Genomic DNA, 57,671 nt, shown 5'->3' with positions numbered 1-57,671 from the left:
TCGTGTGGTCGGCGGGGCTCGCCGCTGGGATCCCGGCGGGTCTAGACGCGCGCACCCACGTCGCAACGCTGGCCCCCACGCTTCACGATCCATGGGCGCTGCGCGTGGTCCTGCTCTACTGCTTTGCCCAGTCGGTTCACTATGGCGTGTGGCTGCGCCTGGTGCCCGAGGACGACCGCGACCGCCCGACGCCGCGAACCTTCCGGGCCAGCTATCGGGCGCTGTGCGGCGAGCTCTCGCCGTGGGTGTTGGGCCTGTTCACGCTCGCCGCGATCGGCCTGGCGATCTGGGCCTGCGTGGATCTGACCCAAGCGCGGACCGGCTACCTGCGCTTCGCTCGATTTCACGGCGTGCTCGAGCTGATGGCCGCGGGGCTGCTCATCGTCGGCGGCCGACGAATTATATCGCCGCCGCGCGCAACATCATGAAGGTCGGGGTCAGGGCACGATCGAGAACGCGATCCCGAACACGCCAAGGCACATCTCGTCGAGGGTCTCTTCGCCCAAGAACACATCGATCGGCGCGTCGAGCCCCTGATCCGCGAGCGCCTCGACCACGAAGGGGTTGGACATGCTGTTGTTGTACTTGCAGCGCATGTACAGGTAGTCGCCGGCCTTGGCGGTTGGCACCTCCGAGAGCGGGGCGTCAAACGCATAGCCGCGCTGCCACTCGAAGCTGTAGTGGGGCGTCTGAACCAAGCACTCTTGCTTGATGCCAGTGCCTTCCTCGGGCTCGAGGCGATCGAGGCCGATCAGCATGTCCGTGCCCACGTAGTGCATGTGGGTGCCGGTTGAGAAGATCTTGAGGTCCGGCACCTGGTCGGGCAGCGCGAAGATCATGGTCTCGGTATGATCGTCAACGCCAGCGGGGATCCGAAACTCCGCCGCCGAGCCCGAGTCGTTGGGCCCAGGCTGCAGGCCCATGCCACCACCGAGCGCGCCGAAGTTGCCGATCAGCGCGAGCTGCCCAAGGTACAGCGGCGCGCCCTTTGAGAACCGAATGTCGAGCGAGGTCCCGGTGTCGACCTCGTCCACGCCGGTTGGGTGGTAGTGGACATTGACGACGACCTTGGCCCCGGCGGCGACGTTCATCGCGACTTGCTCGGGCATGCGGTTGGGCGGGACGCCCGGAGCCCACGCGCTGATCAGCGTGGGCTGACCAAGACCGGGGCCGCCGAAGCACTCGTAGCGACCATCATCGCCGGCCAGCTGCTCGGCCTGGCCGCTCTCGTCGACGTAGACGAGCACGTGGTGGACGACCTTGTCGTTGCCCGCGACCACCTGCGTGGCGTCGATGAAGGTGGTCTCGGTGAACCCGGGGTCGAGCACGAAGCACCAAAACTGGTCGGCGCCTGGCTTGACCTCGATGTCGCCCGGGATCGTCAGGCGCAGATCCGCGTCGTCGAGCTTGATCGAGGCCAGCTCCGGGATCGGGGCGGCCGTGGCCGGATCACCCTCGGGGGTGCCGTCGATGATCCAGTCGGCGAACAGCGCGAGCTGATCATCGGTCAGGCGCGGATCGTCCTTGAAGGGGTGCCGCGGGACGCACTCTTCGGTCTCGTCGGCGCCCCACGGGGGCATCTGACCGGACTCCACGGCCTCGAGCGCGAGCGGTGCCCACGACGCGGCGGCGTCGTAGTCGACCAGCGTGAACGGGCCGATGCCATCTGCGCGGTGACATTGGCCGCACTTCTCCATCATTAGCGGCGCGATGTGTTGGTGCCACGTGGTCTCTTGCGCGAGCCCTTCACCGTCGCCGTCGCCGTCACCGTCACCATCGCCGGACTCTGTATCGGTGCTGTCGCCTTCCGCTGTGCTGGGGACTTCAGCGCAGGCCGGCGCGAGCGCGAGAAGGGCGAAGCCAATGGAGAGTCGTCGGTTCAGGCGCAGCATCGTACGGACGCACGGTATCAGCGGGGCGGCGGGCTGCATAGCTTCTGAAAACAGCTATGCTCCGCGCGTGTTGGCGGCCAAGGCCCTTCCGGTGTGTCTGGTGTTTGGCCTTGGGTGGGTCGGGGGCTGTGAGGGTGCGAGCGCCAAAGACAGCTCGGAAGCCATGAGCGCAGACACGCTGAGCACGGGCCAGACCGAGGACAGCGAGTCGGGCGGTACCGGCGAGTTGGTGGCGATCGTCGATAACGCGCAGTGGCAGGCGGTCGACGCCGTCGCAGATCCGCTCGCAGATCACCGCCCGGTCACGGTCACGTGCGGGCTCGCCGGCTGGTACCGCGAGGACGAAAAGCTCGAGATCGACACCAACAATTGCAATTACTTGGCGCTGCGTCAGCCCAGCTTGGTCGCGCTCGAGGTCGGCCAGCCGGTGAAGCTGGGTCTCTACTACTTCGACCTGGTCGCGCCATCGCCGGCGTCTGCTCACATTGCGATCTTGGTCAACGGCGAGCTCGTGTGGGAGGACAACGTGGCGATCCCCGGCGAGGCGCAGGTCTACTCGGAGGTGTTCGAGTCACCCGTCAGCGCGCCGGCCGGGTCCGAGGTCGTGCTTCACCTGCACAACCATGGTCAGAACACCTGGACCTTTCAGGAGCTGCTCGCGGAGCAGTAGCTCACTCGCGCTTCAGCCACGCGCTGACGCGCTGCTGGACGTCCTCGGCGCAGCCCCACGACAAGGTCACGCCCGAGCCGCCGTGACCGTAGTTGTGGACGATCAACTGCCCGTCGCGGACTTCTTGGTCGAGCCGGACTTCGTCGCGACACGGCCGCAACCCCACGCTGACGCCAAGCCGCTGCGTGCTCGCGAGCCGTGGTTCGATCCGGGTGCAGCGCTCCACGATCGCAACGGTCTGCGCGGGATCTTCGGCGAGCGACTCTTCGTGCTCCTGCGCGACGCCACCCAGCACCACGTCGTCGCCGCGGGGGATCACGTAGGTGATCCCGTGGGCCGAGTGCTCGTCGATCAACACCCGATCGAGCGCGCCGCGTCGGTGCCGAACCGTCTGCCCGCGGACCGGGTACACGCGCGCGTCACCCACGAGCTCGCGGGCGCCGAGCCCCGTCGTGTTGACGACGACCCCCGTTAAGTCCAAGGCAGGCGAGAGCGAGTCGACCCGGCGGATCACGATCTCGACGCCGTACCTGTCGAGCTCCGTCACCAACCACGGCAAGTAGCGCGGCATCTCGATCACGGGCGCCTCGAACACGACGCCGTGGCCGTAGCCCGGCGGCAGCTCTTCGGGGATCGCGTGGCGATACATGTCGACGTAGCGCGACCACGGCGGATCCGGCACGGGCTCGGGGAACACCTCGATCGCCTCGCGCATGATCACGCCCGCCGTGGGCCCAAGCGTGAGGTTGCCGGCGATCCTCGCGAAGCGCTCGTAGCCGACCGCCGCCCACGGACCCACGCGCTCGATCGGGTCGACGCGGTAGGGGTACCAAAACGCCGCCGCTTTGCTCGACGTGGTTTGCTCGGGCGCGACGGCGGTCCAGACCTGCACGCGCCGACCCGCCCGCGCGAGCTCGATGGCGCAGCTCAGGCCGGACACGCCAGCACCGATGACGATGATCTCGGGCGTACTCATGCGGGCTGCGAGGGGGACTATAGGTGCGGGCCGGGCTTCTGGCCCGCCCGTGGGCGGCTTGGCTTGGCCAGGGTGTGGCGGCCCGCGGATTCACGTGAGTCGCGCTGTCGGGGGATCTGACCTCACCGGCGAAGGTACCCCAAATTGGCGCCCCGGTTCAGCTGTAACTATTTGATTTTAAAAGATAATCGTTGAAAGCAGACACGCCCCGAGAGCCGCGCGCGCAGCTGCCGCATTTGCCCGCGCCGCAGCGCCAGACTATGTCCGTCGCTGGTGGAGGATTACCTCCAGACCGTCCGTGACGGCTGCTCTCCCGCTCAGTGGTCTCGCGCGGTGAAGGCGGCGCGCGCGGGCAAGGTGCACGGGCTGCGGATCCGCGGCGAGGAGCTGGATTTCCGGGTCGAGTCGGTCCCGGGTTTGCCCGCGAACACGGTCACGCTCGAGCCCAGCGGCGAGGACTGGGACTGCGACTGCGACGCTCGAACCGAGGCGTGCGAGCACGTCGCGGCGGCGGCGATCGCCCTGGCCGAGGCCCGCAAGCAGGGCCAGTCGCTGCCCGGCGAATCGCGAGCCCCAGTCGCGCACGTTGGCTACCGCCTGCGCAGTCGTCGGGGCCCGCTCAAGCTGCGCCGCGTGCTGGTCAACGAGGGCAGCGAAGTCTTGATGCCGGCCTCGCTCGCCAAGCTCGAGCGCGGCAAGGTCCCCGGCGCGCCGCCGTTCACCGCAGACAAGGCCGACCGCGCGTTCGAGCAGCGGTTTGGGCCGGCGGTCAAAGCCAAGATCCCACCCAAGCTCATGGCCGACGTGCTCGAGTATCTGTCGCGGGCGGTCGACGTGCAGCTCGATGGGCGCAGGGTCGAGTTCGGCAAGCCTTCTTCGGGGCTGCGCCTGCGCGTGAGCGAGACCAAAGGCGGCGAGTTCGTGGCCCGGATCGAGCAGGATCCCGAGATCAACGAGCTGTACGAGAACGGGGCGCTCCGGCGGGGTCGCACGCTCCACGCAATTGGATCGCACGGGCTCGCCCCCGAGCTGTTCGAGGCCCTGCGCAAGGGCCAGATCTTCGCCAACGCCGAGGTCGCCACGCTCGTCGGCCAGCTGCTGCCGGAGCTACGCAAGCAGCTGCCGATCACGATCGACACCCCGCGGCTGCCGGGCAGCGTGAAGATCCGACCGCGGATCCAGCTGACGACCCTGCGCGACGGCGACGCGCTGCAGGTGCTGCCAACGATCGTGTATGGCGATCCTCCGATCGCGCGGGCCGACGGGGATCGCCTGACCTTGCTCGAGCGCAAGGGCAAGCAGCGCGGCGCAGATCTACCGGTTCGGGATCTGCGGGTCGAGAAGCTGCTGCGCTCGCGGCTGCGCGAGAAATTCGATCTCGAGCTTGGCGTGCGCAAGAACTTGGGCGCGACCGAGGCGATCGAGCTTGGCCGGCTGCTCGAGCAGAGCGAGGCCGAGCTCGAGCTCGCGGGCGATGGCCACGAAGACTTCTTTGAAGCTGCGCCGCTCGAGCCCAAGCTGATCCTGGGCAAGGACGGCGCGTTCGAGCTCTACTTCGTCCCGGTCGGCGCGGCCGCGCTCGACGACGCAGACGAGCCCGATGAATTCGGCAGCCTCGACACCGACGAGCACCCGCATGATCTTCGCGGGGGCCTGGCGCGGGTCCGCAAGGGCATGCGTCGCGCCGATGGTCTCGCGGTGGTCCGGGCCTGGGCGGGCGGCGAAGAGTTCGCGCCGCTGCTCGGCGGTGGCTTTGGTCGGATCCCCGCGGGGTTCATGAGCCAGCACGGCCACCTCGTCGCGGATCTGCTCGCGGCCCGCGAGGCGACCGCGGCCGAGCGCGACACGGCTGGCAAGCGGGCCGCGATCCTGGATCTCGCCGCGCTCGCCCAGGCGCTGGACCAGGCCCCGCCACCGGAGTTCGATCGACTCGCCGCGTTGGTCGGCAACTTCGATCGGATCCCGCCGGCCCAGCTGCCTGCTGATCTAGACGCCGAGCTGCGCGACTACCAGCGCCGCGGTGTCGACTGGCTCTCGTTCCTGCGCGAGGTCGAGCTTGGCGGTCTGCTCGCCGACGACATGGGTCTTGGCAAGACCATTCAGACCCTGTGTGTGCTTCGCAAGGGCGTGCACGAGGGCGTGCGGCGCCAGACCTTGGTGGTCTCGCCGACCTCCGTGCTGCACAACTGGAAGGCGGAGATCGAGCGCTTCCGTCCGGGCCTGCGCGCGAGCGTGTACCACGGCCCCACCCGGACCCTAGACGACGAGGCCGACGTCGTGCTCACCACCTACGCGATCTTGCGACTCGACATCGAGCTGCTTGGCGCGCGGGTCTGGGACACCGCGGTGCTCGACGAGGCCCAGGCGATCAAGAACCCGACCAGCAAGGTCGCGCGCGCGGCCTACAAGCTGCAGGCCAGCTTCAAGGTCGCGCTGACGGGCACCCCGGTCGAGAACCACCTCGAGGATCTGTGGAGCCAGTTTCACTTCTTGCAGGCCGGCTTGCTGGGCGGACGCGGGGAGTTCACGGATCGCTACGTCAAGCCGATCTCGGTCGGGGACGACGACGCCGCCGGCCGCCTGCGCCGAAGGATCCGCCCGTTCGTGCTGCGTCGGCTCAAGTCCGAGGTCGCGACCGAGCTGCCGCCGCGGACCGATGTCGTGCTGCGCTGTGAGCTGAGCGTGGACGAGCGGCGCACCTACGACGCCGTGCGGGCCGCGACCCAAGAGCAGGTGGTCGAGAGCTTGTCGACCGGGGCCAACGTGATGCAGGTGCTCGAGGCGCTGCTGCGGCTGCGGCAGGCTGCGTGCCACCCTGCGCTGCTGCCTGGTGGGCGTGTGCGGGCGGCCGAGGCTGGCGGCAAGGCCAAGGCGAAAGATCCGCTGGCGCCCAGCTCGAAGATTCAGCTGCTGCTCGAGACCCTCGACGAGGTGATTGACGAGGGCCACAAGGCGCTGGTGTTCTCGCAGTGGACCAGCCTGCTGGATCTCGTCGAGCTGCCGCTGCGGGCCCGCGGGATCGGGTTTGAGCGCTTGGATGGATCAACCCGGGACCGCCAGGGCGTGGTCGATGCATTTCAGGATCCCAGCGGGCCGCCGGTGATGCTGCTGTCGCTCAAGGCTGGCGGTATTGGGTTGAACCTGACCGCGGCGGACAATGTGTTCTTGCTGGATCCTTGGTGGAATCCGGCTGTAGAAGATCAGGCCGCTGATCGTGCGCACCGCATTGGGCAGGACAAGCCCGTATTGGTGCATCGCTTGATTGCGACAGATACGGTGGAAGAGCGGATCCTGAGCCTGCAGGATCGCAAGCGGAAGCTGGCCGAGACCGCGGTCGGGGACGCCTCGGGGGCCCACGCGATCACGCGCGCGGAGCTGTTGGCGCTGCTGGACTGAGCCAACATGATCGCCTGCATTGACGTTGACTACCGGGAGTCGGCGGCGGGGGAGCCAACGGTCGCGGTCGCGGCGTGCGTCGTGCTGCAGAGCTGGCTGGCTTCCGAGGCGGTCGCCGAGGTCGTGCATCGGATCGACGGCGTCGCGCAGTATGTGCCGGGCGCGTTCTATAAGCGCGAGCTGCCGTGCTTGCTCGCGGTGTTGGAGCGCGTGCAGCAGCGGATTCACTTGGTGGTCGTGGATGGGTATGTGGTGCTGGATGACGCGGGGACGCTTGGGCTTGGCGGGTATCTGCACGCGGCGCTCGGGGGTGAGGTCGCGGTGGTTGGCGTCGCGAAGAGTCCGTTTCGGGACAACGGGGCCGCGATCGAGGTGGTGCGCGGGGAAGGGAAGCGGCCGGTCTACGTGACGGCGCTGGGGGTCGAGCCGGCGGTGGCGGCGGTCGACGTGGGGCGCATGCACGGGCGGTTTCGGCTGCCGACGATGCTCAAGCGGGTCGATCGGCTGTGCCGCGACAGCTGATGGTTGGGTTGCGCGGGGCTGTGCTAGGATGCCCGCGAAATGCCGTCCAAGCTCACTTACCTGCGGGTGGACAAATTTCGGCACGTCAAGCCGGGGTCGGTGGTTCGGTTTGGGGGGCAGATCAACGCGGTTGTTGGGCGCAACGGCGCGGGGAAGACGACCTTGCTTGGGTTGGCGTCGGCGCTGATCCGCAATAATTTCCATGAGTTTGCGCGGGATGAATTCGAGATTGGGTTTCGGCTGGAGGACGGGGAATTTGCGCTCGAAGGGACGCTGAGCAACAAAATTGGCTCGAACGGTGGCGGCGCGAAGGTAGAGTTCTCTGGAGTGTTCCATCACGGTGAAGCGGCTGTTCACATTGAGAGCGACGCGAACGAGTCTACTGTCACTGCTCGTGGTGCGCGGGTGATCTGTGGCAGTATCGTTCCTAAGATTGATGCTCACGCGACCTCGTTCGGGCTCATCAATGACGCAAGGCTATTTCTCGCTCTAGTTCATGATGCCCGGTTAGGACTACCTACCGACGTGCCGAACATCGACATCGCGGTCGACAGTTTGCGATATTATGGTTACGCGTTGACGCGTGTGAGCGAAGGGGTCGAGACCTTCCGCGAGTTGTTCGCGCAAGAAGCAAATCACCATGACCGCACACCAGCTTTGGGGGTCACGCGCCTCGGGCATAGCGAGACGGAGTGGGTGAGCGTTGGACACCATCTTGCCGGCGATGTGCTGTCTCAGCTGAAGAATACGAATCAACCCATCACCGACAGCATGACACTCGATGGAACCGCCACGCCGTTGGCGCGGTTCATCGAACTCACGCAATACACAGATGCCCGACTCGTTCTCACAAAGACGTCAGCAGCCACCAAAGAAGGGATCAAACGTTCGGTCTTTGCCAAGCCGCTGGTCCGCCTCGAGACCGCCAACGGCAATGAGATCCCCCATGACCACCTGTCGTTCGGCGAGAAGCGGCTGCTAGCGATCCTCATCAAGCTCTACGCCTGCGAGTCCACGATCATCGTAGACGAGCTAGCGAACGGCATGCACCACTCGTGGATCGAGCGCCTCCTCGAGCTCATGGACGAGCTCAACACCCAGGCGTTCCTCACCAGCCAAAACCCGCTCCTGCTCGACTGCCTGCCCCTCGCCCGTGAGACCTTCGGAACCACCCACAACCTCGTCATCTGCGAGCTCGCCGAGTCGGGCGAGATCGTCTGGCGCAACCTGAGCGAGGCCGAGGCCGACGAGTTCTTCAAGTCCCTAGATGTCGGCCTCCAGCACGTCAGCGAGATCATGCGCAACAAGGGGCTGTGGTGAGCGACGTCGCGGTCTTACTCCTCACCGAAGACAACTCGAAGTGGGCGTTCGAAACGATCGAGCAGCTCTGTCGGCGGATCTTCGACCTGCTCGCGCCGCAGGTAGCGAGCGGCGAATGGCTGACCTTCGCGCCAGTCAACGATGCCGCCCGGGCAGAGGCGACCGCGGCATGGAAGAGCAAGAAGCCCCGGGACCACGCCAAAGTCCTGCGCTTGTGCAGGCAGATCGCCGAGCAAGTGCTGCGCAGCGATGGCTTCGTGTTCTTCCACGTCGACAGCGACGTCACGTGGGGCCAAGATCGATCGCACAACCTGGACACCTTCGACGAGGTCATTCGCGGCAAGGTCCGCGCGATCGTGCGTGGTCACTTCGCCAAGATCGACGGCGACGGCGCACACGGGCCTCGAGTCGAGTGCGCGATGAGCAAGCTGATCACGCTGACGCCCTACTACTCAATCGAGGCGTGGCTGTTCGCCAATGTTGCACAGCTGCGGAAGCTCGGCGTCACGGGGGCGGTCCTCGACGCATGGGAGGCCGACCTCTCCAAGCTCGAGCAAACCATCAAGCCCAAGCAGCGGCTCTCGATATCGACGCGACACTACCCGACGCTCGCGCGCGAGCTGAAGCCGGCAAACCTGTATCATCTGGGCAGCTCGTTCTTCGAGACAGTCAACCGCGCTGGCGCCTGCGGCAGCTTGATTGTTCGCCTACGCCACCGATGGCCCGACTGGGTCCGTCTGCAGTACTGCCCAGAGGAGCTCGAAGACGCAGCCCGCTGAACGCGGCGCGACGGCGCTCAGCTCTTGTCGCCCGAGCCAATGCCGCGCAACAACGGCGACCGCCAGCGACTCGCGGGCCCCGACTCGCTCGTTGTTCCCGCGTCCTTGCTGCCAGCCACGGTCCCGGTCTCCCGACCGCGCGAGTTGAGCGTCCCTTTGAACGGACTGGGCGGGCGTTCTTCCGCATCCTTCGCAGCCGCGGCTGCCGCCGCCGGACCCGACGCCGCGCGCACCCGCGGCAGCGGCTTGCGCAGCCACACTTCGGCCTCTTGCAGCTCGTGGAACGAGCGCATCTTCACCCCAACCGAGAGCGCCCGCATGTTGCTGGCGATCCGCTTGAGGTCCGACTTGACCAGCAGCGCGACCTTGTCGTGCAGCCGCCCCGCGTCCACCCACCAGCGCAGGATCGCGTTCACCGACTCGCTTGGCGCTTCCATGTCGCGCGTGTCGAACAGCACGGCTCGGTGACCGCTCTTGCGCAGGGCCTCGTCCACGGTGGCCAGGATCTGTCGGGCGCGGCGCTCATCGGGCACCGACGCGTTGCGGACGAATATGTATCCGTCCGCATCCCTGACTTCGCCGCCGAGGAGCTGCACCGCATCCGAGCATTGCCCAGGCTCGCGGCGCCGTCCAACAAAATATGGGCGGTGACTTGCGATTCATGGGCGGTGTTGGGCGGGCAGCCATCGCCGGGGCCGTCACCGCTGTGGTGCCAAGACCCCGGTGCAGGCCGGACAGCGTTTCTTCAGGCAAGCGCCTGCAGCCCGGCCGCCACCCGCGACAGGCCTTCTTCGAGCACCGCGCGGGATGTGGCAAAGCTGATTCGGATGTGGCCTTCGGCGCCCGGTCCAAACCAGCGGGCCGCACCCGGAACCACGGCGACCCGGTGACGCTCGAGCAAGTGCTCGGCGATCCACTCCGAGCTGCGCCCGGTCTGCCGGATCGACGGGAACAGCACGTAGCAACCATCGGGTGCGCGCAGCTCGATCCCGGGGATCTCGCGGAGCCGCCGCACAGCGAATTCACGCTGCGCCTCGAGGTGACGCAAGAAGCCCTGTGCCCAGTCCCAGCCCTGCTCCCATGCGGCGATGGCGGCAGCCTGGGAGATCGTCGCCGCGCCGTTGGCCGTTGAGCGAGCGCCAGAAGCCTCCAACAAGCCCTCTACAACCGCCTCGTCGCTGGCGTGCAGCAGCCCGATCCGCATGCCCGCGAGCCCGAAGGTCTTGGACAAGCCGGTGACCGTGACGGTGCGCCCGGCGACGCCAAAGTGATCGCTGGCGATCGCCACGTGGCGGGCGTCGCCGTACACGATGTCACTCCAGATCTCGTCGCTCAGGATCCATAGATCGTGCGCGTTGGCGAGCTTGGCCAGCTGCTCGAGCTCGGCCGCGGTCCAGACCTTGCCGACGGGGTTGAGCGGGTTGCACAGGCCGATCATGCGGGTGCGTGGGGTGATCAGCTTGGCCAGCTGCTCGAAGTCCACGGCCCCGGTGGCCGGGTCGCAGGCCCAGCGAACGGCGGTCCCGCCAGCGGCTTCGACCGAGCGCTGAAACAAGAAGTCCACGGGATCCGAGATGATCGCCTCGTCGCCAGGCGTGAGCATGAAGCGAGCGGCGGTCTCGAGCGCGGCGGCTGCAGAGTTGGTGGCCAAGACCTGCTCGGCGCTCGCGTTGGCGATGCCCTTGTGGGTTCGCAGCATCGTCGCCGCGGCCGCTCGAAACTCGGGCAGCCCCTCGGCTGGCCCGTACGAGAAGTAGCCACGATCGATCCATGCCTTGACCGCCTCGCGGATCTCGTACGCGACCGGAAAGTCGATGTCGGCCGCCGTCAGCGGGATCACGTCGGCGGGCAGCGTGGCCCAGCGCAGGTTGAACGACCGCTCGCGCAAGACCTCGAAGTTGACAGCGTCATCAGTAAAGCGCGGGTCGGGTTCACCACTCATCGCCCGACTCTACTTCACGAGCGGCAGCATCACACCCTTTGGCTGCTTGTGCAGCGGCAGCAAGAAGCGCTCGAGGATCTCCCGGCCCTCCACCACGATCCGCTCGAACATGTCGCGGCGGACCATGCCAAACGCGGCGGCCGAGCTCGCTCGCTGTTCGTCGTCCTTGGCCTCGGCGAGCAGCGGCGCGAGCAACACGGCGTCCTCTAGCGCTCCGGTCGCACCGTGGCTGGTGAAGCTCAGGACCGGGTGCGCAGCGTCCCCGATCAGCACGATGTTGTTCTGTACGTAGTCGAAGTCGGGGTAGATGTCGCGGGTGAACCACAGGTGCGACTTGGTGAATTTGGTCATCGCCCACAGCGCGGGGATCGGCGCGGGCCAGCGCGAGACCTTCTCCCAGATCGCCCAGCGCAGCATGCCTGGGCTGAGCCCAGCCCAGTCGTAGCGATCTGCGTCGTGCTGCACGAACCACACGACCTGGCCGCCGCCGACGTTGAGCATGCCAACCCCAAAGCCGCCGTCGGGATCGTAGTGCTTGATGAAGGTCGTGCCGAGGATCTCCGCCACGTGCGGGGCGTCGAAGATGCTCACGACCTCGCGGACCCGCACGTCCTCGAGCTGCACCTCTGGGTATAGAAACTCGCGCGTTACCGATCGCAGGCCGTCTGCGCCGATCACCATCGAGCAGGGGATCACCCGGCCGTCGTCGCAGATGACCGCCCGGACCCGACCATCGGCGCCGCGCAGGAATTCGGACACCCCCGCGTGGTCGATCAGCGTGCCCGAGGGCAGCTCGTTGAGCATGGTGTTGAGCAGCGTGCCGCGACCGATCGCGTAGGCGTCGAGGGTGGTGTCGCTGAGCAGCTCGGAGCTGCTGTCCATGATCTTCGCGCGCAGCACCGGGGCGCCAACGTCACCCCACCGGACCCTTGGGAACAGCTCGTGGAGCGCGTCTAGACCCGAGCGCAACACGATGAAGCCCATGCCCATTTGCCACGGGAGCCAGCCGCGATCGAGGATCTTGCACTCGACACCCCGCTGGATCAGGCCGGAGGCGAGCGCCAAGCCAGCGACGCCACCTCCGATGATCACGATGGGTGCTTTGAACTTGGGTGCCTTGGCTTTCCGCATCGGGAGACGGGGAAGATGTCTGAATCTACATCGAAGCAGCACAGATGTCGCGCCGCGCACGGGCGCTCGTCGCGTGTGCCACCTTCGTTGTCACGGTCATTGCGCGACGCAGTACGCCTCATGCACGACGACATCCTGTTCGGGGATGTTGGTCAGCTGAAAGTCGAGCCACGCGACCGTCGTCACCGGCACGCTCGATATCGCGTCGAGCACCGCGCCACCTTCAACGAGCGCGCCGAACACGACCCCCGCAGTCATCGACGATGGCGAGGTAGAACCGACGGTCATGTACCACTGCGGACCGACGTGCGTGCCGTTGAGGGTGGGCAGCAGCGCGATCACGCCTGGTCCATGCGGCAGCGTGGGTTGCGTGAGTCGCTCGATCGGCGCGAGCGAGGGGGTCAGCAGCGACGGCCCGGGCCCGTAGCTGCCGCCTTGAATCAACACGGATTCGACGACGCGGTGGATGATCGTGCCGTCGTAGTAGTTGGCCGACACGTACCGCAAGAACATCTCGGTGGCCTCGGGCGCGGCGACGCTGTCGAGCTCGAGGCGCATGACGCCAAGGCTGGTGTCGAGCACGACCTTGGACGTATCGAACAGGCAGTCATCATCGATGGTGCCGTCGGTGTCGATGTCCGTGTCCGAGTCGGTGTCGCCGGTGTCGGTGCCCGTATCACCGGTGTCGGTCGTGTCGGCGATCTCGATGTCACCCAGTGCTCGCCGTGCGCAATAGCCATCCTCGCAGCGCGCCGACTTGCCGAACGCGGCGCAATCGCTGTCGAGCTCGCACCCGCCACAGCTTGGCTGACCCTGCTCTTGGTTGAGGGCGTTGAGCGAGTCGAGCGCGGCCACGCACGAGTCGCGACACGCCCCCCACTGGTAGGGGCCCTCTTTCCAGCACGAGCCGTCCTCGCCGTACGAGTCCAAGTAGCTGGTCAACAGCGCGTCGCTGTTGTTGCTCTGCGCTGTGCACTCGATCAGGATCGGGCACGAGCCTTCGTAGGGGCCGTCGGGATCCGGTGGCAGTGTGCAGCCGACAGTGGTCAGCAACAGGCACACGAGGGTTCGGCTCGTCACGCGCGTACACTAGAGCACCATGCCCTGCCCGGAAAGAGCCGGGGACGTCAGCGCGAACACGAAGGTAGCAAAAGACAATTGTGACCCGCTGCGCTACGAATAGTGGGTGAAGTTCTTCCAACGTTGGCGCCGTGCGCGGCCGGCGAACGTGGCCGCCCCCGAGCCGGTCGCGGCCGAGCAAAGCCCGGCTCCGTCGGTCCAGACCCACGCCGGGCCACGGGGACGTCGGCCGGCGACAATGGGCAAGAGCATGGCGGAGCAGGCGTATCTCGCGAACGCCGCACAACGGGCAAAACACACCGGATAGACCGTTGCGACCCCCACATCGACCCTGGCCGTTCGCCGACTGCGGCCGGGTACTGGCTCAGGGCCAGGCGTCGACGCAGTACGCCGCGTTGACCAGCACGTCTTCGACCGGGACGTTCATGAACTCGAAGTCCATGAACGGCACGGTTTGCACGGGCACGCCCGCGATCGCGTCGCGCACCGCGAACCCGTCGATCAACGCCCCGAACACTGCATATTGACCATCGAGCCCAGGCTGGGGCCCGTCGGTGATGTACCACTGCGACTCCGCGGTGTCGGGCTCGTTGCTGCGGGCCATGGCGATCGCCCCGTCCACGTGGTTCAGCTCTGGGTGGATCTCCAGCGGGATCGGACCTTTGGTCGTCTTGACCCCAAGCCCCGGCGTGTAGCCGCCGCCTTGGATCACGAAGCCATTGATCACGCGGTGGAAGATCGTGCCGTCGTAGAACCCGTCGCTCACATAGCCCACGAAGTTCTCGACGGTGATCGGCGCGCGGGTGCGATCGAGTTGCACGACCATCGTGCCAAGGCTGGTCTCGAGCACGACGATCGGCTCGTCGACCAGGCACGCCTCGCCGTCGGTGTCGGTGCCCGTGTCGGTGTCGGTGTCGGTCAGGGTCGCGTTGGTCGTGAAGGTTGCGAAGGTGTCAGAGGTCTCGGTCGTGTCGGTGTCGGTGCCCGACTCGCTCGAGCTGCCGGTCTCGCCCGACTCGCCGGCCGGATCCGAGCCACAGCCAGCACACAACACGAGACCAAGGGCCAGGGACCATCCGCGCGTCATCGTGCCAGCCTAACCTCACCGCCGCGGCGAGTCGATGCGCGCCCAGGTTTCGAACTGCCCGCCGCGGGGTATGCTCCAGGTGATGTCTCAACCGGCCCCGAAGAGCTCGCGGATCCGCGACCTCCTGACCAAGCCGATCCGGCTGCCGCAGTGGTTCGCCAGCCGCCGCTCGGCCACCGACCCGCGGGTGTTCTCGTTCAACGACGAGCGCGACTCGGTCGTCAACGAGGTGTCCGCGCGGGTGGTCGCGCAGTGTCTTGGCCCGCGCCTGGAGTTCCTGATCAACGACAGCGCGCACCGGGAGATCGAGCGGCTCGAGAAGCAGAAGGACGACGAAGCGCGGGAGTGGCTGGGGTTCTGGCGCACGGTGGTCCGCAAGCTCGCGCGCATGACCGAGACCGAGCGCCACGAGGTGTTGCGCCAGATCGTCGAGCCAATGGCCCGCGACGTGGCGGGCAACTTCGATCCGCGGGTGTACAGCTTCGCGCAGAAGGTGATCCCCGGCCTGATCGCGGGCGTGATGAACCCCAAGCAGCTCATGGTCGACGCGGCGAGCGTGCGCAAGCTGGGGGCCGAGCGCCTGGTCAGCCTGACCGGGCACCTCGACGAGATGCACGCGCTGGCGCAGATCGGCACGGTGATCGTGGTCCCAACCCACTCGTCCAACCTGGACTCGCTGGCGATCGGCGAGAGCCTGGCCCGCGAGAACCTGCCGCCGGTCGTGTACGGCGCGGGCAAGAACCTGTTCACCAACCCGATCATCTCGTTCTTCATGCACAACCTGGGGGCCTACCGGATCGATCGGCGCATCAAGTCGCAGATCTACAAGCAGGTGCTCAAGACCTACTCGTGCGTGATGATCGAGCGCGGCTACCACTCGCTGTTCTTCCCCGGTGGCACCCGCAGCCGCTCGGGCATGCTCGAGGGCCGGCTCAAGCTGGGCCTGGCCGGGACCGCGGTCGAGGCCTACGCCCGCAACGCGATCCGGGCCAAGAGCCGCGGCGAGGCGCCCCGGCCGATCTTCTTCGTGCCCGTCACGATCAACTACGCGCTGGTGCTCGAGGCCGAGAGCCTGGTCGAGGACTATCTCAAAGAGAAGGGCCAGGCCCGCTACATCATCGAGGACGACGAGTTCTCGCAGCTGGATCGCTGGCTCGCGTTCTTCCGCCGCCTGACCAGCTACGGGGCCGCGTGTGTGCTTCGCTATGGGCCGGCGATCGATCCCTTTGGCAACCGCGTCGACGCGCAGGGCCGCTCGCTCGCCCCCGACGGGCGCGTGATTGATCCGGTCAGCTACGTGACCCACCGCGGTGAGCCCGTGCTCGACCCGGCCCGCGACGCCGCCTACACCCGCGACCTTGGCCGCGAGCTGGTCGAGCACTACCGGCGCGAGACGGTGATCATGACCACGCAGCTGGTCGCCCACGTGCTGTTCCGCAAGCTCGTGCGCGAGACCCCGGGCGTGGACTTGTTCGGTCGCGTGCGCCGTCGCGGCGAGATCACCTGGGACCACGCGGAGTATGTGACCTGCTACCGCGAGACCCTGGGCCGCCTGCGCGCGCTGCAAGAGCAGGGTGAGGTCCACCTCAATTCCTACCTGGAGACCGACAGCGCCGAGCGCTCGCTCGAGCGCGCGCTCGAGGCCTGGGACGGCTACCACACCCGTACGATGGCGCGCGTCGCCGATGGACAGATCGTGATCGAAGATCCCGCGCTGCTGCTCTACTACCAAAACCGTCTGGTGCCCTTCGCCGAACGGATCGCTGGCGAGGGCGACGAGCGGGCCGCGATCGAGATCGCAGCGCTCGCGGGAGGGCAGTGATGTCCGAGGTCGAAGATCTTCCTGCGGCAGACGGTCCGCGCCCCTTGGTCGCCGTGCTTGGCGGGGGGCCGTTTGGGCTCGCGCTGACCAAGGCGGCGGCCCGGACCGGTGATGTGGTGCTCGTCAGCCGGCGCGACCCTGGCTTGCAGCTCGACAACGTCCGCGTGACCCAGGACCTCGCCGCGCTCACGGACGTCGAGCTGATCTTCATGGCCGTGCCCTCGCGCTACGCCGAAGCAGCCCTGCGCGACGCCGGCCGCCACCTCGATGGTCGCCACCTGCTGGTCCACGTCAGCCGTGGGTTGCTCGACGACGAGCTGCGGACCATGAGCCACCTGCTGCGCACGGTCACGCCTTGCCGACGCGTCGGCTCGCTCGCGGGGCCGATCAGCGTCGACGTGCTGACCAACGCTTCGCCGGGCGCGGGGGTCGTGGGCAGCGAGTTCCCCGAGGTTGTAGAGGCCGTACGCGGGGCGCTTGGCGGGCCAACCCTGCGGATCTACGACACCAACGATCTGCGCGGGGTCGAGCTCGCGGCCGCGCTCACGGGCCTGCTGCTGTTCACAATTGGCTTCGCGCAGCGGATCGGGTTTGGTCCGGCGACGATCGCCGCCGTGACCACGCGCGGGGTCGCAGAGGTCAGCCGGATCGGCACCGCGCTCGGGGCTCGGTCGGACACCTTCAGCGGGCTGGCTTGCTTTGGGGATCTGCTGGCGGCGGTGGCGGGCAGCGATCGGCCCGAGCTCGAGCTGGGTCGCGCGCTGGCCGAGGGGGCCACGCCCAAGGCGGCCCTGCTGCGCGCTGGCGGCAACATTGAAGGCATCGAGGTCGCCCGGCGGGTCTCGACCTTCGGCACCCGACGCAAGCTGAAGACGCCGCTCGCCGACGTGATCTCGAAGATGGTCGGTGGCGAGCTGAGCGCGTCGCAGGCGGTGCGCTCGCTGATGGGGCGCGACGTCGGCAGCGAGTAGCCAATGGTCGAAGCACGCCCGGCGAAGCTCTGGCTGCTCGCGCTCGCGCTGGCGGGCCCGCCGTGCCTCGCCCACGCGGCGCCGGCGAGTCAGGCTTCAGCAGACAACCAACCCGAGCGCGTGATCCCACCAGGTCGTGAAGACGCCGCGCGCGAGCTGCTCGGTCCCGTGTTCGACAAGACCCCGGACTCGCTCGGCTGGCTCGGCCCGCAGATCGAGGTTGACCGGATCAAGTGGTGGCTCATGCGTGGTGAGCAAGCCCGGGTGATCCTCGTGCTCGCGCCGCGCGAGCTGGCCGTCGCCGACGAGCCGCTCAGCCACAGCTTTGCCATTCAGGTCGCCTGGGCGCCGGCTTCGGATCCACCCACCGAAGTCGAGCGCGAGCTGGTCAACGCCGCCGTCGCGTCAGTTCAAGCCCGCGACACCGGCCAGTTCTACTTGGTGTTGCTCGATGTGTTCTCTGCCGACGGCTCGCAAGACCCGCTGCCGTACCTGGCCAAGCCCGCGGGGGACCCGGCTGTCGTCCATCGCAAGTGGGCGCTGAAGCTGTGTGGCGTTGGCTTGCTGGGGTTGTTTGCGCTGGGCGTCACGCTCCGCGGTCGCGGGCGGGCCTGATTCGCCTGCCGGTTCGCTACCTTCCGACCCAAAGCTCGCGCAGACGCGACCCGCGAAGCCCTGATCGACGCATGCCTCATCTGGAGGCCGGGCAAGTGGCCGCTCACTCGTGGACGTGAACCGGCACGCGCTCGCGTGCGCAGGCAGGGTCCAGCTCGCCGCACTTGGCGGCGAGGTGCGGCTGATCATCGGGCTCGCGGTGCATGAAATACGCATCCATGGCCGCCTGCGCGCGGGGATCCTTCAGGGCCTGCAGCGCCAACCCCTGCGTGCGCAGCAACGCCGCGTCGCGGGGCCGCAGCAGCAACGCCGCCGAAGCGACCTCGAGCGCGCGGCGATGCATGCCCGCGCTGCCGCACGCGGTCGCGAGCTCAGCCGCCAATTTTGGTGAACCGGGGCTGGCCGCGAGCGCGCGCTCGAGGTGCGGCACGGCCTGCTCCCACCGCCAGACCTGCGCCAGCGCGCGGCCCCGCAGCAAGTGCGGATACGGGTGCTCGGGTTTGAGCGTGGCGACGCGATCCGCGAGCGCCAGCGCCTCGTCGACTCGACCCTGCCGGACCGCGACAGCCCCGAGCGCGGCGAGGATCCTGGCCTCAGCGTCGTCGCGCTCGGCCGTGGGCAGGCCCGCTCGCGCGAGCGCAGCCTCGGCGGCGGCGAGCGCCTCGCGGGCCTCGGGCAGTCGCTCTTGCACTTGATGGTAGAGCGCCATGCCCAGCTCCCACAGCCGCTCGTGATCCGGCCGGCCCTGCGGCTGCGTACCGCCGGACAAGCTCAGCTGCGCGCGAGACACCTCGGTGACCGGCAGCTCCACGCAGGGATCCAAGGTCTGACCGATCAGCCTCGTTGTTGCACGCAAGTACGCCCGCGCCTGCTTGGTCTGCGACTGCTTGCAGGTCTGCTCTGCGAGCTCGAGGGTGCGGCTGCGGTGCAGCAGCTGGGCCTCGACCCGGAGCGGGCCGACGGCGCCGGGCGGGAGCGCAACGGCGTAGCGCACGACCACCGCGTCGCGCGGGCCCACGGTATGATCAAACGCGACAGCGCGCAGGCGCTCGACCTCGCGGGCGTCGACGAGCTTGCCGTGCTCGTCGACGACGCCCGTGCGCAGGCGGTGAACCTCGCCGTGGGTCTCGTCGAGGCTGGCGATCACGTTGCCGACCGCGTCGAGCACCTGCAGGGCGATCCAGGTGTCCTGGGCGTCGCGCGTCCCACCTGGAAACCGGTGCCCAACCGCGAGGTTGCGGACCACGAGATCCACGACCATGCGCCCGCCAGCGTCGCCGAGCGCCTCGGGATCCGCACCGTGGCCAAGCAAGTGACGGCTCCCGCCAAGCTCGATCGCGGCGATGTCGATGCTCGCCACGCCCCGCAAGAACGCCTGGATCCGCGCGAGCGTCTGCGCGTCCCCACGCATCGCGGCCAAGTAGGTGTGACCGCCCAAGAAGCGGTGGGATCGCAGCTGCCCGTGCTCGTCGATCGCCGGATCGGTGGCGTTGACGACGGTCTCGCGCGGCATGTGGCAGTCGGCGCAGTCTTTCTCTTGTACGGGGGTATCGAGGCGCAGCTTGTTGCCCGCGTAGCTCGAGTCTTGCCACGGGCCCGGCTCATCGGTGCCGCCAAGGTGGTGCGGATGCCCGGTCTCGACCCCGATGAACGCCCGGTGGCAGGCGCTACACTGCTGGCGAGCCGGACCCATCGCGCTGCGGTGCCGCTCGATGCTGGCCGCGTCGTCGAGCTCGGGAATGGGGATCTGCTGGGACGACAGCGTGTAGCTGCCGTTGCCGTCGGGCGTGGACGCGGCGACGCCATGACAGCTGACGCAGCCAACCCCCACGTGCGCGCGCGGCTCGTCCGCGGGGATCTCCGCGTCCATGTCGCCGTCGACGAGCAGCGCAGGATCGTGACAGCCGGCGCAAAACCGGCTGCGTGTGAACCCTTGATCTTGCTCGCGGAAGCGATCGATCGAGACCCGATAGATCGGGTTGTTGAAGCTGGCGAACGAGTGCGCGCTGATCCGCCACTGCGCGGCGATCTCCTCGTGACAGCTCGCGCAGTTGTCGTAGTCGGCCACCTGCGCGCCGGTGGGTGGGTGATCTCCGGCGGCGATCGCCGTCAGCGAGGGCGCGAATGGAGTTGGCGCGGCGTGGACGAAGGGTGTGGCGATCGGCCGGTCGGAATCCAGCACCACCGGATCGCCAGCAGTGGGGGGGGAAGGTTGGACGGGGTCCGGCCGATCACGCGGCTCCTCGATCGGCGCCTGGTGGCAAGCGATCGCAAGCACGAGCCCAGCCGCCGCGCTGATCAGCGGCACCCACGTGAACCGTTGAACACCCGTCATCTTGACCTCAGCGGCGCCTTCGGCGGATCAAGCCAGCCAAGCCCAGCAGCCCAAACACCCCGAACGCGCCGGCACCCCAGCGATTGTCCTCGGTCGTCGAGCAGTGCGCGCAGCCGCCCTCGTTGGATCCACCGGTGTGTGTCGCGGCCTGCTCGCGCTTGGCCGCGTGCGGGATCTTGGCCGCCTCGACCTCACCGTCGAGCCCAAGCTCGGTGTGGGCCGCCGCGGTCACGAAGGTGTCGAGCTTGGCGTCGCGCTGCACGAACGCGAGGTCGCGGGCGACCTGCATGCCGGCGCCTGGGTCTTGGTGGCCAGCTGGCGGGCCGCCCCACCGACCGAACTGCGGATTGGCGCAAGCCACCGGGCCGTCCCAATAGTGGCGAATGACATAGCGAGCTTGAAAGTTGTCCTCGCCGTAGTCGGCCGGTCGCGAGCTGCGCTCGAGCACCCCGTTCTCTTGCATGAATTCGCGGCCGCCGACGATCGGTGGCGCCTCTTGAAACACCAGATCTTCGCCGAGCGAGGCCTTGTCGTAGCGGGCGTGCAGGCGGGTGAGCGTGAACTCCGAAGCCACGCCCCACTCATCCATGAGGTTGCCCTGGTCGTCAAAGTACTGGCTCATGCTCGGCAGCGCGTCGGCCCCGAGCACGCGCAGCTCTTGCCCGCTCAGGGCCGGCACCGGGCACGGATCGCAGCTCGACGCGGCCCACGCGTACTCGGTGATCACGGCCTTGGGGTTTTGGGCCAGGGTGTGATCGAACAATGACGCATAGAACTGGCCAAAGTGATCGCGGGTCTCGTTCTTGACGTCGAGGTTGGTCGGGATCGTGACGTTCTCGTAGTTGGCGACCTCGTAGCGCTTGTGCTTGCCAAGGATGTGCACGAGCAGGTCCTGATCACCGTTGCTGTTGATCAGGCCCAGGCGCACGGGCAGGCTGAACTGATCCGTGTCGTAGTGAAAGCGCAGCGGCGAGAGCATGGCCTGGCCCTGCTCGTTGAAGGTGACCTTGTTGGCGTCAACCTTGGCGACGAAGAACTTCATGCCCGACTGCACATAAGGCTCGAGCACCGGGGCCGCGCCCTCGGGGATCTTGTAGCCGTTGTCGTGCAACCACGCGTCGAGGCCGGTCGAGTCCTTGGCCCCGAGCACGACGATCTCATACTCGCCAACGGTGAACTCGGCCTCGATCGTGACCCCGTAGTCCCGCGATTCAGCCTCGGCCATGGATGGCATGGCCATGCTCTTCTTGCTGCGGCTGAGCCCACGGCGTTGTTTGTACACCGGCGGTTCGTAGCAAGGATCCTCTTCCCAGTACTCCACCAAGCGTGGGGCCGCGAGCTGATCGACGCGATCAAAGACCTCGCGCTCGAGCGTCTTGACGTCGTCCTCGCCAAGCACGACGGGGACCGGCACGACCATCGCAAAGTTCTCGGGTGGGCCCTGGTAGTTGTTCTGCATGGCCAACACGGTGCGCGTGCCGTCGCGCATCATGACGACCATGGTCGCGTTGTTGTAGAGCTGGGTGTCGGCGCCCGCGACGTAAAATCCGCAGAAGGCCTCGGCCTCGGGCGGGGCGCTGAGCAGGGCGAGCCCCCCGATGCAAAGGCAAACGCCGAGCGAGCCAAGGCTGGTTCGCCAGCGGGGAGTGGTGTGTTGGAGTGGAGTCATGGTCACGGGAGCCTTTCGTGTCAGTTGGGGTCGCGGCGGCGGACGCCAGCGAGGGTCAAGAGCGTGAGCAGGCCGATGCCGATGGAGCCGAGCCCATCCGCGGGCGTCTCGCCCAGCGCACAACGACACCCCCCGCTGCTCGCTTGCTGCTGATCTTTTGTGGCGGCCTCACCCGCGGGGCTGGGCGGCTTCTTGTTCGGGGTGGCTTGCTCGGGGGGCGGCGCGTCGGTTGCTGGCTGCACGCCAAGCTGCTCGCCCCACGAGCCGGACGATCCCTGCATCTCGGTCGCGGTCAGACCGAGCAGCGCCTGCGAGTCCTTGGTCACGAAGCTCCCGAGCGAGGCCCGGCGATCGACGGTGGTCAGCTCGCGCGCGACCGTGGGTTGGGGCTTGGCGTGCGGATTCGAGGGCGGCCCACCCCAGACCCCAGGCTGCGGATCATTGCACGCGATCGCCCCGGTCCACGGATGGCGAATGATATAGCGGGCCTGAAACTGGTTCTCTGACGAGGGCTGGCTGCCGCGCTCGAGCTGCCCGTTGGTCTGCATGAATTCACGGCCCCCGGCGATCCCCGGCGCCTCCTCGAACACCAGATCCTCACCGAGCGAGCTCTGATCGTAGCGGGCGTGGAGCCGGGTCAGCACGAACTCGCTTGGCACGCTCCACTCGAGGTCCGCGTCGATCTGCTTGCCGTCGAGCTTGCCGGCGTAGGCTGGGAGCACGTCGGCGCCAAGCGTGACCAGCTCCGCGAGGGTCAAGGCTGGCTCGGGGCAGGGGTCACAGGTGCTGGCCGACCACGCGTACTCGGTGACCACGGCCTTGGGATGCTGCTTCAACGTGTGGTCGAACAGCGACACGTAAAAGTGCGCGAAGCGATCGCGGACGGCGTCCTTGACCTCGAGGTTGGTCGGGATCGGAACATTGGGATAATTGGCGACCTGATAGCGCTTGCCGCGAGCGAGGACGTGAACCAGCAGATCTTGGGCGCCAGCCTGATCGCCGGCGCCGCTCTGGCCATCCGGCGGCGCGTTGATCAAGCCCAGGCGGATCGGCAGCGCGAATTGGTCACTATCATAGTGAAAGCGCAGCGGCGAGAGCATCGCCCGCTTGCTGCCGTCGGGCCGGCGGGCAAACTCGACCTTGCTGGCGTCAACCTTGGCAACGAAGAACTTCATGCCATCTTGGACATAGGGCCGCAGCAAGGGCTCGGCGCCCGCGGGGATCTGGTAGTCGTTGTCGCGCAGCCACGAGTCGAGGCCGGTCGAGTCCGAGGCCGACAAGATCACGATCTCGTATTCCGCGACGGTGAATTGGGCCTCAATCTTGACCCCGTAGTCCGCGGAATCCTCTTCTTCGGCCATTGCAGTGGGCGCGGGAAGAGGAAGGCCGCCGCCCCTGCCCTTGGTCTCGACCCATGGGTTGCACGGATCTTGCTCCCAGTATTCCACCAGGCGCGGGGCCGAGAGCTTGTCGACCCGATCGAACACGGCCTTGGGCAGGGTCTTGACGTTGTCCTCGCTGAGCACGACGGGTACCGGCACGACCAGCGCGAAGTCGCTGACCGGGCCTTGATACTCGTTTTGCATGGCCAGGACCGTGCGCTTGCCGTCGCGCATCATCACGACCATGGTCGCGCCGTTGAACAGCTGCGAGTCGGCGCCTGCGACATAGAAGCCACAAAATGCCTTGGCTGGTTGCGGAGCGGCGGTGGCCAGGCCAAGCCCGAGCGCGGCCGCGCCAAATGCCAGAAGAAAGCGGGTGCGTGTGTTCATGGGGTACCTGCGTTGTTGCGGCGACGGCGAGTGATGAGTCCGAGCAAGCCGAGCCCAAGGACGCCAGCGACGCCCCCAGGCGCGACCGGAGCCTCAACGCTGCACGAGCAGCCCTTGCGTGGCTCGGCTGCCTTCGCGGCCTTCTCGGCGGCCTTGACCGTGTGCCTGGGTCGATCATCAAGCGGGGGCTCGCCCGCGAGCTGCAAGGCCGCGTGGGCCGAGTGAGTCACGAAGCTCGCGAGCTTGGCGTTGCGGGGTTCAAACGCGAGCTGCTGCGCGACCGTGGGCTCGTTGCTCGAGTCGTGGCCGCCGGGCGGGCCGCCCCACTGATCCCACAGCGGCCAGAGGCATTGAACCGCTTGATCCCAGTAGTGCAGGATCACGTAGCGACCCTGGAAGCTGTTCGAGTCCCCGACCTCGGCTGACTTGGGATCGAGCGCGCCATTGCGGGGCATGCCTCGCCCGCCGGTCAGCCCGCCGGCCTGCTCGAACACGAGATCCTCACCGAGCGTGTCTTTGCCATAGCGCGCGTGCAGCCGCGTCAGCACGAACTCGCCTTGGATCTTCCAGCTCACCTCGTGGTCGGGATCGAGCTGGCCTTGCTCGTCAAAGCCTTCGGCGTAGCGCGGCAGCACGTCGGCCCCCAGCACGATCAGCTCCTCGGTGCTCAGGGCGGGCTCGGGGCAGGGGTCACAGCTCGAGGCCGACCACGCGTACTCGGTGACCACGGCCTTGGGGTTTTGCGCGAGGGTGTGATCGAACAGCGACACATAAAACTGCCCAAAGCGCTCACGAACCTCGTCCTTGACGATGAGATTGGTTGGGATCGTGACGTTTGGGTAATTGGCGACCTGATAGCGCGTGTTTGGGGCGAGCACGTGAACCAGCAGGTCCTGCGGCCCCTGGGCGTTGATCAGCCCGAGCCGCACGGGCAGCGAGAAGTCGGGGGAGTCGTAGTGAAACCGTAGGGGCGACAGCATCGCCCGCTTGCTGCCGTCGGGCTTGGTCTGGAACTGGACCTTTTGTGAGTCGACCTTGGCGACGAAGAATTTCATGCCGCCTTCTACATAAGGTGCCAACAGGGGCTCGGCGCCAGCGGGGATGTTGTACTCGTTGCCGCGTAGCCAGGTGTCGAGGCCGGTCGAGTCTTGGGCTGACAAGATCACGACCTCGTACTCCCCGACCACGAACTCCGCCTCGATCGTCACGCCGTGGTCGCCGGGGGCGGCGGACATCTCGGCCTCGTCGTACCTCACGTTGTGAACGCGCCTGCGTGCCTGTTGTTGTTGGCGCCGGGCCTCGCAGGGGTCTTGCTCCCAGTACTCGACCAGGCGCGGGGCCGCGAGCTTGTCAACGTGATCAAAGACCTCGCGGGGGAGGGTCTTGACGTCGCCCTCTTGCAGCACGACCGGCACCGGGATCACCAGGGCAAAGTCCTCGGGCGGGCCCTGGTAGTCGTTTTGCATCGACAGGACCGTGCGCTGCCCGTCGCGCATCATCACGACCATGGTCGCGTCATTGAACAGCTTGGCGTCGGCGCCGGCGACATAGAATCCGCAGAATCCCTCGGCTGGTTGGGCAGCGCCGAGCCAGGCACCCACGCCAACCGCCATGCTCGTTGCCAGGGTCAGGAGCTTCAGGTTGTTCGGGATGATCGACATGTAGGGTGCTTTCGACGGAACCCCAAGAGGCCGGCGAGCGCGAGCAACGAGGCGAGTGGTCCGCTGTTTGAGTTGGTGTCGCACGAGCAGCCGGGCCGGTTGGCGGCGGGCTGCTTGGCGGCGGGGGAGGTCATGGGGGCAGGGTCGCTCGCGGCGGTGGGGGCCAAGATGGGCGTGGGTGGGCCGGCCAGGCCCAACGCCGCGTGGGCAGACGTGCTCACATACTCGCTCAGTTTCGCGTCGCGGGGCACGAACGCCAGCTCGCGGGCCAAGGTCGGCGCGGATGGTCCGTTGTCGTGGGGGCCCCCCCACAGCCCACGCTGGGGCTGCGCACAGCTGACGCCGCTTGCCCACGGGTGCAAGATCGCGTACCGGGCCTGAAAGCTGTTGTGATCGCCAACCTGCTCCACGTCAGGGGGCAGCGCGCCTGCGCGGTCGGGCATCCCGCGGCCGCCAACGAGGGCGGGCGCGGCCTCGAACACCAGATCTTCACCGAGCGAGCTGGCGTCGTAGCGCGCGTGCAGGCGGGTGAGCACGAAGTCCCGCGGTAACCGGCGCTGCGCGAGCTTGGCCTCGGCCGTGGTTGCCGGCGCGAGCGCGTTGGCGTAGCTCGGCAACAGCGCGGCCCCAAGCGTGATCAGCTCATCCAGATCCAGCGGCGGCTCGGGGCAAGGATCGCAGCTGCCGGCCGACCACGCGTACTCGGTGACCACCGCCGTGGGCGCGCGGCCCAAGGTGTGATCGAACAGCGATACATAGAATTCGGGGAAGCGCTCGCGGGTCTGATCCAACACCACCAAATTTGTTGGAATCGTGACATTTGGATAATTGGCAGCGCGATAGCGCTGGTTGGGCGCCAGAATGTGAACCAGCAGATCCTGCGGCCCGTTGGCGTTGATCAGCCCCAACCGCAGCGGCAGCGAGAACTGCTCGGCGTCGTAGTGAAAGCGAAGCGGGGACAGCTCGATCCGCTGGCTGCCGTCTGCGGGCTTGGCGATCTTGCTTGGGTCGACCTTGGCGACAAAGAACTTGCTGCCCGCGGCGACGTAGGGGCGCAGCAGCTGCTCGGCCATGCTGGGAATGTTGTACTCGTTGGCGCGCAGCCAGGTGTCGAGGGCGGTCGAGTCCTCGGCTGACAAGATCACGATCTGATACTCGTCAACGTTGAATTGGGCCTCGACCTTCACGCCCGCGACCGGGTCTGGGACACCGCCTGCAACTCCAGCTGGGACCCCGCGACCGTCAGCCGGGTCCGGGTCCGCCACCGCGCACGGGTCCTGCTCCCAGTATTCGACCAGGCGCGGGGCCGCGAGCTTGTCGACCCGATCGAACACGCCCCGGGGCAGGGTCTGGACGTCACCCTCGTGGAGCACCGTCGGCACCGGGATCACCAAGGCAAAGTCCTGGGGCGGGCCCTGGTAGTGGTTTTGCATCGCCAGGACCGTGCGCTGGCCGTCGCGCATCATCACGACCATCGTGGCGTCGTTGTAGAGCTTGGCCTCCGCGCCGCTGACGTAGAAGCCACAAAAGGCGTGCGACTGGACCGGTGCCGTGAGGCCGAGACCCAGCAAGGCGCCGGTGAGCCCGACGGTGAGCAGCCGGCGAGGGGCGTGAGTTGGGGGGTTCATGATCGAGCTGCCGCCCAACCCTGGCGAGGTGGACCGGCGCGATGATACCCGACTCAGCGGTGTCGGCGCGGCGTGACGCGTGAAGCTCTCACGAGCTCATCGGGTGCAGGCGGCGGTGGCAGGCGTACTCGAAAGGTCGAGCCCGATCACGAAATTGAGCGGTGTCCTCAATCGGTCTGGCCGGGCGGGCTCGGGGCCGTGATGACTGCGCCGTCGCCCACGCCAAAGTCCACGCAATTCGGGGCCATCCACAGCACCGCGCCCGCGAGGCTGCTAGTTGCCCCGCCCCGCCAGTCGCTGTCCAGCGCTTGGTAGCGCAGCCACCAACCAGCGGGGATCTCGACGCCGCGCTCGGTGTGTCCGGGGATCGTCGACGCGTTCGTGGGCACGTCCTCGAGCTGGGGTGTGAACCCGTAGTCGATCGGCTCGGCGCACAGGTTGGCCAGCCGCAGCGCGACGCGAGCCTCGTCGTCCTGATCGGTGCCCCACTGCTCCGGCGCGTCGCGGTGCTCGATGTCGAGCACGATCGGTCCGGCGGTGGGGGAGCCTGAAGTGGGGGACCCTGCTTGGTTAGCCGGGTCCGCGTCGAGATCCCAGTGAATGGCGAAGGTTGTCCGTCCGTGGTCGGGTAGCTCGAAGCTGACCTCGAGCGTGTCGCACTGGGACGAGACCTCCATCCGCCCGTGCTCGACGGTGGTCACCGCGGCGCCGAGCCAGCGATCGCCGTCCCACAGATGCAGCCAGCTCCCCTGTGGGATCCGCTGGGTCTGGATCGTGTGGGACGCGAGCGCCCGGCTTGCGGGCTTGGCTTCGTCCGGCGAGTCGCTGGGGCCGAAGGCGTAGTCGAGCTCGACGGCGCACGCATTTCGCAGCTCGATCTCGGTCACGACCTGGACGAGATCGGCATCGAGCCAATCGCCGACAGTGGTCGCGGTGATCATCGCGGCGGGTGTGAAGCGGTGTTCGCTGAGCTTCGATCCGGCCGAAGCTGGTGTCGCGTCCGCATCGACCACCGTTGGGAGCTCGGAGACATCGACGACGCCGTAAGGCGCGGTGCTGTGCTTGTGCTGGAGCTCGAGCGAGGTCGCGTCGGCCAGCGCCATCGCACCAGCGACCTCACGGCGGTGCTGGGCTCGGGTCGGGTTGGCGTGGGCGCACCCGAGCGCCGTGAGACCCGTCAGGCCGACCAGCAGCCCGGCCATGACTCTGTTGCCCACGGTGAACCAGTCTGCGAGAGCGACCGCGAGCGGGCGAGAAGCCCTCGCCCCAGCTGAAAACACTCGAGTTCGGGTGAAGGGATGCCGCCAGGTCGCTCTCATCGTGTGGGCGGCACAAACGGGCGTCAGACTGGAGTGTTCCCGACAAACTGCAGGGCGCGGCAGCTTTGTCGTGGTTCGGCGCTGGCGAGCCGCTCAGTCGCGCGAGCGCGGCAACATCGCGAGGGAAAAAAAAGCGAGCCCGGAGACCAAGGGCCTCCGGGCTCGCCGGGGGGGGGACGAAACGAACTCAGTCAGCGGCGATCTCGTCGTGGTCGCCGCGCTTGCCGTCGCGCTTGCCGTCGCGCTTGCCGTCGCGCTTGCCGTCGCGCTTGCCGTGGCCGCGCTTGCCGTCGCGCTTGCCGTCGCGCTTGCCAAGCAGCGCGTGCACGCCGTGCTCTTCGATCTCGGCTGCGACGATCGCCCGCTGGGCCGGCGTGAGGATGTCGTGGATCTCGCTCACCAGCGCGCCAACCTGCTGGCCGCGGTCGGCCTTCCGGGACATGTGCTCGGACTTGGTGGAGACCATGGCCTGACGAAGCGCGGAGGTGTCCAAGCTCGCGGCCCGGAACGCGTCGGCGATCGGCTTGAAGTTGGGCTTCTGGTCGGCGGCGTCCTCACGCGCGTCGCGGCGGGCCTGATGGGCACCCTCGAAGGTCGCGGTCAGCTGGGTCTTTTGATCCTCGGTGCAGGTCAGCTTCTCGCAGAAGCCGTCGACCTTGCGGGCGAGGTGCTCGCTGGGGTCGCGCTCGCCGGCCTGATCGGACTTGGCCTCGTCGCCGTGCTTGCCGCGCTTGCCCTTGCCCTTGCGCTTGCCCTTGCCGCCAAAGAACATCCCGCCGTCGGTCTCGAGCTTGTCGGCCAGCTTGGCGCGCTGCTCCGCGGTCAGGATCCCGTGCAGCTCGGTGGCGAACGCGATCATCTGGTCTTCGTGGCCCGCCGTGTCGCGCTCGGGCTTGGCCCGCTCGAGCACGGAGGGGTCGAAGCTGTCGGCCGCGAACGCGCTGGCGATCGCCTTGTTGGCTTCCGCCCGGGCGGCCTTGCGCGCTTCGTGAGCGGCGGGGTCACGGTCGCGACTGCGCTCGTCGTGGCGACTGGCGAACAGCTCGCCAACCTTGGCGGCCTGGTCTTCGCTGCACTCGACCTGCGCGCAGAGCTTCTCGGCCGCAAATTTCGCACGGTCACCGCGCTTGGCGTGGTGACCGTCATGGAGTTCTTGGGGTGCGTCTTCACCGAGTTCGGCGGCGCGGGGCTCGACCGGCTCGTCGCCAGCATCACAGGCGAAGGTGAACAACATCGAGGCGGCGAACAGGAGTGAGATGGGCTTGGTCATGGCGAAGTGAACCCTAGCCCCAGTTCCGCGCCGAGTGCGTCAGCCTGTCCGCTGGATTTCGTAAAGCTCGCGCAAAGCCAGCGACATGTTGGCAACCCGCCCGCATGTCTGGCGGTCGCGACCGAGCTCTGGACACTCCAAATCCAAACAAGAGAATTCCTCGTCATGCAGCACACACGCACGTGTCGCGCGACACAAGTTCGCTCGCGCAGCTGCGCAGCGGGCCGAATTCCTGCTACCCATGGTTCGTGAACGCGCGTCGCCTCTCGTACCTGCTGTCGACCGTCCTCGCTGCGGTCGTGCTCCTGATCGCGTCCCCGGCCCAGGCTGGCAAGCAAGCAACGCTGGGCAACCCGCCCGCGTCGATGCGGCCTGGCCAGACCAGCTCGGTCCACGAGATCGGCGCCAGCTTCAACGGCAACTTCAACCCGGACGCGTTCATCCCTGCGTTCAACTGGCGCTTCCATCTGCCGGGCACCGGACGGGTCGGCCAGCTCAGCGGGTTGTTCATGGGCTTCAATGCCGGGCCCGCGGTCAGCTTCCACGGGAACGGGCGCGGGTACTACGACCGGGGTGGATACGGTCGCGGCAACCGTGATTTCTACCGGGCGGTGTGGGGACGGGCCGGGTTCGAGCTGGGCTACGAGATCGATCCGTGGTCAAACCTCGCGTTGACCTTCTCCCCCACGGTCCACAACGACTTCCACTTTTCGCCCCACTTCTTCCAGTTCGAGCAGACCTTTGGCCCAACGATCCGGCTGTACATCGAGCAGCACTGGATCTTCTACTTCGAGCCAGGCTTCGTCGGTTGGAACGTGTGGACAGACGGCAACAACAACTCCGGCGCGTGGCTGTCTGTCCGCGGCGGCGTTGGCTTTGCCTACAAGTTTTGATTGGCGCCGGGGCCGGCCAGGTCAGGGGGCCAGGGGCGGCGGGTCTTGCTTGCCGGGCGCTGGCTCGTTGGCTTCGACGAGGACGGGGTCGCCGTCAAACACCTGCCACGAGCCACCGTGGACGCCGCCCGAGAACGCCGGCTTGGACACCTGGCCGGCGCCGAACAACCACCAGTCGCTCTGGACCCGGTCGGGCTTGACGTCGAGGGTCAGGTAGCCCTTGCGCAAGACTTCGGTCCAGCGCCAGTGTGGGTTGACCATCTGCAAGGTCGCTAGGCTGCCGCTGTCCAAACCAAGCCCCGGTGAGGTCACGCCCGGGGTCACGAATTCCACGGCGACCGAGCCTTCGCCGGTCGCGGGGTCGTAGCCCTCGAGCGGGTTCTCGGTCAGCTCGACCGCAAACGACGAGTGCACGTCGCCAGTGAGCACGACCAGGTTGTCGATCGCGTTGTCGCGCAGGTAGCCGTAGAGCCGCCGACGCGCGCCGTCGTAGCCATCCCAGGGGTCGGCGAACAGCGGGCGGTTGGGCTCGCCGTCTTGGCCGGCCTGCAAGATCGTCTGACCCAGCATGACCTGCTGGGCGAGCAGCTTCCACTTGGCGGTGCTCGAGCCAAGCCGCTCGAACAGCCACGCCTCTTGCTCGGCGCCGAGCATCTGCCGGTTGGGATCCGTGATCGCGGTGAGCGGGTCCGGGTTGTCGAACAGGTTGATCTGCTGATCGCGCCCTTCGTAGCGGGTGTCGAGCACGATCACGTGGGCGAGGTCGCCATACGAGAGCTCACGATAGACCCGCCCCGGGACACCCTCGCGCAGCGGCAGCCACTCGAAGTAAGCCTGGGTCGCGGCGGCCCTGCGCTCGGCCCACGGGCCCTGGTCGGCCTCGTCGTGGTTCGCGGCGCCGTCGCGCCACCCGTCGTTGGCGATCTCGTGGTCGTCCCAGGTCACGATGAAGGGGTGCTGGCGATGGGCGTGCTGCAGCCCGGGGCTGGTCCGGTACATCCGATACCGGCGCCGATAGTCGTCGAGGGTGACGCACGCGTGGCTGGGGTCGAGCTGGCGCAGGTCACCGTACTCGCCGTCGGCGAACTCGTAGATGTAGTCGCCAAGCTGCAGGACCGCGTCGATGTCAGCCCGGCCGCCGATCTCGTCGTAGACGTGAAAATAGCCGTGGGCCCAGCTCGAGCACGAGCACACCGCGAAGCGCAGGTGATCGACGGCGCCGCTGGGCGCGGTGCGGGTCCTGCCGATCGGCGAGACCCGGCCCTGCGCGTAGAAGCGGTAGTAGTAGGTCGAGCCGGGCTCGAGCGAGTCAACGTCGATCTTGCTGGTGTAGTCGCGCTCGGTGTCGGTTGGCGCGATCCAATCTGCGGCGACCCGCAGCTGGAACTCGGGATCCACGGCCATCTCGAAGAACAGCTCGACCGCCTCGTCGACCGCGGGCGAGACCCTTGTCCAGAGGATCACCGAGTCGCTGAGCGGATCGCCGCTCGCAACACCGTGGGCGAAGATGCTCTCGGGCCCGAGCTCACCCTCCCACTCGTAGGTTGGGAGGCCGTCGTCGCCTCCGGTCTCACCGGTCTCGCCGGTCTCGCCGGTCTCACCGGTCTCGCCAGCTCCGCCGCCAGGCTCGGGCGTACAGGCGCTAAAGCTGGGGATCAGGGAGGTTGCACCAAGGATGCTGGCGCGGCGAAGGAGCTCTCGGCGAGTGATCGTCATGTCAATCCAGTCCAGTCAGGGTCGCCCGTCGCCTGCATGGCTGTCGAGCAAATGTCACACGCGGGCCGGGAAAACGCAGTCTGCGCGGATCGACGGGGGGTGCATGAAGTCGTGCTCTCGGCGTAGTGTCCAACCATGCGCCGCACTTGGTTTCTTCGTAGGTCGATCACAACCAGCCTCGCACTGTCCGCGCTCGCGCTCGCAGCGTGCGGCGATGACTCGGTCACCGGTGGCGATGCGGGTAGCACGAGCGAGACCGGTGACGGCGACGGTGACCCGGGCGACGGCGACGGCGACGGCGATGGCGATGGGGACGGGGATGGCGATCCCGGCGACGGCGATGGTGACCCGGGTGACGGCGATGGTGATCAGCCAACGACCCCGCTGCAGGCCGGCGTCGCGATGCGCTACCTCGACCACCCGATCGGGATCTCGCTCGCCGGCTACGGTGGCCGCCTAGGCGGCACCAACACCCCGTGGAGCGGGCTGTTCTACGGCACCCGGGGCTTCTACAACTACCCAACGATCAAGGCGATGGTCCTGCAGTCAAAGGCGGGCGAGCAGGTCGTGCTGATGAAGACGCCAATGATGAGCGCCGAGTCCGGGGTCACCGACGCGACCGCGGCCAAGTATCAAGAGCTCTATGGCGAGGATCTGCGCGGCCGGATCATTTGGGGCGGGACCCACTCTCACCACGCGCACGGTCGCTATTGGCGGCTGCCAGACATCTTTGGCGCGGTTGGGACCGACACCGCCGACGAAGAGGTCATCGATCTGCTCGCCACCGAGTTTGCCAAGACGATCAAGGCCGCGATCGACGATCTTGGCGACGCGCAATGGGGCTACACGGCGATCGAGGACTGGGATCCAAGCGACAAGGTCTACGGTGATCGCCGCAGCGCCAACAACCCCACCTACGGCAAGGACCCGACCCTCACGGTGTTCGCCCTGCGTCGCCCCGACGGCACGCCAATGGCCGCGATGTTCAACTTTGGCATCCACGGGATCAGCGTCGCCTACGAGAACGAGCTGCTGACCGAAGACGCGCCAGGGGCCGTCGAGCTCGAGTTCGAGCAGTACTTCTTCGAGCAGACCGGCCAGCCGATCTTTGGGATGATCGCCCAAGCTGGCGGCGGCGACTCGTCACCGCGCGGCGGGTTCTTGGGTCACGACTCCGCCACCCAAAAGACCGAGCTGATCGGCACGGTCGCGGCGCCGGTGATCTTTGACGCGTACCAGAACCTCGCGTGGGATGACGACCCCGAGATCGTCGTGCAGTCGCGGCGCGTGGATCTGACCTACGAAAAATTTGGCTACGACGAGAGCGGCGAGTTCTCGGGTGAGCTGTTCAACCTGATCCCAATCGACTACGTGTGGGGTGGCTGGCAGTGCACGGGGGTCGCGGAGGACAACGACCCCAACACCTCGATGGAGGGCAAGGACAAGCAGTGCATCCCCGTCGACACGCTGTTGCTTGGCGACGTGCCCCACGGCGAGATCCACCAGACCTACCTGAGCGTGGCCAAGATCGGGCCGCTGTTCATGATGACGATCCCCGGCGAGCCGGCCTACTCGATCATCAAGTACGCGCGCGACCAGTTCGCGCAGCTGGCCTCGGACGAGCCCATTGACCTGATGGTGTGGGGCTACTCGCAAGATCACCTGCTGTACTTCACCGCGCCCGACGACTGGTTTCAGGGCGGGTATGAGTCCGAGATGAGCCTGTGGGGGCCCAACGGCGGCACCTTCATGGTCAACACCGACATGGAGATGATCGCCGACATTCTGGCCGGGGACATTGGCCCCGCGCTGGTCGAAGAGACGCCGACGCTGGCGAGCCCAGGTGGGTTCACACCTCGGGCGTTCGAGCTCAGCCAGAACCACGGCGCGGTGGTCAGCAACGTCGAGGTATTGCAGCGGCGCTTGGAGCTGGTGCGGTTCCGGTTTGGCGGCGGCGACCCGAGCGTGGGCGCGCCGAACGTGCGCTTGCAGGTTGACGATGGCCAAGGCGGGTTCGTGGACGTGCCGCATCCCGCCGGGTGGTCGGGGCGCGCCTACGACAACAGCCGCAACGAGATGATCACCCACTACGATCCCACGCCCGCGCCCAACGGCAACGTCGCGGCCTCGCGCAAGCACGAGTGGTACGTCGACTGGGAGATCCCCGCGGACTGGCCAGCCGGCGAGTACCGCATGGTTGCGACCGGGCCGTACTGGGATGGGGCGACCGTGCAGCAGTATGAGGCGGCGAGCCTCGCGTTCGCGGTCGAGCAATCCAACGACGCGAACCTGGCCGCGAACTTGACGGATCCCGACACGCTGTACCTGAGCTTGGTGATGCCAAGCGTGCCGAAGGTCATGGACGGGACCTGGCCGGTCCGGGGCTGGCGCCTGCACGACGCCTGGCACACGCCCGCGGACGGGATCCACGTGCGCGCGCCCCTGAGCTTGGAGTTCATCGTCGATGGCATGCCAACCGGGGAGGTCTGGCAGGCCAGCTATGATCCGGTCGCGGACGCGTACGTGTTCGATTTTGGCCAGACGGGGATCGACGCGAACGCGAACGTTGAAGTTGACGCGTGGTTGAGCTCGGACCTCGAGCCCAGCCCGGTCACGGCAACGATCACCGGCCCGTAGGTTCGGGCTCCGGGCCTCGGGTCCGTTCGCGGGCGAGTGACGAAAAAATCGTCAGCGGTTGACGAGAAACTCGTCAGCGCTGGCGAGTTTCTCGTCAACGCTGGGCGAGACCCCACGAATTGCGGCTGAGTTGGCGTGGCACACCGCGTGCACATGGCCCGTGCACGCACCGCGAGCCTCGATACCCGAATGGCTCGTAGTGGTCCGGAGAAGCCATGAAACTCAGTTCCGCAATTTCCCTCAGCCCCGTCCTCGTCCTCTTGCTCAGCGGCTGCGCTGACTCCGCGAATGTCGGTGATGACGGCACCGACGAGACCGACAGCACCGAGACAGGTGAGCAGGACCCGCCCTCTGACACGGACACCGACGCCGGCGGCCCGGTGTGTGGCGATGGCCTGGTCGAGGCCGACGAAGCCTGCGAGCCCGGCGATGACACCGGCCTGTGCACGCCCGACTGCCAGCTCAACGTCTGCGGCGATGGCCACGTGTTCGCCGATGACTTTGAAGCGTGTGACGACGGCAACGACCTCGACGACGACGCCTGCACGACCGCGTGCGAGCCCAACGTCTGCGGTGACGGCATCATCTTCTACGGCGTCGAGGGCTGCGATGACGGCAACGACGTCGCTGGCGACGGTTGCTCGAACACCTGCACGCCCGAGCAAGTGACCCAGATCGTCGCCGGAGCCACGCACACCTGCGCGCTGCTGCATACGGGCGCGGTGCGGTGCTGGGGCGAGAACACATTTGGGATGCTGGGCTACGGCCACACCGATACGATTGGAGACGATGAGCACCCGGCCGCCGCCGGCGACATTGACATGGGCGGCATCGCGGTTCAGCTCAGCGCCGGCTATTATCACACTTGCGCGCTGCTCGACACCGGGGCCGTGCGCTGCTGGGGCAGCAATATTGTTGGACAGCTCGGGATTCCGGGCCAGCAGGACGTGGGTGACGATGAGGTCCCTTCGTCGGTCAGCGAGGTCGACATTGGTGGCAAGGTCGTTCAGATCACCTCGGGCGACGCCCACAACTGTGCACTGCTGGACACCGGAAAGGTGCGGTGCTGGGGCCTCAACCATCGCGGCCAGCTTGGCTATGGCAACACCCTCGACATTGGCGACGATGAGAACCCCTCGCTCGCGGGTGACGTGAACTTGGGCCTCCACGCCGCCGTTGCGCTGTCCGCCGGGGCCTACTCGACCTGCGCGGTGCTCGACAACGGCGCGGTCCGCTGCTGGGGCAGCGGCAACAACGGAATCTTGGGCTACGGCAACCTCGAGCACATCGGCGACGACGAGACCCCATCGACGGCTGGCAACGTGGACGTGGGGGGCAAGGCAACCCAAGTCTCGATTCACCTGCTCCACACCTGCGCGCGACTGGACACGGGCGAGGTCCGCTGCTGGGGCCTGGGAACGCTCTCGGGCCACCCCTGGGCTAAATACACGATCGGCGACGACGAGCCGCCGACCGCGGTGGGGACGGTCGACCTTGGCGTTGGCGTGGTCGATGTCAGCACGGGTCAGTTTCACACCTGCGTGGTGCTAGATGGCGGCGGCGTGCGCTGCTGGGGGTCCGCAGACCAAGGGCAACTTGGCTACGGGAGCGACGAGTTTATCGGCGACGACGAAGGTCCCACTTCCGTGGGGTTGGTCGAGCTCGGCGGGTCGGTCACCTCGCTGGTGACGGGCGATGCTCATAGTTGTGCGTTGGTGCTGGACGGCAGCGTGCGCTGCTGGGGCAGCAACGAGTACGGGCAGCTTGGGCTTGGGCATACGCAGAATATTGGCGACGACGAGCTGCCCACCAGCGCCGATCCCATTCGGGTGTACTGAGCTTCTTTAGACCCCCCCGGGCGGCTTCGCACTGCGCGGTCGCTCGCTTCGCTCGTTCCCAGTGGGCCATTTGTTCGCGGTGGTATGATTGGCCCCCTAGAAGGGGGCTCTGCTGCTCGGGGGCGGGCGGTGTCGTGGGGGGCTTCGCACTACGCGGGTCGTTCGGTAGCTGCGGGGAGCGATCGCTGCTAACGGTGCAGTAGGCTGGCTACCGGCAATGCTGGAATGCAGCATCAGTGATCGGCTGCGACCCGCAATCCATTCGCGTGTGCCCTGCATCGGAAGTGTCATGATGTCCTGGTGGCGGTCGTCGTGTGCAGCCACAGTAGGGGGTAGATCATGGAGAAATCAAACAAGCGCAATTCTGCCCACATTGGCGTCATTGCCGTTTTGCTGGGTAGCGCCCTGGCGTGCGCTGTCGATGGGGCTGCCCCAGCCGGCGATCGGCAGATGGCTTTTGAGCTGCGAACTCCTGGCGAAATGGGCGCTGAAGGCTCTCATTACATCGAAGGGGATCGGATTGGAGTTCCGCCATTGGCGGATGTGGTGCCTTTTGATATTCGAGACAGCTGTGTGACGGAGGAAACGGGCTGGGATGGGGTCAGGCACTCCTGTGACAAACTCATTTCCTACACGGCGCCTCCCGGGCGCTACATCATTCCGAGTTCCGTTCATACCGTAAAACACGACGGTCGCGGGTCTGAGCATCACTGTGGTACGCCACAGATCACATTCTCGTCATCGTCTGGCGGGTTCCCAATTCCGACGACGGTTTCTACTGTAATTCACGCCCGAGGACCCAAGGGGCACTTCGCGGGTACTGGCAGGGTGGAGTGCAGCCTGGTGGGTAGCACTGAAATTGTGCCGTTCTAGGCCTGAATCGAGCGCTGCGCGCTCGATTCGGCCCACCATTCCTTCAAGAGGGCTATCAAAAGCCCCTCGCTTCGGCGGCAGCGTGGCTGGTCATGCGCTTGCTCCGAGGCCACAGACCGCGATCACCCAGTGGTGCCCATTGGCGGCTCGGTGCAGTCGTCGAGGCAACCATCATCGTTGTTCTGGTTGCCGTCGTCGCACTCTTCTTCGCCGTCCCACACGATCTGGTCACCGCAGAACGCGTCCAAGCACATGTTGGTGCAGGCGTCGGTGTTGCTGCCGTTGCCGTCGTCGCACTCTTCGTCGTCTGCGTGGGTGTAGCCGTCGCCACACTCCGCGGGCACGCACGCGCCAACGCAGTCGTCGGTGTTGAGCAGGTTACCGTCGTCGCACAGCTCCACGCCGGCCCAGATCACCCCGTCGCCGCAGGTGGCGTTGGTGCAGTTGTTGGTGCAGGCGTCGGTGTCGATGTTGTTGTTGTCGTCGCACTGCTCCATGCCGTTCCACACGAATCCGTCGCCGCAGGCGGCGAGGTCACAGGCGTTGGTGCAGGCGTCGTTGTTGTTGTTGTTGTCGTCGTCGCACTCTTCCCAGCCGGCGCGGGTGAAGCCGTCACCGCACACTGCGTTGTGGCAGGTGTTGATGCAGGCGTCGGTGTTGTTCTGGTTGCCGTCGTCGCACTGCTCGTTGCCGGCCCACAAGATCCCGTCGCCGCACACGGCGGTGGTGCACATGTTGGTGCACATGTCGCCGTTGTCGCCGTCGCCGTCGTCACACTCCTCGCCCGGCTGGGTGAAGCCATCGCCGCAGGTCGCGTTGGTGCAGGCGTTGGTGCAGGTGTCGTTGTTGTCCTGGTTGCCGTCGTCGCACTCTTCGTTGGGGTCGTTGACGCCGTCGCCACAGGTGGCGGACTTGCACTCGTTGGTGCAGTCGTCGTCGTTGACTTGGTTGCCGTCGTCGCAGCCCTCACCCGGGCCCAAGAACCCGTCGCCACACGCCGCGGCCACGCAGCCCGCCACGCAGGTGTCGGTGTTGTCGTTGTTGGCGTCGTCGCACTCTTCCTCGCCAACCCACACGACCCCGTCGCCGCAGCTGGCGCTGTCGCAGGTGCTCAGGCAGGCGTCGGAGTCGTCGGCGTTGGCGTCGTCGCAGTCTTCGTTGCCGGCCCACACGAAGCCGTCGCCGCACTTGGCGACCACGCAGGTGTCTAGGCAGACGTCGGTGTTGTCGGGGTTGGCGTCGTCGCACTCCTCGACGCCGTCGTAGACTTGACCGTCGCCGCAGATCGCTTCGGTGCAGGTGTTGAGGCAGGCGTCGTTGTTGCTCGAGTTGCCGTCGTCGCAGACCTCGCCCTCGTCGAGCACCCCGTTGCCGCAGCTGGCGAGCTTGCAGGCGTTGGTGCAGGTGTCGCCGTCGTCCGAGTTGCCGTCGTCGCAGCCCTCGCCGGGGCCCACGAAGCCGTCGCCGCAGGTCGCGAGCTTGCAGCCTTCGACGCAGGTGTCGGCGTTGGAGCTGTTGCCGTCGTCGCACTCCTCGTTGGGATCGGTGATCCCGTCGCCGCAGGTGCCCTCGCCCCCGCCGCTGCACACCCCGTCCTCGCAGGTCAGGCCAGCGTCACAGACACCGGCGTCGCAGGGACAGCCGGCGGCCCCGTCAACGCACCCGGCGTCGGTCTCGGCCTCGGTGCCGCCCGACGCGGACTCGATGATGATCGGGCCACAGCTGCCGAGCAGCAGGGCGAACCCAAGCACGAACGGCGCTCGCGCCGTGGACTTGGTGATCGCCGTGAAAGCGTGAATCGGACGCAAAGCCATGCTCGAACGGTATCACCCGGCGCGGGCGGAATGAAGCCGCGATCCGGGCCGGGGATCCGCCCGCGCGTGGGTTGCCCAGGCGGTCGGGTTGGGGGCGACGCGCTACTTCTCTTCGAGCGGCGCCTGGGCCTGGATCTCGCTGGCCATGAACTCGGCGAGAGCGAAGACCGCGGCGATCTCCTCGGCGTCGGCCTCGGGCGGCGGATCGAAGATCAGCTCGCCCACGCGACCCGACGGATTCCCCTGGCCGTGGGTGAACCCAGCCGCGTACGCACCGAGCAGCTGGTTGGCGCTGATGCTCTGGTGATGCAAGAGCGCGGGCGCGTTCGATGGCGAGAAGTCGCCGCTCCAGGCCGTGACGACGGCGTCCTCGACGGTCAACCCGCCAAACGCACAGGTCTGGATCTGGCTCAGGGCGGTGGCCGCCGAGGCCGTCGAGCTGATCCCGCAAGCAGCGTGGAGGCTGCTGAAGCTGGGGCTGCGGAATCGGATCGACTCGAGGGCGATGTCCTTGTACCAGGAGCCGTTGGGCGCGACCGACAGCGGCGGTGTCCAGTCGCCCGAGAAGAACACGGGGCTGTGCCAGTAGTGCATCACGATCGCGGCGAAGGCGAGGCCGGTCAGGGGGTCGTCGATGTCGGCGCTCATCCACGTGCCAACGGGATCGTAGGGCGCCCCCCAGATGTCGGTGAAGTAGTTGGCCTCGTGGTAGTCGAGGGTCTGCTCGGCCCCGAGCAGCGGGATGAAGTTGCCGCCCGCGTAAGACGCGATGACGTCGACCGAGCCGACGTTGGCGTCGATGAACGACTTCCACAGCGCGGCGTAGCGCGACCAGCCCCCGACCACGAGGGAGCTCTGCTGGTTGTAGTTGGCCCCGGGGGCGCTCATCGAGTAGCCAAACACGAAGGCCGACTTGGGCGGCGGCAGCGGCCTTGGCTGCTGAAGCAGGGTCATGCGCTCGGACGAGACCCCGATCGTGCCGTTGGGTCGGATCGTGATCACGGTGTTGGGCTCGAGCGTGACCTCGGGCGCCTCGCCGAGCGTGAACTCGCCCTCGATGATCGGCGCGCGCCAGTCGAGCGCGGCGGCGGTCGTATAGACGATGTCGTGATCGGCCTCGGCGAGGGGCTCGATCACGAGCAGCTCGCCTTGGACGGCGACCGTGGCGAAGCCACCGTTCGGAAACGCCTCGATCAGCTCCGGGGCCTGCTGCGCCGCGAGCTCGGCCGTCAGCGCCACGCCAAGACACGACGCATACTCGACGCCATGCAGCTGCTCGCACAGGATCGACGGCGAGCCCTTGGTCGTGACGGGCGCCTCGTCGCCAACGCTGTACGCGGCCCAGTGCACCGCGTTGACCAGGGCGCCGTAGGTGTCCGAGATCACGAGGCCTTCATCGCTCTCGGTGCACGAGTAGCGGTTCTTGGCCACGGTGCACTGGCTCGACGTGAGCTCGGCGCAGCGGTCGTTCCAGTAGTCGTAGCAGGAGTTGACCTCGGGGAAGGCGACGTCCTCGTGGATGTCCCAGCTGTCAGAGACGACGACGGAGCGAAAGCTGGCGGGGCTCGAGTCGTCGAGCTCGTCGAGGCCACAGCCGGCGAGGGTCGAGATCGAGAGCAGGGTGACGGTGAGTAGCGAGATGGGTTTGAACATGCTGTCGCAGCCTTTCGGGCTCGAACTCCCCGTTTGTGACGCGCGGCGCGGATCTGACGGCGCTCGCCAAAAAAATGGTGACGTCGTCGAGCGAGCCGTGGCTTGCCCCACGCTTGATCAGCGCCCGGATGCCCGCACGGACAGCGCGAGGGTCTCGGCCAGCTGCGCGACGAACACTCGCTCGTCGTCGTCGGTGATCTCTTGCGCGAAGTGGTTCATCAGCGTGTAGATCGCGGCGACCACGAACGCGAGCTCGATCGGGTCGATCGGATCGAGCGCGCGGGTCGGGGCCAAGAGCCGCGCGACCAGCGGGTGCTGGGTGTTCACCGCGATGCCCGACATGCGGATCTTGGCGATCGCGTCGTCGCCGGTGTCGAGCAGCTCGAGGTGGGCGAGGCGAAGCTGATCCAGCACATCACCATGGCGTGCGCGCGCCCACTGTAGCTGCTCGTAGAGCGCGGCCAGCAAGCGCTCGCTGGGGGTGTGAGGCTCGGTGGTGGGTGGTGGCGCGGGGTCGGCTGCGGGAGCCGTGGTCTCGCTTGCGGGCGTTGGTGCGGGCGTTGGCGCGGGCTTGGGGGGCGGCGCTGCGACGGTCGCCGGCTCTTGGCGCGCAGCGTTGCGCAGGGTTGGCGGGACCTGAGTTCGCAGCAGCTCGCGCAGGCTGTCAACGTGCTTGCCGAGCCCGCCGAGCCCATCGGTCTGCCCGCGCTCGAAGCAGACACTTGCCCACGACAGATACTCCAGGGCCCGCTCGCGGTCTTTGGCTGACAATCGCTTCGTCTCGAGCTGCTTGGCGAGCTCGACGTACATGATCACGATCTGGCGCGCGAGGCTGATGCTCTGGCGACCGTCGAGTTGGACCTCGCCGGGGCTGGAGTCGAGCCCGTCGCCGTTGACGACGCCTGCGCACGGCAACGCGTGAACCAACGCCATCCGCTGCAGCTCGCGTCCGTTGCGGGCGAACACCAGCTGCGGCGGCTCGGCGTCTGGTGCGAGTGGGGCGAAGTCGCGGGGGATCCACAGCTGGCAGTCGAGCCCGCCCGCGACCTGGGCCTTGCGCTCGACCAGCGCGATGTCGTCGAGCTCGGGGGCCTCGAGCTTGGGCGCGTTGGCGAGCTCTTTCATCGACGCGAGCTCGGCCGCCCAGTCATCGTCGAAGCGCTCGGCGTTGGCGTGCGCCTCGATGCAGGCGGCCTCGTCTTCGTCCACGACCAGGATCACCCGCGCGTCGAGCTCTTGCTTGGGCACCTGCGGCCGCAGCTTGACCAGCAGTCCGAGCGGGCGCTTGCGGGACTTGGCGATCAGCGTGGCGAGGTCGTGGTGGACGCCCCACAGATCCCGAAACCCAGGGACCTGGCTGGCCGCCACGAACGCCTTCTCGCGGACTTTTCGGCGATTTTCGTCGGTGTCGCTGCGAAGGTGAGCGACGAGCACCGGCCACGCAGCGCGCCGGAACGGCTGCGGTTGATCGTCGAGGGTGCTGCACAGATCCAGCACCAAAGACGGCACGTTGCGGCGGATCTGACGGAGCAGGTTGCGGTAGCGCTTGCTCTCGAGCTCGGGGTCGCCCTTGGCGTTCAACGGGATCGACTCGTCGATCACGACCGCGTCGACTGGCAGCGCGAAGTCGTAGCTGTGGTCGTTCAGCTCGTGGACGAGGCGGCCCGCGACGCCAAGCCGCAGGTGCAGGCTGCCAACGGTTCGGGTCCGCGAGATGCCGATCTCGCCGTGGCGGCGGTCACCGTGGAGATCGCGGATCACCAGCATCTTCGCCGGGTCGAGCTTGGCCTCGGTCATTCGCGGGCGACCCTGAAGCTGCTTGGAGATCTGTTGGTGGCTGAGCCGCTGCGCGCCGTCAACCACCTCCAGGTCGCGGGCGCCCAGGAGCTTGCGCAGATCACCAACTTCGTCCGGGTCGAGCTTGACGATCTCGGGGTCGCGCACGGCGGCCCAGCTGGTGTCGCGCTCGACGATCTCGACCGCACCATGCTCGGCGTGGATTCGCTCGATCCTGAGCAAGCTGATCACGCTGCCCGACACGGTGTCGAACATGTTGAGCGATCGGATCGCGTCGACGCGCGACTCGCCGTCTTGGGGTTGACCGGGGGCGACCTCGTTGGCCGCCGCCCGCACCAGCACCCGGGCCAGCCACCGCCGGACCGAGGCGACCTCGCTCTCGTAGTTGCGGACAACCAGCGTGAACAACCGGCGCGCGGCGGAGCGCAAGCTCGCAACCACGGTGCGCCAGTGCTCGTCCTCGACGACGGTCTCCCACAGCTCGTCCGCGCGCAGCTTGGGGGACTCGACGACGGCGAGCAGCGGACCCCAACCCAGCTTGAGCTGCATGTCGCAGACGAAGCGCCCGTCCCGATACACGGCCACGCTCGTGGTCGCCAGCGCGGTGTCGTGCAGCTGCTGCAGCTCGTGGCCGAGTGGGCCGAACGCCGGGACGATGAAGCCTTCGACCTCGCCGTCGAGCTCGACCAGCCAGCCACCAAGGCGGGCGCCCGCGGGCGCGAGTCGCCGCTCGATCTGTGCGCGGGTGGTTGCGAGCGTTACCTGCGGCTGATCGAAGTGCCGCAGCTCGCGGAGCATCGGCTCGTGGTCGACCAGCTGGTAGCTGTCGGGACCAAACAGCGCGCGGATGATCTTGCGATCCCCAGGTCCGAGCAGCAGCACCTCGGGCGCGGTCAGGCGCGGGTCCTGGGGCCGGCCGGGCAGGTAGCGAATGTGCCCATGCACGCGGTGGTGTGCGGCGACGTCAGCCAGCGACAGGCGGGGGCCGTCGAGTTGCTCGAACAAGGGGCACTGCGCGAGCGGATCGTGAGCGTCGCGTGGACCCAGCTGATCCGCGTGGAGCTTGGGCAGCAGCTTGACGTAGTGGCCGGGCGCGACGTCGGCTCCAGCCTTGCTGAGCAGCGAAGCCTGGGTTGGTTGATCGAGCAGCGCGACCAACCACCGCTTGACCAGGCCGCGCGCGTTGGCTTCGTTGGGGTGACCTGCGGCGTGCTCGAGCATGCGCGCGAACGGTTCACGCAGCGCGCTCAGGCCGTGGAGTAGCGCGAGCACGAAGGTCCCATCGCGGATCGCGTCTTGATAGTCGTCGGTTGGCTCGAACTCGGCGTCGAGCACCAGCCACAGATTGGGGATGTCGAGCTCGAGCTCGAGCCGGCCGAGCAGGCAGCTGCGCTTGTAGAGCAGGACCTGGGTCGGGTGCTCGAGCTCCGGGTCGATCAGCGTGTGGGTGTCGACGCCGACTTCGCCGCGGACATGCGGCGTGGCGATCGGGCCCTGAACCAGGAACGGAACGTGGGTCGGGAGCACCGGGTCCCCCTTGCGCTCGCGCCACGCCTTGCGACCGCGGGCGCGCAGCTGTTCGCGGGCGAGCAGCGAGTCGGCCTCGATCAGATCAGCCCCCAGCGAAACGCCCAGACGGCGGGCCTCAACCCGCTCGAGCAGCGGGACGGGGTCCCCCTCGGGCGTGAGCTCGGCGTACACGCGGCTGGCGTAGCGTGGGGTCTTGCCGGCTTGGACCAGCTCGATCAGCTCGCGCAAGCTCACCTGTCGCGCGGTGCCGCGGCAGTCGGGCCAGGTCACATCAGATGTCAGCGCGTTCGCCTGCGGGTCGTCGCGCAGCTGAGCGGGGGTCGAGTGCTCGATCAGCTGGGTCTGGATCAACGCGGCGATCTGCCGGGCGGTCGCCGGCGTGGCCTCGTCCTTGGCGATCGTCCACAGCTTCCAGCGCGCGCGGCCGACCGCCTCGGTGATGCGTGAGAGCGCCTCATCGTCGACGATCTTGGCCTGCGACACGTCTTTGCGCAGGCGCTCGCCGTCAACGACGATGCGGAGGTTGGTGCCGCCGTTGAGCAGCTCGCGCGAGTCGATCCACACGCCGTCCTTGACCAGGTCCAGCCGGGCGTAGCTGCTGTCTTGACTTGCGACGTGCATGACCCCGGAGAACTCGGGGCCGTGAAATTGCAGCGAGCTGTGGCCCAAAGCCTGGCTGGCCAGCCCTTTGCTGATGCGCGCGCCGTCTAAAAAAATTGGCACGTCCGCGTAGCCGCAGCGCTCGCGCAGGTAGGTCTGTTCGGCCAGCCGCCCGCCGAGGTTCAAGAAGAAGTCCAACATCAAGCGCGGGCGAACCCGCTGCTTGACGTGGAGCTCGGTGCTGCGCAGCTCGGTGTCCTTGACGATGATCTCGTCGGCCTGGCCAGGGCGCATGCGCAGCTCGAGCTTACCGCTGCGCAGGTGGATGAACTTGGGGTTCATGCCGATCGCGGCGTTGAGCGCCAGCGCGAGCTGCCGGACGCCACGCAGCTCGCGGGTGTCGCCGGTTGCGAACAGCGAGCCGTACAGATCGTCGATCTCGGCTTCCGTGAAGGGCGTGCCGCCAAACCGCAGGCGCATGTCGTCGGCGTCGATCTGAAACTCGATCTTTTCTGCCCCGCGCAGCACGGCGGCCTGGACCAGCTCGAGCACGTAGCGGCGCGCGTCGACGAGCTGGAACTTTTGTAGCTTGGCGCGGGCCTGCTCGCGGTCGAGGGTGAACTGGCCCTCGGAGTCGACGGCCCCGTCCGCGCGCAGGTCGTTCATCAAGGCGTCGAGCATGTCGCTTGATTTGGCCATTGTGATCAATTGCCTTCAGCTCGGGCGAGGGCTTCTCGCCCGCTCGCGGACGCCTTCTGAGATTGGTTGACCGTGGGCAGCGAACTCCTTCGCTGGGCCCGCGCCTGGGCGGCGGCGCTCGCTAGCTGGTTGTCGCGCGTGGGCAGGGAGACCTCGTCCTGCGGCGCGTCGTTGAGGCGCAGATAGAACAGCTTGAGCAGCAGGTAGGCGGCGAACTCCGGCTCGGTCGCGGCCAGCTCGATGAGGTGCCCAATCGTGGGGTGATCGGCGTTGAGCACGACGACGCGCTTCGAGCCAAACCACCCGCTCGAGAGTTGGCCGATCTCGCTGACTTCGGTGAGCTCCCCAAGCTTGGCCTGGGTGATCGCAACGTGGTTGGCGACCGGCGACCCGGGGTACGCGAGCCGGCCAAGCTCGATGCTGGACAGCTTGACGCCCTGCTGGGCCAGCAGCGCCAGCGCGGCGTCGTGCAGGGGTTGCCAGCAGCCGCGCTCGAAGCTCGTGGCGGGCAGGGCGGTGCACAGCGAAGCGACCGGCGTGGGCGAGCGGCCACCCACGTGGGCGAGCACCTGCGTGAGCGCGCTGTTGGGCCCGACCAGCAGCACGGTGTCGCCACGGGCGATCAACATCTCCGTCACCGGTGAGGCCTGCGCGCTGGTCCAGCACCGCTTGATCTGCTTGCGGGCCTGCGTCAGTGAGATCGCCGTGCGGCCCCCACCAGCGGTCAGGGCCGGGACCAGCTTGGCCTCGAACACCCGCGACGGCGGCTTGGCCTCGCCCTCGAGCACGCCCAGCAAGCGCTTGCGCAAGAACGCAACCTCCGGGTCCTCGCGGCCCTCGCTGGCGGCGAGCTCCAGCGCAGTGACCAGCGCTTCGACCAGGGCGGTGCTTGCCAGCCGACCGACGATGTTCATGGCCTTGGCGAAGTTGTCGTCGCGGATCACGTTGTCGCGCGTGAGCGTGTGCTCGAGGTAGCGCGAGTCGATCTTGAACGCGACGTGGGGCAGCAGCAGGTCGTGCTCTTCGTGAAGCGTGAGGCCGCCGTGGTAGTAGCCGCGCAGCGCCGCGGCCTGTTCGACATAGCCAAGCATCAGCGTGGTGCCGTCTTGCTCGTGGTGGATCACGCAGCGGGCGTCGAGCTGCATCGGGCGTGACACCAGCGCGTCGTCGCAGCGGATCTCGACGCGGGCGTGCTTGCACCAATACTCGAGCACGGACCGGGCGCGGGCGCGGGCGTCGTCCGCTTGCTCGGGGGTCGCGCGCTTGTAGATGCGGATCGTCGTGCCCTCGGTTGGCTGGTCGAGCACGATCCGTTGAAAGCTGCGATCTTTGCGAAACAGCACCCGCCAATATTCGCCGGCGCGCCCGGTGTCGACGCAGACCAGATCGGGCTGGATCGCGAACACCGAGACAAACCCAATCCCGAATCGACCGATCTTGGTGTAGTCGCCGTCCTTGGCCGAGGAAAACAGCCGCGTGAGCCGGGTGTCGATGATATGGCGATCCATGCCGTCACCCGCGTCGATGATCTCGACGGTCATCAGGCCCAGCGGATCATTGCTACCCTGCTCAGGCGGCTGATGGTCAATGCGGACGTCGATCTCGGGGCTGCCGGCGTCGAGCGCGTTTTGGATCAGCTCGCGCAAGAACGACCACGGATCCGAGAACTGGTGGACGAGGGTCTCGAGCGCCTCGCCCACGTCGACGGGATCGTTGCTCATCGGCGCCGATGGTAGCCGATCGCGCGTCCGCGTGGCCATGGTGTATGCTGCGTCGATGTCCATCGCCCCCGGCGGCCCGCACCTGCAAGTCCGCGTTGCCACCCGAGCTTCCAAGTGACCGTGTCGATCAAATTTCGATGGGCGCAGGTCTGTACATTGTCCACGGTCGCGCTGTTTGGCTGCGACCGCGAGATCGAGGTCGAGGATCCCGAGCCGGTGCCAGCCGCGATCGCGTGTGAGGGCGCCGACGCGATCACGCAGATCTGGACCCCGACCCGGCGGGCGGACCTGGACACCGCCCTGCAGCAGCAGCCTGGTGAGTGGCCGCAGCAGCTGTTGGCGATCCTCGACGCCCGGGTGGGCAGCAACGCCCAGGTGTGGCGCCGCAACTACCTACGGGCGTGTGAACAGGGTGAGCGCAAGGCTCAGCGGTGCCTCGACATGCAGGCGTGGGAGCTCGATGCGATCGTCGAGCTGGCGACGACGCACCCCGAGCACGCCGCGAGCATGTGGGCAGAGATCGACGCGGTGTTGCGTGACGCCGACGCTTGCGACGCCCGCCAAGAACCCAGCTTTGACGCGCCTTCGCTGAGCCCGCGCGTGGGTCGGGAGTGGGCCTCGCTGCGGCTGTTGCTCAACGCTTCGGACTACGTCGCCGTTGACAACACGGTTCGCGCGCTCGAGGGTGACGAGACAGTCGGGCAGACCCCCGCCTACGCCCTGCCGATCACCGCGAGCAAGGTGGTCGTCGCGTTGTCCAAGGGTGACGCGGACCAGGCCAACGCCGCGCTGGGCCAAGCCGAGGCCCTGGCCGCCAGCTTGGGCCCGCGGGCGCAGATGACCGTGGCCCAGGCCCAGGCGTTCGCGGCCTCGAGCCGCGGCGACGTGCCGGCCGCGATGGTGGCCCTGGACCAGTCCGTGGCGGCGGCGCGGGCCCAGGAAGATCCATGGTTGCTGTTCTTGCAGCTGCGCAACATCGGCCGGGTCAAAGTCCAACTTGGCGACGGCGCGGGTGCGATCGAGCCCCTCGCAGAGGCCATCTCGCTCTCCACCCGGCTCGCGGGCGCAGAGAACCCCCACACCGCCGAGGTCCAGATCAGCCTCGCGCAGGCCCAGCTCGGGCTCGATCGGGTCGAGACCGGCTACGATCTGCTGACCCAGGCCCGCGACAGCTTCGTCAATACGCTGGGGCCGGATCACCCGCAGACAGTTGCCAGCGTAGAGGCAATCGGCCAATTGTTCATGGCCGCCGGCCGGCCCGGCGAGGCTCAATACGCGTACTTGGATCTGCTCGAGATCTACGGCGATCTGTACGGGCCCAAGGATTGGCACACGGCCATGGTCAAGCTCGCGCTTGGCGACAGCCTGATGGCGATGGAGCAGCACGAAGGGGCGCGCACCATGTACATGGAGGCCCTGGTGCCGCTCGTGCAGTCGCTTGGGGCGGATCACCGGGCGGCGATCCAGACCTCGATTCACCTGGGCATCGCCGAGCTCGCCCTGGGGAATTTGGACGCGGCGGGGGACCACTGCCGACGGAGCGTGGATCTGGTCAAGGCCCTGGCGCCGGGGGATCCGTTGATCGCCGAGGCGAAGGCGTGCGCGGAGCAATTGGGGGCGGCGAAGCCGTCCAAGCCCAAGCGACCGCGGTAGCACGGCGTGCTGGCGGACAGCGACCGATCCTGATAGTCACGCAAGCGCGGATGCGAAACGTCAGCGCAGCCCTGCTCGCCCTTGGTCTCGGACTCGTGCCCGGCTGTCGCAGCGATGACGCGCCGACGCGGCAGGTCGCTGATCGCGGCGCGGCCGAAGCCCAGGACACCGTGGCCGCGCCCACGCCCGGCCACACGCTGCGCGCCGCCGGGGTCGAGCTCACGGTGCCGCTGAGCTGGAACGTCGTTGACGCGGGCGATCCCAACTTCGCGCTGGCGTGGGGGCCGACCAAGGATCCCTCGCATGTGTCGCTGTGCACGATCGAGCAGCGTCGTCAGGGCGCGGGTCCGTTGCCGCCCGGGGTCGAGCCCAGCCCAAGCGCGGCGGCTGGCGCCACGGATTACTCGCACGGGCCCGTGCGCGGGCGCCTGCGCGAGCTGCCTGGACCGACCCCCAGCGCGGTCGTGTTGGTCCACTGCCGGGCGCATCGCCAGACGGGCCAGTGGGGGGCGATCGAGGCGGCGTTTGGCTCGCTGAAGATCCCCCAGACTCCGGCCGCCCTGCCGGACTTGGTGAGCCAGTCGGACCCGTCAGATCAGGGGATCGCCGAGCTGTGTGTTGCCACGCCTGCGCGCCAGACCATCGTGTGCGCGCGCCGGGCCAACGGCGCGGTGTACTGCGGTCCCAGCACGGGCGAGGTCCTGACCCGCGTCGAGGGGCTTCCGCCGGCCGTGCAGCTGAGCTGCGAACGCATGCGTAGCTGCAGCCGCGACGCCGAGGGGCAGGTCAGCTGTTGGCGGCCGGGGTTCAGCGCGAGCGATGCCGGTCAGGCGCCGTCGGTGTTGAGCATGGGTGCGCCCGCGCGGGACATCGCGGCGGGCTCGATCGTCGATGCCCGCGGACGCCTGCTGGTGCGGCGACAGAAGGTCGACGGCTCGACGACCGACGCGCTGGTCGAGCTGCTGCCCTTGGGTGAGGCTGGCTACGCGCTGACCGACGTCGAGCGGGTGCTCGCGGACAGCGATGAGGATCATGGCTGCGTGCTGCGACGGGTCGAGGATCAATCGCAGCTGTGGTGCTGGGATCACGCACAGACGCTCGGGCTTGGGCTTGACGAGCCGGGTCACCCGCAGCGCGTTCAGGCGCCCACCACCGCGAGCGCGCTCGCGGTCATCGGCGGTCGCGTGTGCGTGGGTACCAGCGGTGAGTGGACCTGCCTCGACGGCGACGAGCACTTGGCGTTCGATGGCTGCGAGCGGCGGGCCTGCGGCTGCTCGCTGGTCGGCGCGACCCGAATGTCCTGCGACACCGAGCCTCACGATCGCATCGACTCGCGCGTGTTTGGGCGGATCAGTGACGTCGTCGCGGCTGCTGGCGCGTGCGTGGCTCGGCTCGACGGCACGGTGGTCTGTCGCGGTCCCGCCCGCGCTCGCGCCAACGACGACGCGCGCGTGACCCAGGCCGTCGCGGGTGGGGTGCCTGGGGTCGCGCACGTGCTCGACTTGCGCGAGCGCGACCCCTGACCGCCACGCCCGCCCGCCTCAGTACCAGCTCTTCGAAGGGATCGAGTCGGCCGCGGGCACGCGGGGTTGATCAAACTCGATCCGAGCGGTGACGTCGTCGGCTCCGGGCCAGCTGCTGTCGCTGCGCTTGGCCAGGGTCTGGGTGCGCGCGGCTGCGCTGACAACGGGCGCGCTGGGCCGTGGCGCGGGCTTGGTCTCGGTCGCCGGCTCGACGATCGGATCGCCGTTGCCACCAAGCTGCAGGGCCAGGCGCAGCAAGCTCTCACGATTGCCGCTGTTGGTCTTGGCGAACACGTTGTGCATGTGCCACTTCACGGTCGCGCGGCTGATCTCGAGCGCGCGTCCGATCTGCTCGTTCGAGCGGCCCTCGAGCACGAGCTCGAGGATGTCTTGCTCGCGGTTGGTCAGCTTGTGGCGACGCGCGAGCCGGTTGACCGCCCACCGCAGGCGCTGCGGACCGTCGCCCTCGTCGAGCTGACGCAGGACGCTGTAACCAAGGGCCTCGAGCACGGCGGCGATGCGGCTGGCGTCGTCGTCACGGGTGACGCGAATGTGGACTTCAGTGGTTGTGGAAATGTCGGTGTTGATCACGATATTGGTCTCCGGGGGTGCGAGCTGCGGCGGCCCGTCGTTTGGTGGGTTCACCATGCGGCCGGAGGGGGCTGACCGTCAGGGACGCCAGTGCCACCGGCGGGTCTCCGACACGAACCGCGAGTCGGTGACGGCCGGCCGCTGGGATGGGCCCCAAACCCTCGAATTCGGGATGTTTCCAGCGAGGCGCGCGAATTGCCCGATCTGCGAACCGGGCGTCACCGCCCGTCACCGGAACCCGGCCGCGACGGGGGGGCCGTCACCCGGAGCCCAACGTCCCACCCGATCCGACGCTCAGGTTGGCCGCGCCGCCGGGCGACGGCGGCAAAGAAGCGGTCGACCGGGTCGTCCGGGGTGGGGGGATCGGGCGCTTGGCGGTTGGCTGGAGCTGCGAACGCGCACAGCCGGCCAGCGAAATTGCCGCAAGGCAGCCGAGCAGGAGATCTCGACGGGTGACGTCCAACGCTCGCCCGAGCTGAAAACAGCTCGCTGCCCTTGGTGAACCAGTCTGAGAAGGTGTCCGCAAGCGGGCGAGAAGCCCTCGCCCGAGCTGAAAACAGTTTTGCATGGTGGGTCCACGGTAGCCACGAGCGGCCGCTGGCGCCCTGTTTGGGGCCTGATGGATACCTGAGAAAACCCTGATGACGTGCTAGCTTCGCCGTCGAACCGACGGGCATGTTGGGTGAGTCCAAGCCAGACGACGCGGCGGGTACCTACTTCGAGGGCGCCGAGCCGAGCGCGGTCGCGCCGAGCACGGTCGGTCGGTATCGCTTGCTCGAGCAGATCGGCAAGGGCGGCATGGGCAGCGTGCACTCTGCGTTCGATCCGGAGATCGAGCGTCTCGTTGCGATCAAGTTGATCTATGCTGGCACCGGGCCGCAGGAGCGTCTGCGTCGCGAGGCCCAAGCGATCGCGCGGGTCTCACATCCGAACGTGATCAGCGTCTATGACGTGGGCGAGTTCGAGTTCGCGGGTTCGCCTGGGGTCTACATGGTCATGGAGCTGGTCGACGGTGTCGACCTGCGGGTGTGGCTGGGCCAGACCGATCGCGGCCTGGCAGAGGTCCTCGCGCTGTTCATTCAGGCCGGCCGCGCGCTGGAGGCCGCCCACCAGATGGGCGTGATCCACCGCGACTTCAAGCCCGCCAACGTGCTGGTCAGCAGCCGCGGTCAGGCGCTGGTGCTGGACTTTGGGCTTGCGCGCGGCGTTGGGATTGAGCGCGAGCCCGCTAGCGTTGACGACGCCGCGGACGTCACGGTCGACGACCAGCCAACCGAGGTCATCCTGGCGATTGAGAGCGCGAGCGCGAGCGCGAGCGCGAGCGCGAGCGCGAGCGACAGCCTGCTCACCCACACCCGCGAGCCCAAGCCAAGCGCCTCCGGGAGCTTGCGCAGCAGCATGACGATTCCCCTGACCAGCCACGGCACGATCATGGGGACGCCGCGCTACATGTCGCCGGAGCAACACCTCACCAACGCCGTCGACGCGCGCAGTGATCAGTACAGCTTTTGTCTGTCGCTGTACGTCGAGCTCTACGGCAAGCTCCCGTTCGACGAGTCCGACAAGAAGGAGCTCGCCCGCATGAAGCTCGTGGGGATCCGCGAGTGGAGCTCGCCCACGGTGCCACCCCACATCCAGGCGGCGCTGCGTCGCGGTCTGGACCCGGACCCTGATCGACGCTGGCCCGACATGGGGCAGTTGGTGCAGGCGCTCGCCGATGATCCGGCTGGGCGGCGTAGGCGTCGGCTGCTCGCGGGGGTCGGCGCGCTCTCGGTGGCGGCGGTGGTCGGCGGTGGCCTGCTCTGGGATCAGCAGCGCCTTGCGGGCTGCAACGATCAGCGCGCGTGGCTCGACGGCGCGTGGAGCCCGTCGCAGCGCGGCGCTGTCGAGCAGGCGTTTGCGGCCGTCGATCAACCCTACGCTGGAAAGGCCCTCGAGCAGGTCGTGGGCGAGTTAAATCGCTACGCGCAGACGCTGAGCTCGGCTCGCGCGGGGCTGTGCGTCGACACCCACCGCGATCGGATCGAGCCAAGCGTGGCCGCGGCTCGGCGCGCGTGTCTCGACGATCGCCACGCGCGGCTGAACGCCGTGGCCACGCGCTTCGCCAACGCTGACGAGGCCTTGGTCGAGCACGCCGCCGACGTGTTCACGGCCCTGCCCGCGATCGAAGCATGCGCCAAGCTCGAGCGCTACGCCCCCGTGGTCGACAGCGATCCAGAAGAGCGCCGGGCGATCGAGGCCGAGCTGTTCGAGGTCGAGCTGATCGCCGCCGCTGGCCAGCAGGCGGAGGCGCTCGCACGATTTGACCCGCTGCTCGAGCGCGCCCGCAGCCTCGATGACCCCCACACCCTGGCCCTGACCTTGGTTCGCGGCGGCGAGCTGTACGGCAGCGCGCGGGACCTCGAGCGCGCCGAAGCGCTGCTCGCCGAGTCGGCGATGCTCGCCGAGCGCCACGGCGATCACGACGTTGCGATCGATGCCTTGAGCAGCCTGGCCCACACCCTCGAGGACATGCGCGGGCGCTGGGACGACGCCCAGCGGACCCTGGATTTCGCGGTCGCCAAGTACCAGCGCGAGCCCGGCGGGACCGTGGGCGAGTGGCGGCTGCACTACGTGCAAGCGGGCATCCACAACCAAGAAGATCGGCTCGAAGAGGCGATCGCCGAGCACCGACTCGCGGTTCAGGCCGCGCGCAGTGGCCAGCCGCCGATGGTCCTCGCCAAGGCGCTGCACGGTCTCGCGTTCACCGAGGCCCACGCGGGCGAGCTCGAGTCAGCGCAGGCCCACGCCCGCGAGTCGATCGATCTGCGGATCAGCGTGTATGGGCCCGAACATCCCAGCTTGATGTATCCGCTGCGTGCCTTGGCTCGGATCGCGCTCGACGGCGGCCAGCATGACGAGGCGCTCGAGCACCTCGATCGCGCGATCGCGCTGGGCGAGCGGCAGCACGGTCGCGACGCGCTGGGTCTGGTCGAGCCTCACTCCGAGAAAGCCAAGGTCATGCGCCAGCTTGGGCGCTACGAAGACGCGCTCGCAGAGTACGAAGAGGGGCTGCGCCTGCGTCGGGTCAACGGCGACCTCACCAGCGAGCTGCTGCGCCTGCAGTCGCAGGTGTTGCTGCGTCTCGCACGACCGGAGGAAGCGCTGGCGCGCGCGGAGCAGGCCCTCGCGGCGCACCGCGAGGAGCTTGGCGCCGACGAAAAAGTGCCGTGGCTGCGCGCGCGCTTCGTGATGCATCACGGCGAGGCGTTGCTGGGGCTGGGCCGCCACGAACAAGCGCTGAGCGACTTCCTGCGGGCCGCCGCGCTGCGGGCCAGCGAGAAGTCCGACTCGCTGCTGGTGCGGATCTGGACGGGCGAGGGCGAGTGTCGTCTGGCGCTTGGCGACCGGGCGGGCGCAGCGGATGCGTTCGAGCGCGCGCGAGCCCATCGCGAGGCGGGCAACGAGGATGGGCCACGCAGCAGCGCGCAGTTGGACTTTGGCCTGGCCAAGACCGCCGCCAACGCTGACAGCCGGCGTCGCTGGGCGGCCGCGGCGATCGCTGGGTTCGAGTCAGCGGGCGGAGATGATGATCTCGCTCAGGCAGTTCGCGCGTGGTTACAGTCGAGCGAACAGGACGCGGGCTGACGACGGTTGCTCGCCACGCCGGCCAATGCGCTATGGTGGGCGCGCTCTTCTTTCGTCGGAGTCGCCGTGAACGATCTCGCAACTCGTCTCAGCTCGATTGCCCTTCCAGCTGTCATTGGACTGACCGCCGCGCTCGCGCTGCCCCAAGCCGCGCAGGCTCGCAAGAACAACAAGCCCGTGCGCAAGGGCGGCCAGGCCGAGGTCATGGTCGGCGCGTCGGCGTGCATCCCGGGCAAGGGCGAGTGCACCGCAGACGGCCTGGGCGAGACGGCGCCCTCGGTCGGGATGGCGTTCGACGTTGGCTGGCGCGCACACAAGGCCTTCTTCGTGGGTGCGGGCTACAGCGTGGGGTGGTTCAACCCGACCTGGCAAGACGTGGGTCAGCAAGAGTTTCGCAGCGCGCATCAACAGGGGGTGTTCGGGATCCTCAGGGCGTACATTCCGATCTGGCGGCTCGACATTGGCTTCGAGCTGGCGCCGGGCTGGTCGCGTCAGGCCTTCGTCGCGGCCGGCGGCGGCAGCCGAACCTACTCACAAGGGTTCGCGCTGCGGCCGGGGTTGTCGCTGGATATCTGGCTTGGCAGGCACGTGTTCGTGGGCGCGAAGGTCGACTTCACGTTCAACTTTCATGGCGAGGTGTGCGAGAAGACCAAGGCGGAGCGGGTGTGTACGATCGAGCGCGAGCTCCGGCAGTCGCGGGTGCACCAATTGATTGGTGGTGTCCATGTTGGGGGTAGCTTTTAGACCGCGCGCCGAACCAGCTCAGCAGGTACACGCAGATCGCGGCAGGCTGACCGCCGAAGAGCTGGTCATGCGCTGTGAGACCGCTACTATCCTCGACTGATGCGCCGGGTCTTCGCCTCCCTTCTCTTCCTCGTCATGATCATGCCCGCGTGCAGCGGCTCGAAGCTCAGCTCCGAGGAGCCGGCAGCGGCGGACTCGCCCGCGTCGCCGTCGGCCAAAGTCACGCTCACGGGCGCAGACACGGGGACCTCGACGGCAGCCAAGGTTGGCGATCAGCTCGAGGTTCAGCTCGAGAGCCCCGGCGGCGTCGCGCCCGAATACGGGATGTCGTGGGCCGACAAGCCCGTGGTCGACGGCGCCGCGCTTCGCTTGGTTCGCAGTGAGGTCGAGCCGCCGCCCGAACACATCGACGGTGGTTCAACCGCATACCGCTATCACTTCGAGGCGGTCGCGCCTGGCAAGGCAACGATTCGGATCGACGCCGTCAACCCGGGAGAACAAGCCGAGCAAGGACCGTGGACGGTGACCGTGGACGTCAGCGAGTGAGTCCAGACGCGAGCGGGGTCGCAGTTCTGCGACTCGCCGCCCGCAACGCCGCTTGTCCTTCGCGCAAAGGCCAGCGATCCTTCGCAGATGCGACTGCACCCCCCGGCGACCCTGTTGTGCGCGACGGCCCTGCTCACGCTGACGGCGTGTCCCTCCGCGCCCAAGGGCGAGCCCGCGAAGACCGATCCAACCGCGGAGCAAGCCCCCGCCGAGCAGCCCGAGGTCGCGGCGAAACCCGAAGATACCAAGCAGCCTGAGCCAACCGACAAGCCCGAGGTCGTCGAGCCCGACCCCGCGCCCGCGCCCGCGCCCGGCTCGTGGGCAAGCTTGGTCGCGCCCGCGCCCGCGCTGAGCAAGGCCCCCGCCGACAGCGTGCTCGCCGAGGTCCGCGCCCACGCCAAGCCCGTCGCGCTCGTCAGCAGCGAGGCTGGCCTGAAGTTGGTCTCGCTCGCGGGCATGAACAAAGTGTTGGTCCCCGGCCCAGTCGACAAGGCCATGTACGACCCGCGCTCCGGCATCGTGTTGATGATCCGCGACACCTCGTTGCTCGCGATCGACCTCGCGGCGCCCGTCCCAGCGGGCCAGCTGCCCAAGGTCACCATGCTGTCGTCCAAGGCCACCAGCGAGGCCGAGCTGCTGCTGGTCTACCCCGATCGCCACGCGGTGGTCAGCCAGTCTGACCCGGGCGCGATGTACCTGCGCGTGGAGTTCAGCGCGACCCCCTCGCTGGCCCTGCAGTCCCCCATGTACCCGCCCGAGGACGAAGCGGCCGCACCCGCGCCGCTTGGGCTGCTCGACAGCGCGTGGTTTAGCAGCCGGGTCGATCGCCACGCCTGGCCGGCGCCCACGCCTGGCTCGGGGGCGATCGAATTCCCCTACATGCCCGACGACGGCAAAGCGCTCAATCCCGCGTTCGAGGATCGCTGCGCGAGCTATCACTGCGGCGCGAGCTTGCCGCTCGGGGTCGGCGGCTATGAGCTGGTCGTCGTTGGCGACGAGCAAGGCGACTTCACCCACGTGATGAGCGTGGTCCACGACGTCGCGGGTGATCGCTGGATCGGCATGGAAGAGTGGCTCAACGACGGCGCGTGGGTACCCACGGCCGAGCTCCCGGCCCAGCTCGACACGCTCGCGCAAGAGCACGCGCCGCGGTTTGACGCGTCGGGCGAGGTGTTCACGCCCTACACGCGGGACAAGCAGCTATGTACGGCACAGGGCGCGTGCACGCCGGTCGACGGTGAGGTCGTCGACTTCATCGCGGGCGGCGTCGAGCTTGGCGCGGTCTACTTTGGCGCGCCCTAGACTTAGCGAGGCTCGCGCCTCAGACCGACGAGGCGAGTAGGTCGCGTCGGCCGCCGG

At 67.7% G+C, this 57,671-nt stretch carries 39 protein-coding genes (1 of these 39 running past the window's edge); 18 read left to right on the top strand and 21 right to left on the bottom strand.

From position 1 onward, the window contains the following. Window positions 1-428 carry the final stretch of a hypothetical protein gene (locus DB30_RS13325; RefSeq protein ID WP_146658692.1) on the top strand. 607 nt of this gene lie to the left of the window's left edge, so only the last 428 of its 1,035 coding nucleotides appear in the window; the start codon falls outside the window, past its left edge; it ends in the stop codon at window positions 426-428. A gap of 9 nt (window positions 429-437) precedes the next feature. Here DB30_RS13325 and DB30_RS13320 read toward each other — a convergent pair whose 3' ends face one another. After that, window positions 438-1,892 carry a hypothetical protein gene (locus DB30_RS13320; RefSeq protein ID WP_165703744.1) on the bottom strand — a complete coding sequence of 485 codons (1,455 nt, stop codon included), beginning with the start codon at window positions 1,890-1,892 and terminating at the stop codon, window positions 438-440. A 67-nt stretch (window positions 1,893-1,959) separates the two neighbouring features. On the opposite strand from DB30_RS13320, the gene DB30_RS13315 reads away from it, so the two are divergent. Continuing rightward, on the top strand, window positions 1,960-2,562 hold the full coding sequence (locus DB30_RS13315) for a hypothetical protein (RefSeq protein ID WP_146658690.1): 603 nt from the start codon (window positions 1,960-1,962) through the stop codon (window positions 2,560-2,562). A gap of 1 nt (window position 2,563) precedes the next feature. Here DB30_RS13315 and DB30_RS13310 read toward each other — a convergent pair whose 3' ends face one another. Beyond that, complete coding sequence (locus tag DB30_RS13310) at window positions 2,564-3,538, bottom strand: FAD-dependent oxidoreductase (RefSeq protein WP_052548799.1); 975 nt, start codon at window positions 3,536-3,538, stop codon at window positions 2,564-2,566. Between the two features lie 273 nt (window positions 3,539-3,811). On the opposite strand from DB30_RS13310, the gene DB30_RS13305 reads away from it, so the two are divergent. From DB30_RS13305 to DB30_RS13290, 4 genes are read left to right on the top strand one after another with little or no spacing between them, the layout of a single operon-like run. Next, on the top strand, window positions 3,812-6,934 hold the full coding sequence (locus DB30_RS13305; protein WP_146658688.1) for a DEAD/DEAH box helicase: 3,123 nt from the start codon (window positions 3,812-3,814) through the stop codon (window positions 6,932-6,934). 6 nt (window positions 6,935-6,940) lie between these two features. Then, a complete protein-coding gene (locus DB30_RS13300; RefSeq protein ID WP_052548797.1) occupies window positions 6,941-7,456 on the top strand; it encodes an endonuclease V in 516 nt (171 codons plus the stop codon). A gap of 39 nt (window positions 7,457-7,495) precedes the next feature. Beyond that, a complete protein-coding gene (locus DB30_RS13295) occupies window positions 7,496-8,776 on the top strand; it encodes an AAA family ATPase (RefSeq protein WP_052548796.1) in 1,281 nt (426 codons plus the stop codon). Further along, a complete protein-coding gene (locus DB30_RS13290; protein WP_146658686.1) occupies window positions 8,773-9,555 on the top strand; it encodes a hypothetical protein in 783 nt (260 codons plus the stop codon). Before DB30_RS13295 ends, DB30_RS13290 begins: the two co-directional genes overlap by 4 nt. A gap of 17 nt (window positions 9,556-9,572) precedes the next feature. On the opposite strand, the gene DB30_RS13285 is transcribed toward DB30_RS13290, so the two are convergent. The 6 genes from DB30_RS13285 to DB30_RS13260 all read right to left on the bottom strand — a co-directional run bounded on the left by DB30_RS13285 (window position 9,573) and on the right by DB30_RS13260 (window position 14,795). Further along, a complete protein-coding gene (locus tag DB30_RS13285; RefSeq protein WP_052548794.1) occupies window positions 9,573-10,151 on the bottom strand; it encodes a SpoIIAA family protein in 579 nt (192 codons plus the stop codon). Window positions 10,152-10,300: 149 nt separating this feature from the next. Beyond that, window positions 10,301-11,497 (bottom strand): pyridoxal phosphate-dependent aminotransferase, encoded by a 1,197-nt coding sequence (locus DB30_RS13280; protein ID WP_052548793.1) that lies wholly within the window; start codon window positions 11,495-11,497, stop codon window positions 10,301-10,303. A gap of 9 nt (window positions 11,498-11,506) precedes the next feature. Beyond that, window positions 11,507-12,589 carry an FAD-dependent oxidoreductase gene (locus DB30_RS13275; protein ID WP_165703743.1) on the bottom strand — a complete coding sequence of 361 codons (1,083 nt, stop codon included), beginning with the start codon at window positions 12,587-12,589 and terminating at the stop codon, window positions 11,507-11,509. A gap of 135 nt (window positions 12,590-12,724) precedes the next feature. Then, window positions 12,725-13,708, bottom strand: coding sequence for a peptidylprolyl isomerase (locus DB30_RS13270; RefSeq protein ID WP_146658684.1), 984 nt, complete (start codon window positions 13,706-13,708; stop codon window positions 12,725-12,727). A 93-nt stretch (window positions 13,709-13,801) separates the two neighbouring features. After that, window positions 13,802-13,960 (bottom strand): hypothetical protein, encoded by a 159-nt coding sequence (locus DB30_RS13265; RefSeq protein ID WP_153258312.1) that lies wholly within the window; start codon window positions 13,958-13,960, stop codon window positions 13,802-13,804. 112 nt (window positions 13,961-14,072) lie between these two features. Next, window positions 14,073-14,795, bottom strand: coding sequence for a peptidylprolyl isomerase (locus DB30_RS13260; protein WP_052548790.1), 723 nt, complete (start codon window positions 14,793-14,795; stop codon window positions 14,073-14,075). An 82-nt stretch (window positions 14,796-14,877) separates the two neighbouring features. On the opposite strand from DB30_RS13260, the gene DB30_RS13255 reads away from it, so the two are divergent. From DB30_RS13255 to DB30_RS13245, 3 genes are read left to right on the top strand one after another with little or no spacing between them, the layout of a single operon-like run. Next, window positions 14,878-16,617, top strand: a complete 1,740-nt coding sequence (locus DB30_RS13255) for a 1-acyl-sn-glycerol-3-phosphate acyltransferase (protein ID WP_146658682.1) — start codon at window positions 14,878-14,880, stop codon at window positions 16,615-16,617. After that, on the top strand, window positions 16,617-17,588 hold the full coding sequence (locus DB30_RS13250) for an NAD(P)-binding domain-containing protein (RefSeq protein ID WP_052548788.1): 972 nt from the start codon (window positions 16,617-16,619) through the stop codon (window positions 17,586-17,588). Before DB30_RS13255 ends, DB30_RS13250 begins: the two co-directional genes overlap by 1 nt. A gap of 3 nt (window positions 17,589-17,591) precedes the next feature. After that, window positions 17,592-18,203, top strand: coding sequence for a hypothetical protein (locus DB30_RS13245; RefSeq protein WP_052548787.1), 612 nt, complete (start codon window positions 17,592-17,594; stop codon window positions 18,201-18,203). A 103-nt stretch (window positions 18,204-18,306) separates the two neighbouring features. Here DB30_RS13245 and DB30_RS13240 read toward each other — a convergent pair whose 3' ends face one another. The 7 genes from DB30_RS13240 to DB30_RS13210 all read right to left on the bottom strand — a co-directional run bounded on the left by DB30_RS13240 (window position 18,307) and on the right by DB30_RS13210 (window position 29,857). After that, window positions 18,307-20,538: a multiheme c-type cytochrome gene (locus tag DB30_RS13240; protein ID WP_052548786.1), complete on the bottom strand. Its 2,232-nt coding sequence runs from the start codon at window positions 20,536-20,538 to the stop codon at window positions 18,307-18,309. A 7-nt stretch (window positions 20,539-20,545) separates the two neighbouring features. After that, window positions 20,546-22,207: a DUF2330 domain-containing protein gene (locus DB30_RS13235; protein WP_146658680.1), complete on the bottom strand. Its 1,662-nt coding sequence runs from the start codon at window positions 22,205-22,207 to the stop codon at window positions 20,546-20,548. 20 nt (window positions 22,208-22,227) lie between these two features. Then, window positions 22,228-23,979 carry a DUF2330 domain-containing protein gene (locus DB30_RS13230; RefSeq protein WP_052548784.1) on the bottom strand — a complete coding sequence of 584 codons (1,752 nt, stop codon included), beginning with the start codon at window positions 23,977-23,979 and terminating at the stop codon, window positions 22,228-22,230. Next, complete coding sequence (locus DB30_RS13225) at window positions 23,976-25,640, bottom strand: DUF2330 domain-containing protein (RefSeq protein ID WP_052548783.1); 1,665 nt, start codon at window positions 25,638-25,640, stop codon at window positions 23,976-23,978. Before DB30_RS13225 ends, DB30_RS13230 begins: the two co-directional genes overlap by 4 nt. Further along, entirely contained in the window at window positions 25,616-27,268 is a 1,653-nt protein-coding gene (locus DB30_RS13220; protein ID WP_146658678.1) for a DUF2330 domain-containing protein, read from the bottom strand. Before DB30_RS13220 ends, DB30_RS13225 begins: the two co-directional genes overlap by 25 nt. A 167-nt stretch (window positions 27,269-27,435) precedes the next feature. Then, a complete protein-coding gene (locus DB30_RS13215) occupies window positions 27,436-28,485 on the bottom strand; it encodes a hypothetical protein (RefSeq protein ID WP_146658676.1) in 1,050 nt (349 codons plus the stop codon). Between the two features lie 289 nt (window positions 28,486-28,774). After that, window positions 28,775-29,857 carry a Spy/CpxP family protein refolding chaperone gene (locus DB30_RS13210; protein WP_052548780.1) on the bottom strand — a complete coding sequence of 361 codons (1,083 nt, stop codon included), beginning with the start codon at window positions 29,855-29,857 and terminating at the stop codon, window positions 28,775-28,777. A gap of 248 nt (window positions 29,858-30,105) precedes the next feature. On the opposite strand from DB30_RS13210, the gene DB30_RS13205 reads away from it, so the two are divergent. Next, a complete protein-coding gene (locus DB30_RS13205) occupies window positions 30,106-30,750 on the top strand; it encodes a hypothetical protein (protein WP_052548779.1) in 645 nt (214 codons plus the stop codon). 21 nt (window positions 30,751-30,771) lie between these two features. Here DB30_RS13205 and DB30_RS13200 read toward each other — a convergent pair whose 3' ends face one another. Further along, window positions 30,772-32,466: an alkaline phosphatase D family protein gene (locus DB30_RS13200; protein ID WP_052548778.1), complete on the bottom strand. Its 1,695-nt coding sequence runs from the start codon at window positions 32,464-32,466 to the stop codon at window positions 30,772-30,774. 135 nt (window positions 32,467-32,601) lie between these two features. On the opposite strand from DB30_RS13200, the gene DB30_RS41395 reads away from it, so the two are divergent. Beyond that, a complete protein-coding gene (locus DB30_RS41395; protein ID WP_052548777.1) occupies window positions 32,602-35,103 on the top strand; it encodes a neutral/alkaline non-lysosomal ceramidase N-terminal domain-containing protein in 2,502 nt (833 codons plus the stop codon). Window positions 35,104-35,318: 215 nt separating this feature from the next. Continuing rightward, window positions 35,319-36,941 carry an RCC1 domain-containing protein gene (locus DB30_RS13190; protein ID WP_146658674.1) on the top strand — a complete coding sequence of 541 codons (1,623 nt, stop codon included), beginning with the start codon at window positions 35,319-35,321 and terminating at the stop codon, window positions 36,939-36,941. A 995-nt stretch (window positions 36,942-37,936) separates the two neighbouring features. Here the strand turns inward: DB30_RS13190 and DB30_RS13185 are convergent. The 4 genes from DB30_RS13185 to DB30_RS13170 form a co-directional block, all read right to left on the bottom strand. After that, window positions 37,937-39,628 (bottom strand): DUF4215 domain-containing protein, encoded by a 1,692-nt coding sequence (locus DB30_RS13185; RefSeq protein WP_052548775.1) that lies wholly within the window; start codon window positions 39,626-39,628, stop codon window positions 37,937-37,939. Window positions 39,629-39,730: 102 nt separating this feature from the next. After that, on the bottom strand, window positions 39,731-41,281 hold the full coding sequence (locus DB30_RS13180) for a hypothetical protein (protein ID WP_052548774.1): 1,551 nt from the start codon (window positions 41,279-41,281) through the stop codon (window positions 39,731-39,733). A 117-nt stretch (window positions 41,282-41,398) separates the two neighbouring features. Then, a complete protein-coding gene (locus DB30_RS41390; RefSeq protein WP_052548773.1) occupies window positions 41,399-45,907 on the bottom strand; it encodes a hypothetical protein in 4,509 nt (1,502 codons plus the stop codon). A gap of 5 nt (window positions 45,908-45,912) precedes the next feature. Continuing rightward, window positions 45,913-47,628 carry an ATP-binding protein gene (locus DB30_RS13170; protein WP_165703742.1) on the bottom strand — a complete coding sequence of 572 codons (1,716 nt, stop codon included), beginning with the start codon at window positions 47,626-47,628 and terminating at the stop codon, window positions 45,913-45,915. Window positions 47,629-47,748: 120 nt separating this feature from the next. Between DB30_RS13170 and DB30_RS13165 the strand changes: the two genes are divergently transcribed. Next, complete coding sequence (locus DB30_RS13165; protein ID WP_146658672.1) at window positions 47,749-49,281, top strand: tetratricopeptide repeat protein; 1,533 nt, start codon at window positions 47,749-47,751, stop codon at window positions 49,279-49,281. Between the two features lie 50 nt (window positions 49,282-49,331). Then, entirely contained in the window at window positions 49,332-50,804 is a 1,473-nt protein-coding gene (locus tag DB30_RS13160; RefSeq protein ID WP_052548770.1) for an RCC1 domain-containing protein, read from the top strand. A gap of 18 nt (window positions 50,805-50,822) precedes the next feature. Here the strand turns inward: DB30_RS13160 and DB30_RS13155 are convergent, their stop codons facing one another. After that, complete coding sequence (locus DB30_RS13155; protein ID WP_052548769.1) at window positions 50,823-51,452, bottom strand: helix-turn-helix domain-containing protein; 630 nt, start codon at window positions 51,450-51,452, stop codon at window positions 50,823-50,825. A 618-nt stretch (window positions 51,453-52,070) separates the two neighbouring features. On the opposite strand from DB30_RS13155, the gene DB30_RS13150 reads away from it, so the two are divergent. From DB30_RS13150 to DB30_RS13135, 4 genes are all read left to right on the top strand, one after another. Further along, complete coding sequence (locus DB30_RS13150) at window positions 52,071-55,022, top strand: serine/threonine-protein kinase (protein ID WP_052548768.1); 2,952 nt, start codon at window positions 52,071-52,073, stop codon at window positions 55,020-55,022. A gap of 66 nt (window positions 55,023-55,088) precedes the next feature. Then, window positions 55,089-55,766 (top strand): hypothetical protein, encoded by a 678-nt coding sequence (locus tag DB30_RS13145; RefSeq protein WP_052548767.1) that lies wholly within the window; start codon window positions 55,089-55,091, stop codon window positions 55,764-55,766. Between the two features lie 99 nt (window positions 55,767-55,865). Beyond that, window positions 55,866-56,312 carry a protease inhibitor I42 family protein gene (locus tag DB30_RS13140; protein ID WP_052548766.1) on the top strand — a complete coding sequence of 149 codons (447 nt, stop codon included), beginning with the start codon at window positions 55,866-55,868 and terminating at the stop codon, window positions 56,310-56,312. 87 nt (window positions 56,313-56,399) lie between these two features. Further along, on the top strand, window positions 56,400-57,614 hold the full coding sequence (locus DB30_RS13135; protein WP_052548765.1) for a hypothetical protein: 1,215 nt from the start codon (window positions 56,400-56,402) through the stop codon (window positions 57,612-57,614). The last annotated feature ends 57 nt before the right edge of the window (window positions 57,615-57,671 follow it).

The sequence above is a fragment of the Enhygromyxa salina genome (genome assembly GCF_000737335.2).
GTDB classification, from domain to species: domain Bacteria; phylum Myxococcota_A; class Polyangia; order Nannocystales; family Nannocystaceae; genus Plesiocystis; species Plesiocystis salina_C.
This window is presented reverse-complemented; position numbering and strand designations above follow the sequence as displayed.

Excerpts from the sequence above, each read along its gene's own strand:
- DB30_RS13255 (WP_146658682.1), top strand. The coding sequence starts at position 14,878 with ATGTCTCAACCGGCCCCGAAGAGCTCGCGGATCCGCGACCTCCTGACC.
- DB30_RS13170 (WP_165703742.1), bottom strand. The coding sequence starts at position 47,628 with ATGAGCAACGATCCCGTCGACGTGGGCGAGGCGCTCGAGACCCTCGTC.
- DB30_RS13310 (WP_052548799.1), bottom strand. The coding sequence starts at position 3,538 with ATGAGTACGCCCGAGATCATCGTCATCGGTGCTGGCGTGTCCGGCCTG.
- DB30_RS13135 (WP_052548765.1), top strand. The coding sequence starts at position 56,400 with ATGCGACTGCACCCCCCGGCGACCCTGTTGTGCGCGACGGCCCTGCTC.
- DB30_RS13250 (WP_052548788.1), top strand. The coding sequence starts at position 16,617 with ATGTCCGAGGTCGAAGATCTTCCTGCGGCAGACGGTCCGCGCCCCTTG.
- DB30_RS13300 (WP_052548797.1), top strand. The coding sequence starts at position 6,941 with ATGATCGCCTGCATTGACGTTGACTACCGGGAGTCGGCGGCGGGGGAG.
- DB30_RS41390 (WP_052548773.1), bottom strand. The coding sequence starts at position 45,907 with ATGGCCAAATCAAGCGACATGCTCGACGCCTTGATGAACGACCTGCGC.
- DB30_RS13190 (WP_146658674.1), top strand. The coding sequence starts at position 35,319 with ATGAAACTCAGTTCCGCAATTTCCCTCAGCCCCGTCCTCGTCCTCTTG.
- DB30_RS13140 (WP_052548766.1), top strand. The coding sequence starts at position 55,866 with ATGCGCCGGGTCTTCGCCTCCCTTCTCTTCCTCGTCATGATCATGCCC.
- DB30_RS13265 (WP_153258312.1), bottom strand. The coding sequence starts at position 13,960 with ATGCTCTTGCCCATTGTCGCCGGCCGACGTCCCCGTGGCCCGGCGTGG.
- DB30_RS13295 (WP_052548796.1), top strand. The coding sequence starts at position 7,496 with ATGCCGTCCAAGCTCACTTACCTGCGGGTGGACAAATTTCGGCACGTC.
- DB30_RS13320 (WP_165703744.1), bottom strand. The coding sequence starts at position 1,892 with ATGCTGCGCCTGAACCGACGACTCTCCATTGGCTTCGCCCTTCTCGCG.
- DB30_RS13260 (WP_052548790.1), bottom strand. The coding sequence starts at position 14,795 with ATGACGCGCGGATGGTCCCTGGCCCTTGGTCTCGTGTTGTGTGCTGGC.
- DB30_RS13200 (WP_052548778.1), bottom strand. The coding sequence starts at position 32,466 with ATGACGATCACTCGCCGAGAGCTCCTTCGCCGCGCCAGCATCCTTGGT.
- DB30_RS13210 (WP_052548780.1), bottom strand. The coding sequence starts at position 29,857 with ATGACCAAGCCCATCTCACTCCTGTTCGCCGCCTCGATGTTGTTCACC.
- DB30_RS13235 (WP_146658680.1), bottom strand. The coding sequence starts at position 22,207 with ATGACTCCACTCCAACACACCACTCCCCGCTGGCGAACCAGCCTTGGC.
- DB30_RS13245 (WP_052548787.1), top strand. The coding sequence starts at position 17,592 with ATGGTCGAAGCACGCCCGGCGAAGCTCTGGCTGCTCGCGCTCGCGCTG.
- DB30_RS13220 (WP_146658678.1), bottom strand. The coding sequence starts at position 27,268 with ATGAACCCCCCAACTCACGCCCCTCGCCGGCTGCTCACCGTCGGGCTC.
- DB30_RS13280 (WP_052548793.1), bottom strand. The coding sequence starts at position 11,497 with ATGAGTGGTGAACCCGACCCGCGCTTTACTGATGACGCTGTCAACTTC.
- DB30_RS13155 (WP_052548769.1), bottom strand. The coding sequence starts at position 51,452 with ATGGTGAACCCACCAAACGACGGGCCGCCGCAGCTCGCACCCCCGGAG.
- DB30_RS41395 (WP_052548777.1), top strand. The coding sequence starts at position 32,602 with ATGCGCCGCACTTGGTTTCTTCGTAGGTCGATCACAACCAGCCTCGCA.
- DB30_RS13230 (WP_052548784.1), bottom strand. The coding sequence starts at position 23,979 with ATGAACACACGCACCCGCTTTCTTCTGGCATTTGGCGCGGCCGCGCTC.
- DB30_RS13185 (WP_052548775.1), bottom strand. The coding sequence starts at position 39,628 with ATGGCTTTGCGTCCGATTCACGCTTTCACGGCGATCACCAAGTCCACG.
- DB30_RS13160 (WP_052548770.1), top strand. The coding sequence starts at position 49,332 with ATGCGAAACGTCAGCGCAGCCCTGCTCGCCCTTGGTCTCGGACTCGTG.
- DB30_RS13225 (WP_052548783.1), bottom strand. The coding sequence starts at position 25,640 with ATGTCGATCATCCCGAACAACCTGAAGCTCCTGACCCTGGCAACGAGC.
- DB30_RS13150 (WP_052548768.1), top strand. The coding sequence starts at position 52,071 with ATGTTGGGTGAGTCCAAGCCAGACGACGCGGCGGGTACCTACTTCGAG.
- DB30_RS13240 (WP_052548786.1), bottom strand. The coding sequence starts at position 20,538 with ATGACGGGTGTTCAACGGTTCACGTGGGTGCCGCTGATCAGCGCGGCG.
- DB30_RS13180 (WP_052548774.1), bottom strand. The coding sequence starts at position 41,281 with ATGTTCAAACCCATCTCGCTACTCACCGTCACCCTGCTCTCGATCTCG.